The sequence below is a fragment of the Bartonella elizabethae F9251 = ATCC 49927 genome (assembly GCF_000518165.1).
Classification (GTDB): Bacteria; Pseudomonadota; Alphaproteobacteria; order Rhizobiales; family Rhizobiaceae; genus Bartonella; species Bartonella elizabethae.
Window position 1 is genome coordinate 1 of sequence record NZ_JADB01000008.1, and the last position, 57,671, is coordinate 57,671.

The 57,671-nt window shown below is 40.9% G+C and carries 43 protein-coding genes and 1 pseudogene (1 of these 44 running past the window's edge); 15 read left to right on the top strand and 29 right to left on the bottom strand.

Features of this window, described 5'->3' with window-relative positions; all coding sequences use genetic code 11:
* The 4 genes from T429_RS0106155 to tkt form a co-directional block, all read right to left on the bottom strand.
* Nucleotides 1-890 (bottom strand): class I fructose-bisphosphate aldolase (locus tag T429_RS0106155; RefSeq protein WP_026500903.1); only part of this gene is annotated, 890 nt, incomplete at its 3' end.
* A gap of 120 nt (nucleotides 891-1,010) precedes the next feature.
* Nucleotides 1,011-2,204 (bottom strand): phosphoglycerate kinase, encoded by a 1,194-nt coding sequence (locus T429_RS0106160; protein ID WP_005774577.1) that lies wholly within the window; start codon nucleotides 2,202-2,204, stop codon nucleotides 1,011-1,013.
* Nucleotides 2,205-2,584: 380 nt separating this feature from the next.
* Nucleotides 2,585-3,592 carry a type I glyceraldehyde-3-phosphate dehydrogenase gene (gene gap, locus T429_RS0106170; RefSeq protein ID WP_005774576.1) on the bottom strand — a complete coding sequence of 336 codons (1,008 nt, stop codon included), beginning with the start codon at nucleotides 3,590-3,592 and terminating at the stop codon, nucleotides 2,585-2,587.
* Between the two features lie 204 nt (nucleotides 3,593-3,796).
* Entirely contained in the window at nucleotides 3,797-5,803 is a 2,007-nt protein-coding gene (gene tkt / locus T429_RS0106175; RefSeq protein WP_005774917.1) for a transketolase, read from the bottom strand.
* Nucleotides 5,804-6,139: 336 nt separating this feature from the next.
* Here tkt and T429_RS0106180 point away from each other — a divergent pair, with 336 nt between their 5' ends.
* On the top strand, nucleotides 6,140-6,415 hold the full coding sequence (locus T429_RS0106180; RefSeq protein ID WP_005774573.1) for a DUF4164 domain-containing protein: 276 nt from the start codon (nucleotides 6,140-6,142) through the stop codon (nucleotides 6,413-6,415).
* 12 nt (nucleotides 6,416-6,427) lie between these two features.
* On the top strand, nucleotides 6,428-6,811 hold the full coding sequence (locus T429_RS0106185; protein WP_005774572.1) for a cell division protein ZapA: 384 nt from the start codon (nucleotides 6,428-6,430) through the stop codon (nucleotides 6,809-6,811).
* 653 nt (nucleotides 6,812-7,464) lie between these two features.
* On the opposite strand, the gene T429_RS11175 is transcribed toward T429_RS0106185, so the two are convergent.
* The 4 genes and pseudogenes from T429_RS11175 to T429_RS0106205 form a co-directional block, all read right to left on the bottom strand.
* Complete coding sequence (locus tag T429_RS11175) at nucleotides 7,465-7,587, bottom strand: hypothetical protein (protein ID WP_280525399.1); 123 nt, start codon at nucleotides 7,585-7,587, stop codon at nucleotides 7,465-7,467.
* Between the two features lie 58 nt (nucleotides 7,588-7,645).
* Nucleotides 7,646-7,954: pseudogene (locus T429_RS11070) on the bottom strand (pyruvate kinase alpha/beta domain-containing protein); the annotation flags it as partial.
* Nucleotides 7,955-7,994: 40 nt separating this feature from the next.
* Nucleotides 7,995-9,431: a pyruvate kinase gene (gene pyk, locus T429_RS0106200; protein WP_026500905.1), complete on the bottom strand. Its 1,437-nt coding sequence runs from the start codon at nucleotides 9,429-9,431 to the stop codon at nucleotides 7,995-7,997.
* Nucleotides 9,428-9,916: a DUF1036 domain-containing protein gene (locus T429_RS0106205; RefSeq protein WP_005774568.1), complete on the bottom strand. Its 489-nt coding sequence runs from the start codon at nucleotides 9,914-9,916 to the stop codon at nucleotides 9,428-9,430. Before T429_RS0106205 ends, pyk begins: the two co-directional genes overlap by 4 nt.
* A 274-nt stretch (nucleotides 9,917-10,190) precedes the next feature.
* On the opposite strand from T429_RS0106205, the gene T429_RS0106210 reads away from it, so the two are divergent.
* Nucleotides 10,191-10,451: a DUF2312 domain-containing protein gene (locus T429_RS0106210; protein WP_005774567.1), complete on the top strand. Its 261-nt coding sequence runs from the start codon at nucleotides 10,191-10,193 to the stop codon at nucleotides 10,449-10,451.
* A 611-nt stretch (nucleotides 10,452-11,062) separates the two neighbouring features.
* Here T429_RS0106210 and rimJ read toward each other — a convergent pair.
* From rimJ to T429_RS0106235, 4 genes are all read right to left on the bottom strand, one after another.
* The gene (gene rimJ, locus T429_RS0106215; RefSeq protein ID WP_026500906.1) at nucleotides 11,063-11,626 is read right to left on the bottom strand and encodes a ribosomal protein S5-alanine N-acetyltransferase; all 564 of its coding nucleotides are present in this window, start codon (nucleotides 11,624-11,626) and stop codon (nucleotides 11,063-11,065) included.
* Between the two features lie 568 nt (nucleotides 11,627-12,194).
* Nucleotides 12,195-14,060, bottom strand: a complete 1,866-nt coding sequence (locus tag T429_RS0106225) for an ABC-F family ATP-binding cassette domain-containing protein (RefSeq protein WP_005774921.1) — start codon at nucleotides 14,058-14,060, stop codon at nucleotides 12,195-12,197.
* The gene (locus T429_RS0106230; protein ID WP_005774922.1) at nucleotides 14,060-14,446 is read right to left on the bottom strand and encodes a hypothetical protein; all 387 of its coding nucleotides are present in this window, start codon (nucleotides 14,444-14,446) and stop codon (nucleotides 14,060-14,062) included. Before T429_RS0106230 ends, T429_RS0106225 begins: the two co-directional genes overlap by 1 nt.
* A gap of 103 nt (nucleotides 14,447-14,549) precedes the next feature.
* On the bottom strand, nucleotides 14,550-15,185 hold the full coding sequence (locus T429_RS0106235) for a thiamine diphosphokinase (protein ID WP_005774924.1): 636 nt from the start codon (nucleotides 15,183-15,185) through the stop codon (nucleotides 14,550-14,552).
* A gap of 96 nt (nucleotides 15,186-15,281) precedes the next feature.
* Here T429_RS0106235 and T429_RS0106240 point away from each other — a divergent pair, with 96 nt between their 5' ends.
* Nucleotides 15,282-16,859 carry a M48 family metalloprotease gene (locus tag T429_RS0106240; RefSeq protein ID WP_005774925.1) on the top strand — a complete coding sequence of 526 codons (1,578 nt, stop codon included), beginning with the start codon at nucleotides 15,282-15,284 and terminating at the stop codon, nucleotides 16,857-16,859.
* 394 nt (nucleotides 16,860-17,253) lie between these two features.
* Here T429_RS0106240 and T429_RS0106250 read toward each other — a convergent pair whose 3' ends face one another.
* Nucleotides 17,254-18,165: an RNA polymerase factor sigma-32 gene (locus T429_RS0106250; protein ID WP_005774560.1), complete on the bottom strand. Its 912-nt coding sequence runs from the start codon at nucleotides 18,163-18,165 to the stop codon at nucleotides 17,254-17,256.
* A 589-nt stretch (nucleotides 18,166-18,754) separates the two neighbouring features.
* Here T429_RS0106250 and T429_RS0106260 point away from each other — a divergent pair.
* The 3 genes from T429_RS0106260 (at nucleotide 18,755) to T429_RS0106270 (ending at nucleotide 21,590) form a co-directional block, all read left to right on the top strand.
* Nucleotides 18,755-20,338 carry a hypothetical protein gene (locus T429_RS0106260; RefSeq protein WP_026500909.1) on the top strand — a complete coding sequence of 528 codons (1,584 nt, stop codon included), beginning with the start codon at nucleotides 18,755-18,757 and terminating at the stop codon, nucleotides 20,336-20,338.
* Between the two features lie 21 nt (nucleotides 20,339-20,359).
* Nucleotides 20,360-20,701, top strand: coding sequence for a ferredoxin FdxA (gene fdxA, locus T429_RS0106265; RefSeq protein ID WP_005774558.1), 342 nt, complete (start codon nucleotides 20,360-20,362; stop codon nucleotides 20,699-20,701).
* Between the two features lie 304 nt (nucleotides 20,702-21,005).
* Nucleotides 21,006-21,590 carry a CarD family transcriptional regulator gene (locus T429_RS0106270; RefSeq protein WP_005774557.1) on the top strand — a complete coding sequence of 195 codons (585 nt, stop codon included), beginning with the start codon at nucleotides 21,006-21,008 and terminating at the stop codon, nucleotides 21,588-21,590.
* Between the two features lie 1,167 nt (nucleotides 21,591-22,757).
* Here T429_RS0106270 and rpmF read toward each other — a convergent pair.
* Complete coding sequence (gene rpmF, locus T429_RS0106280; protein WP_005774555.1) at nucleotides 22,758-22,937, bottom strand: 50S ribosomal protein L32; 180 nt, start codon at nucleotides 22,935-22,937, stop codon at nucleotides 22,758-22,760.
* A 441-nt stretch (nucleotides 22,938-23,378) separates the two neighbouring features.
* Between rpmF and T429_RS0106285 the strand changes: the two genes are divergently transcribed.
* Complete coding sequence (locus T429_RS0106285) at nucleotides 23,379-24,281, top strand: polyprenyl synthetase family protein (RefSeq protein ID WP_005774552.1); 903 nt, start codon at nucleotides 23,379-23,381, stop codon at nucleotides 24,279-24,281.
* A 222-nt stretch (nucleotides 24,282-24,503) separates the two neighbouring features.
* Here the strand turns inward: T429_RS0106285 and T429_RS0106290 are convergent, their stop codons facing one another.
* Nucleotides 24,504-25,670, bottom strand: a complete 1,167-nt coding sequence (locus T429_RS0106290; protein ID WP_005774927.1) for an MFS transporter — start codon at nucleotides 25,668-25,670, stop codon at nucleotides 24,504-24,506.
* Nucleotides 25,671-26,484: 814 nt separating this feature from the next.
* Entirely contained in the window at nucleotides 26,485-27,726 is a 1,242-nt protein-coding gene (ispG, locus tag T429_RS0106300; protein WP_005774928.1) for a flavodoxin-dependent (E)-4-hydroxy-3-methylbut-2-enyl-diphosphate synthase, read from the bottom strand.
* A 923-nt stretch (nucleotides 27,727-28,649) separates the two neighbouring features.
* Here ispG and T429_RS0106305 point away from each other — a divergent pair.
* Nucleotides 28,650-28,937 (top strand): hypothetical protein, encoded by a 288-nt coding sequence (locus T429_RS0106305; protein WP_005774549.1) that lies wholly within the window; start codon nucleotides 28,650-28,652, stop codon nucleotides 28,935-28,937.
* On the opposite strand, the gene T429_RS10625 is transcribed toward T429_RS0106305, so the two are convergent.
* From T429_RS10625 to T429_RS0106360, 10 genes are all read right to left on the bottom strand, one after another.
* On the bottom strand, nucleotides 28,934-29,101 hold the full coding sequence (locus T429_RS10625; RefSeq protein WP_154645777.1) for a hypothetical protein: 168 nt from the start codon (nucleotides 29,099-29,101) through the stop codon (nucleotides 28,934-28,936). The two genes, T429_RS0106305 and T429_RS10625, sit on opposite strands and share 4 nt — an antisense overlap.
* 294 nt (nucleotides 29,102-29,395) lie before the next feature.
* Nucleotides 29,396-30,400, bottom strand: coding sequence for an HlyD family secretion protein (locus T429_RS0106315; RefSeq protein WP_005774548.1), 1,005 nt, complete (start codon nucleotides 30,398-30,400; stop codon nucleotides 29,396-29,398).
* A gap of 24 nt (nucleotides 30,401-30,424) precedes the next feature.
* Entirely contained in the window at nucleotides 30,425-32,056 is a 1,632-nt protein-coding gene (locus T429_RS0106320; protein WP_005774929.1) for an MFS transporter, read from the bottom strand.
* Nucleotides 32,057-32,079: 23 nt separating this feature from the next.
* On the bottom strand, nucleotides 32,080-32,496 hold the full coding sequence (atpC, locus tag T429_RS0106325) for an ATP synthase F1 subunit epsilon (protein ID WP_005774930.1): 417 nt from the start codon (nucleotides 32,494-32,496) through the stop codon (nucleotides 32,080-32,082).
* A gap of 125 nt (nucleotides 32,497-32,621) precedes the next feature.
* On the bottom strand, nucleotides 32,622-34,229 hold the full coding sequence (gene atpD / locus T429_RS0106330) for a F0F1 ATP synthase subunit beta (protein ID WP_005774931.1): 1,608 nt from the start codon (nucleotides 34,227-34,229) through the stop codon (nucleotides 32,622-32,624).
* A gap of 19 nt (nucleotides 34,230-34,248) precedes the next feature.
* Nucleotides 34,249-35,175, bottom strand: coding sequence for a F0F1 ATP synthase subunit gamma (locus tag T429_RS0106335; RefSeq protein ID WP_005774932.1), 927 nt, complete (start codon nucleotides 35,173-35,175; stop codon nucleotides 34,249-34,251).
* Nucleotides 35,176-35,195: 20 nt separating this feature from the next.
* Complete coding sequence (gene atpA / locus T429_RS0106340) at nucleotides 35,196-36,731, bottom strand: F0F1 ATP synthase subunit alpha (protein ID WP_005774933.1); 1,536 nt, start codon at nucleotides 36,729-36,731, stop codon at nucleotides 35,196-35,198.
* On the bottom strand, nucleotides 36,731-37,315 hold the full coding sequence (gene atpH, locus T429_RS0106345) for an ATP synthase F1 subunit delta (protein WP_005774934.1): 585 nt from the start codon (nucleotides 37,313-37,315) through the stop codon (nucleotides 36,731-36,733). Before atpH ends, atpA begins: the two co-directional genes overlap by 1 nt.
* Before the next feature lie 701 nt (nucleotides 37,316-38,016).
* The gene (locus T429_RS0106355; RefSeq protein WP_005774935.1) at nucleotides 38,017-38,286 is read right to left on the bottom strand and encodes a hypothetical protein; all 270 of its coding nucleotides are present in this window, start codon (nucleotides 38,284-38,286) and stop codon (nucleotides 38,017-38,019) included.
* A gap of 408 nt (nucleotides 38,287-38,694) precedes the next feature.
* Nucleotides 38,695-40,890, bottom strand: coding sequence for a primosomal protein N' (locus tag T429_RS0106360; protein ID WP_005774936.1), 2,196 nt, complete (start codon nucleotides 40,888-40,890; stop codon nucleotides 38,695-38,697).
* A 742-nt stretch (nucleotides 40,891-41,632) separates the two neighbouring features.
* On the opposite strand from T429_RS0106360, the gene fsa reads away from it, so the two are divergent.
* Complete coding sequence (fsa, locus tag T429_RS0106365; protein WP_005774538.1) at nucleotides 41,633-42,286, top strand: fructose-6-phosphate aldolase; 654 nt, start codon at nucleotides 41,633-41,635, stop codon at nucleotides 42,284-42,286.
* Here the strand turns inward: fsa and T429_RS0106370 are convergent.
* Entirely contained in the window at nucleotides 42,283-42,897 is a 615-nt protein-coding gene (locus tag T429_RS0106370) for an LPS assembly lipoprotein LptE (protein WP_005774537.1), read from the bottom strand. The two genes, fsa and T429_RS0106370, sit on opposite strands and share 4 nt — an antisense overlap.
* Nucleotides 42,884-45,538 (bottom strand): leucine--tRNA ligase, encoded by a 2,655-nt coding sequence (gene leuS, locus T429_RS0106375; protein ID WP_005774536.1) that lies wholly within the window; start codon nucleotides 45,536-45,538, stop codon nucleotides 42,884-42,886. The genes T429_RS0106370 and leuS overlap by 14 nt, the downstream gene beginning before the upstream one ends.
* A gap of 176 nt (nucleotides 45,539-45,714) precedes the next feature.
* Between leuS and T429_RS0106380 the strand changes: the two genes are divergently transcribed.
* From T429_RS0106380 to T429_RS0106405, 5 genes are all read left to right on the top strand, one after another.
* Complete coding sequence (locus T429_RS0106380; RefSeq protein WP_005774535.1) at nucleotides 45,715-46,404, top strand: YggS family pyridoxal phosphate-dependent enzyme; 690 nt, start codon at nucleotides 45,715-45,717, stop codon at nucleotides 46,402-46,404.
* A 1,862-nt stretch (nucleotides 46,405-48,266) separates the two neighbouring features.
* Nucleotides 48,267-50,210: an acetate--CoA ligase gene (gene acs, locus T429_RS0106390; protein WP_005774532.1), complete on the top strand. Its 1,944-nt coding sequence runs from the start codon at nucleotides 48,267-48,269 to the stop codon at nucleotides 50,208-50,210.
* Nucleotides 50,211-50,684: 474 nt separating this feature from the next.
* Complete coding sequence (gene ftsE, locus T429_RS0106395; protein WP_005774531.1) at nucleotides 50,685-51,344, top strand: cell division ATP-binding protein FtsE; 660 nt, start codon at nucleotides 50,685-50,687, stop codon at nucleotides 51,342-51,344.
* Complete coding sequence (locus T429_RS0106400; protein WP_005774530.1) at nucleotides 51,337-52,290, top strand: cell division protein FtsX; 954 nt, start codon at nucleotides 51,337-51,339, stop codon at nucleotides 52,288-52,290. Before ftsE ends, T429_RS0106400 begins: the two co-directional genes overlap by 8 nt.
* Nucleotides 52,277-52,960 (top strand): YdcF family protein, encoded by a 684-nt coding sequence (locus T429_RS0106405; protein WP_005774529.1) that lies wholly within the window; start codon nucleotides 52,277-52,279, stop codon nucleotides 52,958-52,960. Before T429_RS0106400 ends, T429_RS0106405 begins: the two co-directional genes overlap by 14 nt.
* 460 nt (nucleotides 52,961-53,420) lie before the next feature.
* Here T429_RS0106405 and T429_RS0106415 read toward each other — a convergent pair whose 3' ends face one another.
* On the bottom strand, nucleotides 53,421-57,671 hold the 3' portion of the coding sequence (locus T429_RS0106415) for a DEAD/DEAH box helicase (protein ID WP_005774528.1). 705 nt of this gene lie beyond the right edge of the window; 4,251 of the gene's 4,956 nt are visible here — the last part of the coding sequence; the start codon falls outside the window, past its right edge — the gene reads right to left on this strand; its stop codon occupies nucleotides 53,421-53,423.

Below are 57,671 nucleotides of genomic sequence, written 5' to 3' on the forward strand. Positions count from 1 at the left end.
AATGCGCGCCCATAGGAAAAGGTCAATTTCCAAGGCAATGCACCCAAACTATTCATGGCAGACAAATGGGCTGTCGCTTCCTCATCCGATTGCCCACCAGAGAGAAAAGCAATTCCTGGAACAGCGGCAGGGACAGTTTGTTTAAGCACACGAACGGTCTTTTCAGCCACTTCTTCAACTCCAGCCTTGCGCGCATCCTTGCCATCAATGACCATATTGGGTTTTAAAATCATCCCCTCTAAAACAACACGAGCTTCAAACAATTCTTTAAAGACAGTTGTCAAAACAGCGCGTGTCACCTCAAAGCAACGCGCAATGGAATGTTGACAAGACGGTCCATCCATCAGCACTTCCGGCTCAACAATCGGCACAATATTGAGTTCCTGACATAAAGCAGCATAACGCGCGAGAGCTTGTGCATTTTGATTAATGGCACCTCTTGTTGGTAAAGTATCGGCATTAATGGCAATCACCGCCCGCCATTTAGCAAAACGCGCGCCCAAAGCATAATAGTCTTTGAGACGGTCACGAAGACCATCCAACCCTTCAGTAATGGTCTCTTGGGGAAAAGCAGCTAAAGGTTTAGCACCGGTATCCACTTTAATTCCTGGCAAAGCGCCCGCATCCCGAATAAGATCGGTCAACATTTGCCCTGTTGATGCTTTTTGTCGAATGGTTTCATCAAATAAAATCACTCCAGAGATAGCACTTTCCATAGCTTCTTTTGCGCTAAAAAGCATTTCACGATAAGCACAGCGGCTATCTTCATTGGATTCAACACCAATGCTTTCAAACCGCTTGCCTATTGTCGCCGTACTTTCATCTGCTGCCAAAATACCTTTACCTGCCTGCACAAGAGAAAGTGCAATATCTTCAAGCCGTTCAGTCATAAAAAAATTCCTCTTTATTTTCTCTATTTTGTCTTAAAATTTTCCAACAGTGCACCATACGCTTGAACACACTCTACACAAATGACACACAGTTTTAAAACTGCTTTTCAAGTAATCCCTTTAATCCTGCATAAGGGCAAGAATTCCAGGAAGAACCTTCCCTTCCATCCATTCCAAAAAAGCTCCTCCTGCAGTTGAGAGATAAGTAAAATCATTGGCAACACCCGCATGATTAAGGGCAAAAACCGTATCGCCTCCTCCCGCGATTGAAACCAGCTTTCCCATCAAACTGCGTTCTGCGGCATGTCGTGCAACAGCAATTGTTCCTTTATCAAAGGGAGACATCTCAAAAACACCAAGGGGTCCATTCCACACAAGGGTCGCAGCCTTATCTATGGCGCTCTTGATATGAGCAATAGAGCGCGTTCCAATATCCAATATCATGCCATCTTCAGGAATATCGCCAATATCATAAAGACGATGCGGCGCATTTTTTTCAAAGCGAAATCCAACGATAGCATCCACAGGAAGTAGAAGTTTACAGTGACATTCTTGCGCTTTTTTAATGATTTTTTTGACTGTTTCCATCAATTCGTGTTCACACAGTGACTTGCCCACATGAATACCTTGCGCAGCTAAAAAACTATTGGCCATCCCACCCCCAATAACCAAGGAGTCGACTTTTTCCACCAAATGATTGAGAACAAAAAGCTTACTGGAAACTTTTGCCCCTCCCACCAGCGCAACTACAGGATGCACTGGATTTCCAAGCCCTTTTTCTAAGGCTTGCAATTCCCCTTGCAGCGATCGCCCCGCATAAGAAGGCAACAAATGGGTTATTCCCTCCACTGAAGCATGGGCACGATGAGAAACCGAAAAAGCATCATTGACATAAAGATCCCCATTATGGGCCAAAGCTTCTGCAAAAGAACAATCATTCTTTTCCTCACCGGCATAAAAACGAACATTTTCGAGCAGGATAACACCTCCGTTTTGCAATGCCTCCACCGCGACCTGCACCGCCGAGCCAATACAGTCAGGAACAAAAGCAACCGGCTGTTTTATGATCTTTTCCAGCACTGGCACAACAGGGCGGAGTGAAAATTCTGACTCGACCTTTCCTTTGGGGCGACCACAATGAGAAAGCAGAATAAGCTTAGCCCCCCTCTTTTGCAGCTCAACGAGTGTTTCTTTATGTCGTTGAAGACGCGTCTCGTCACAAACTTTGCCCTGTGCCATAGGAACATTAAAATCCACGCGTACAAGGACACGTTTGCCCAAAACATCAACATCATCAAGCGTACGAAACCCCATCACTGCTTCCTCTTCACTTTCCATTCCATTGTTTCAAATAAAGATGCATCGAACAAACCTGCTTAATTTCATTTCCACCAAAACGCTTTTTACTTTTATACAAAAGAGTTTACCTCTTTCGTTTTCTGACGGTTTCTCAAAAGTTATCCAGTGTCAGATGTTTCTCAAAGTTTACTCTTTCACGCAGCTTTTAAAAGCAGATATCGCCTCGTATCAAAAAACGCCATCAATCTTTCAACAGCATCTTCTCTCTGGCGCATAAAACAATAACCTCTCTCGACTTTCTCAAAAGAATGCGCCTTAATTTGTACAAAAACGAGGCTTTTTCTTATAAAACTTTTTCCTATAAAAAGAGGACCCTAAGGTCCTTCTTATGGTGTTTATATTGTCTTGGCAAAAGCCACAGCCGTATCACTCATACGGTTAGAAAAGCCCCATTCATTATCATACCAGACGAGAACACGACAGAGCTTACCATCAATCACTTTGGTTTGGTCATTGTGAAAAATCGCTGAATGCGGATTATGATTAAAATCACAACTCACAAGCTTTTCTTCTGTCGTATCCAAAATTCCCTTGAGAGGACCTCGTGCAGCAGTTGCAATAGCCGCATTAATTTCTTCAATTGTTGTGGAACGCTTAGCATTAAATGTCAAATCAACCACAGAAACATTAGGGGTTGGAACACGAATGGACACTCCATCAAGCAATCCCTTTAATTCTGGCAAAACCAATCCCACAGCTTTTGCCGCTCCTGTTGAGGTAGGAATCATCGAAAGAGCAGCCGCACGCGCACGATAAAGATCACGATGCATGGTATCCAACACAGGCTGATCTCCCGTATAAGAATGGATTGTTGTCATAAAGCCCTTTTCAATACCCACCGTGTTATGCAAAACTTGTGCAACAGGCGCCAAACAATTGGTTGTACAAGAAGCATTTGAAACAATGCGATGCTCACTGCTTAAAGACTGATGATTAACCCCATAGACGACCGTAAGATCTGCGCCCTCTGAGGGAGCGGAAACCAGAACACGCTTTGCCCCCGCATCTAAATGCGCCTTTGCTTTATCACGCGCAGTAAAAATACCCGTACATTCCAACGCGATATCGATATCCAAATCTTTCCAAGGCAATTGTGCAGGATCACGCTCTGCGCAGACCTTTATTAAACCAGCCCCCACATCAATGGCATCTCCCACCACCTTAACGTCCCTCGGAAAACGCCCATGAACTGAATCATAGCGCAACAAATGGGCATTTGTTTCCACCGATCCCAAATCATTAATTGCGACCACTTCAATATCTTTTCGTCCACTTTCCATAAGTGCCCGTAAAATATTGCGTCCAATACGACCAAACCCATTAATTGCAACACGAACTGTCATTTCACATGTTTCCTCATCTAATTTTTAAAAGCATAACATTTAAAACACAACAAATGGGCATTTTCCAATCCCAAACTATGAATTTCCAAGACGTCAATATCTCGATCAATCAATCACTTATCCACAATAATGCACAACACTATCCACACCACTGTACAGAGCGTGATACCTTACAGACACCCCCACGCATGACAATACAAGTTGTCACTTTGTCTTTTCCTCTTCGATCTTTTCCAGCTCTCTTTCAACAGTCGCAACCACATTTTCAAAAGTAAGACCAAAATGTGTATAAAGGTCATCAATTATTCCACTTGCCCCAAAGCTCTCCATACCAATAAACACCCCGTCACAGCCAATAAAACGGTCCCATCCTTGAGCAACAGCAGCTTCAATCGCGATTTTAATCGGCGCATCACCAATGAGAGCCCGTTGATAGGAGCAAGACTGTTGAGAAAAGAGTTCAAAACAAGGCACAGAAACCACACGGGTTGGGATGCCTTTTTCTTCTAAGGCTTCACGTGCTTTGACCGCAATCTGCAATTCTGAACCAGAAGCAAACAATGTCACTTTCGCCTCATCACTGGCTGTTAACAATTCATAAGCCCCAAGCGTACACAGATTTTCTTCTTCATACTCTTGACGCAACAGCGGCAGATTTTGTCGGCTCAAAGCTAGAGTTGAAGGGGTCCCGCGTGCTTTCAAAGCCAATTGCCAACACTCAACGGTTTCCATAGCATCAGCGGGGCGGAACACCAGATGATTAGGCATGGCGCGCAGGCAAGCCAAATGTTCCACGGGTTGATGGGTCGGACCATCTTCACCAAGCCCAATAGAATCATGGGTCATGACATAAACCACCCGCAACCCCATAAGAGAAGACAAACGCATAGCAGGACGCATATAGTCAGAAAAGCATAAAAATGTTCCCCCATAAGGAATAAAACCTCCATGAAGAGCAAGCCCATTCATGATAGCGCCCATAGCATGTTCACGAATACCATAATGGAGATAGCGCCCTGAAAAATCATCTGCCGTAATACTTTTCATCTGGCTGCTTTTTGTATTATTAGAGCCGGTCAAATCAGCAGAACCACCAATGGTCTCATGAACGACCTCATTGATCACTTCCAAAGCCATTTCCGAAGCTTTACGGGTCGCAACAACAGGAGACTCTTCAACCAGTTTCTGTTTATAAGCATCTACAGCACCATCAAATCCCCCCACGAGATCACCACGCATTAACCTTTCAAATTCCACCCGCTCTGAGACAGGAAGAGCAGCCAATTTTTCTTCCCACTTTTGTCGCTTTTTAGCAGCATTAAGCCCTGCCAAGCGCCAATTATCGAGAATATCGGCTGGAATAACAAAAGGCTCTGCCTCCCACCCTAAGGCGATACGGGTCTCAGCAATTTCTCGCACACCTAAAGGGGATCCATGAATTTTATTGCTTCCCGCTTTATTGGGCGCTCCAAAGCCTATTGTTGTTTTACAGGCAATCAACGTTGGCTTATCACTCTTGCGTGCTGCTTCAATAGCTTGTGCAATGGCGGCTTGATCATGCCCATTCACTTTGAGTGTATTCCAACCGGATGCTTTAAAACGGGCGATCTGATCTGTACTATCCGCAAGGGAAATTTCTCCATCGATAGAAATATTATTATCGTCCCACAATACGATAAGCTTATTAAGTTTCAAATGCCCAGCCAAGGAAAGTGCTTCTTGCGAAATGCCTTCCATCAGGCATCCATCCCCCACCAATGCATAAGTGTAATGGTTGATAAGATCACCAAAACGAGCATTGTGCAACCGTTCTGCAAGAGCCATTCCCACGGCATTCGCCAACCCTTGTCCGAGAGGTCCAGTAGTTGTTTCAATTCCTGCTGCATGCCCATATTCTGGATGGCCTGCAAGCTTCGCCCCTAATTGGCGAAAACTTTTGAGATCCTCAAGTGAGATATCTTCATAACCTGAAAGATAAAGCAGAGCATAAAGCAACATAGATCCATGCCCTGCTGATAAGACAAAACGATCACGATTAGGCCAACGAGGATTTTTGGGATCATGAGCAAGGAATTGCGTATAAAGAACCGTCGCAATATCAGCGGCTCCCATTGGCAAGCCCGGATGACCAGAATTGGCTTTTTCAATCGCATCAATAGCAAGAAAACGGATAGCATTGGCCATCTGATTCTGTTGGTGGGTGTTTGTCATGAATGATCGACCATTTCGTTAATTACGTTATACTGTTGCTTTTTCCGTATTCTCTTAAAGTTCCTTAAGAAATACTTTTTTTAACCATCAGCGTGAGATTTTTTGTCATCACTTCCATAACACTAGTAACACATTCCCCTCACGCATCCTGTATACCCATGTCATTTATGCCAATACGCGCAAAAAATCCAGCTTTTAATTTATATCTCACCCCTGCTTTGCTTGCTAAAATATCCTACATACTTAAAAATAAAAGAGACACACTATGAGAATGTAAGTGATTCGTTTTTGCATAACGCATTGATAAAGGATACAATTACCCAAAGGACAAAAGCAATGAACCAAGAGACTACGGTTCTGCAAGATGCTCTAGAGCACCTAGAAAAAGCACTTAGAACCTTAGAGATCACCATAATAAACCGCAACGCTGTTATTGATAAAAATAACGAATGGGAAGAAGAAATTCAACGAATGAATGCTGACCGCAGCCATCTTGCCCAAGCGCTTGACAAAGCTGAAGCCCAAATTGAACGCTTAGAATCTGTTAACAAAGAAGTTTCCAAACGTCTTATTAAAGCAATGGAAACGATTCGTGTCGTCATTGATAGATAAAGGTTTAAATGTATGGAAACAGTTTCCGTTACCATTGATGGTAAGAATTATCGCATGGCTTGTAATAAAGGACAAGAAAGTCATCTTATTGCGCTTGCAGCACAATTGGATCAATATATTTCCCATTTAAAGAAAAATTTTGGAGAAATTGGCGACCATCGTTTATCGGTCATGGCAGGCATCATGATTATCGATGAAATGGAAGAAATAAAACGAGAAAATAAAAAATTACAAGAAAGCTACGATGCTCTTTTACGACTCCACAATGAAAAGGAGCGCGCCATGGGAAGAATTATGCGTGACACCACACACCGCATTGAAAAACTCACCAACCAATTGCTCAAAGATGATCAAAACAGCAAAAACATTCAAGAGCAAGAACAGGAAGACTTTTAAACACGCATCATCACGGAAAAAGCAAGCCGATTTAACTTACCTTCCGCGCCTCAAAAGGCACAAAACTCTAAAAAACGCATACGCATAAACAATTCGATTTTTTATCAAGAGGATTCCAATAACTGATCACGCATGGCTCTCATGGAATTGGCTTAAAGTCTGATCAAAAAAAACCTTAAATATTTCACTGACACATAAACACTTCATAAATCAAAATCAAAGAAGCAGCCTTATACCACTGCGCTTCCAATGAAATATCTTGCACAACAAACGACCAAAACCACCCCCCAAAACAACCCCATTGTAAAAAAAATCATAATGCATAAAGCCAATTGCTTTTACATAAAAACGACACATAAACAGCCTATTTTTTTAAAAGACATTCACCCATCACTTTATTCTCATGCCTAACCTTTATGATTTTTGAGGACACGTAATTTTATTCAATTCTGCTTGCAAAAGTTTCATCCATTCACAAAAGCTTAAAGTGAGAAAAATTTTAAAGTTCTCATTTAAACAGCAAAAGAATGAATTTTCATGATCAATGAAGCTCTCGCTTATAAGACATCAATAAAATGATCTGAAACATATCTAAAAAGATGATAGAAAAAATCTTCCACCATAGGCAACCATCTTCAAAACGAACGATAAAATTACAACATCACCGCATCCCAACCCCAAAACCTAATACCCAAACCCCATACGACCATACTATTTCCACAATGGGCGATCAAAGCAATAATCGATCTATTAGGACGCTCACGAGAAGCGCACACCCGCTCTGTTCCTGAAGCCTGTTTAAAGGCGCATGAAAAAAACACATGCGTAAACGGATCAAATCCCCTTCGTTCCATCTTGAGAAACAGAAGCAATACGCAAAAGGTTTGTTGCGCCAGGTGTTCCAAGAGGAACACCGGCTTATCACAAGGAAACGATCTCCCCCTTGGCAAAAACCTTCCTGAAAGGCAATGGTAGCTGCACGATCAACCATATCCTCTAAATTCTTTGCATCTGCAATGACCACACGAATGAAGCCCCCAAACGAGTGCCAAACGTCGTGCTGTTTCCACAATGGAAGATCAAAGCAATAATCGGTCTATTAGGATGCTCACAAGAAGCGCGCACCCCCACTGTTCCTGAAGCCCATTCAAAGGCGCATGAAAAAAACACATGCGTAAACGGATCAAATCCCCTTCGTTCCATCTTGAGAAACAGAAGCAATACGCAAAAGGTTTGTTGCGCCAGGTGTTCCAAGAGGAACACCGGCTGTCACAAGGAAACGATCTCCCTCTTGGCAAAAACCTTCCTGAAAGGCAATGGTAGCTGCACGATCAACCATATCCTCTAAATTCTTTGCATCCTCACTCACCACACAATGAAGCCCCCAAACGAGTGCCAAACGTCGTGCTGTTTCTACAATGGGCGATAAAGCAATAATCGGTCTATTAGGACGCTCACGAGAAGCGCGCACCCCCGTTGTTCCTGAAGCCGTATAGGCAACAATCGCGGAGAGTGAAAGTGTTTCAGCAATCTGACGCGCTGCAAGAGAAATCGCATCCGTCCCTGTCGTTTCCGGTGCAGGATGTTGTGCTCCAACCTGAGCAGCATAAGTATGATCTTGTTCAATTTGTCGCGCGATTTTATCCATCATAAGCACCGCTTCTTCTGGATAACAACCAGAAGCAGATTCAGCCGACAACATCACCGCATCTGTTCCAGCATAAACCGCTGTAGCAACATCGGATACTTCTGCCCGTGTTGGCACAGGAGATGTGATCATTGATTCGAGCATTTGTGTCGCCACCACCACCGGTTTTCCCGCTAAACGGCACGCTTTGATCAACTCCATCTGAAGTGCTGGAACCCTTTCCAGAGGCATTTCCACCCCGAGATCTCCGCGTGCAATCATAATACCATCAGAGACTTCAATAATCTTTTCTATATGTTCCAAGGCTTGAGGCTTTTCGATTTTAGCCATCAAAGACACCTTGTTTTTTGTTAACCTGCGCACCGCTATAATATCTTCTGGACGCTGGATAAAAGAAAGAGCAACCCAATCAACAGGCAGCTGTAACAGCGCCTGAAGATCAGCCTTATCTTTTGAGGTCATCGAATCAAAAGGCAAAATTGTATCCGGAAAACTCACACCTTTTCGATCAGAAATATGGGTTCCAGCAACCACGCGACACTGAACAAAATGATCATCACACACTTCAGCGCGCAGTTCCAACTTTCCATCATCAATTAACAAGCGATCCCCTGGTTTAAGTGCTGGAAAGACATCCTCATGAGGAAAAAAAACACGCTGTGTATCGCCAGCCACATCGCGATGATCTAATGTGAAGCTTTGCCCAACACGCAAATCTTCTTGACCTTTGTCAAAACAACCAATACGCAATTTTGGTCCCTGAAGATCTACTAAAATACCAATGGGTCGGCGAACCGTTTTTTCAACCTCCCGTATCGACTTGACCAAATCGCCCAGTGTGTCACGATCCGTATGACTCATATTAAGGCGAAAAACATCTGCTCCTGCCCTAAAAAGCTTCTCAATCATAACACGAGAAAAAGAAGAAGGACCAAGAGTCGCAATAATTTTTACTTTACGAGCCCGTTTCACGGCGGAGAATTTCCTGAAAGAGAAGAGGAAACTGAATTGTTGAACAAAGAATCATCCGTCAACTGTACCATCCAACTGGTTTGATTACCGGTATCGATTTCCTTAAACTCAGCCTTTTGATATCCTCGAGGGAAACAATCATGAACCCCTTGAATAGTAAATTGGCTATCTTGCACACACATGGTGACAGAGCCTGCCCAGCTTCCTTTTTTTTGTGCTCCTTCTGCATAAAAATAATAAAACCGCGAAGCAAGAGGTCCTTCGATTAAAGTTTTACATTCTGTCACGGGAACCACCCACCAGCCTTCGCTCACCCACCCTGAAAACGTACGATACCCAAGAGCAACCCCTACAGACTGTTGAGTTGTGTTACACACCCTAAAGTCAGCCTTTGCACAAACAACAAGGGGAAAGTAGAGCAAAATGCTCACGAGAAAAACTTTTAATCTTTTCTGAAATGCCCAATATTGTTTTTTCAAAATCACAAAACTTCCTCTATAATGTCAATTCTCAAAACAAATCATACATCTTTTTTTAAATCGTTTTTTCAAAAGCCTTTCAAATCTAGAACACATATTTTTATATTTTTCTTTTTATAGCCCTTTTATCAATACATATATCTTAAAAACTTTACAAAATATTTAAAGTCAATTTGTAAAAAAACTGTGGGACTTGATTGATTTTTTATTTTTCAAGCTTTTTCGACATAAATTGGTCATCGAAAAAATAACGTACAACATATAACTTGGAGAAAATACAATGAATGATACAGTAACCGATCAAACACACGCTATATCCGTCAACCAATTACGTTCTTTTATCGAACGAATTGAACGACTAGAAGAAGAAAAAAAAACCATTTCCGATGATATTAAAGACGTCTACACGGAACTTAAAGGCTCTGGTTTTGATAGCAAAGCTGTTCGAAGCATTATACGGTTGCGTAAAAAAGAAGAGCACGAACGAATGGAAGAAGAAGCAATCATTGAACTTTATAAAAATGCACTTGGGATGAATTAACAACATTGATAACATTGGAATTCTTCTTAAGAAAGTGAAAAATGAAAAAACGCGTGAATACACAAAAATTCTGCCAACCATGAGCAGTTTATGCAAAATAACAAAAAATTTATGTAACCTGTGATGAGACGACTTCACAGGATGCGTAACATTGTAACAGCCCTCACATTTGAAAGAATTCATGCAAGGTGAAAGGATTCATGAAAAGCGCATTTTTACGTCTTATTCTTCAATTATTTTTATCCACAGGGGCATTTTTATTCACAGGGAGGGTATTTTATCCATACGGGTCCCCCTTGTAAGCCAACCCCACTCATACATGCCAGCAAAGCGCTTTTGAGTCCTTCAATCTAAAAACAGGTGTAAAATAGAGAAAATCTTGCGCTATTGAAGACTTTTATTCAAATTGCAAAACAATGAATAATGATGATCAATCAATTGATTATCTAGGATAAAAAAACATTTAAAGAGGTCAGCAGCTGAAATTCGCTAAACATAAGGTCTGAATTGTTTACAGAAGAGAGATTTAAGAATCTTTATCTTATTAAGATCGTGAAAAATTCAGCATATTTAGACATCTGGTAAAAAGGCCCTAGCTTTATTAAAATCTTTTATTCAAATCTATTGACGGGCTCATAAAGGTCATTGATTCGAGAGGTTAGAATATGATCTCTCCATTTTCCAGAAATCATCAAATAATCTTTGGCATAGCCTTCTTTTTCAAAATGAAGGCGCTTTAATAAAAGTTTGCTTTTTATGTTCTCAGGTCTATAATTTGCCATCACTCTATGCAGGTGATAGACTTGAAAGATATGGCGTATAAGAGCCGATAAACTCTCAAACATAAGGCCTTTGCCTTGTTTTTTCTCATCAAGAGAAAAGCCAAGATGACAGGCTTGAAAAACACCACGAACCACGTTTGTAAAGTTCACAACACCGATGATTGTATTTTCATTTTTGAGTCGTACGGCATATCGATAGGCTTGCCCTTGTGCGCTTTCATAAGCAAATGCATCGGCGCGTGTTTCCCAAGCTGTTAGGCTGTGGTAATCATCAGTTCTCAACGGTTCAAAAGGGCGCAGATAATTCGCATTCCGCAAGTAATAAGCAGACAATGAAGCGGCATCTTCTAAACCAATCAATGTGGAAATTGTTCGCTTTGTTTTAATTGCCATCATTTTCTCCTCCTAGAAATGTTACAATAACACGTTGATTTGTCCTGACATATCATCATTTTTAACCTTAACCCGTAACATCGAATACCTTACGCTTTTTCGCATCACAACGCTTCTCACATGAGAATCAATGAGGCTCATTTGCTTGTTTCTTCATAAGCGTGGGTGCTTGGTTAGAATATAAGGTAAAGACAAGAGAATGCTTTTTATAAATGCGCTCAAGAGCCACGGGTGATAGCAACATTGGGAACTGGCAAAGCGTGTGAGTGTATTGCCCTGCTTGCATACAGAGCATTTTGAAAAACGCACCGCACCAATAATTTTTTCTTTATCAAGATCTCTTTTATCAAGAATTGTGCAAAAAAGCCAAACATATACAGTCAAGCTTGCTTCAAAATCCCATTAATCAGCCCTATGACTTTGAACCGCTGTCAAAAGTATTTTTCTACAATCGGCTCTTTATGCATTCATAAGACACTGTGGTTATTCTTTAATATGTCCAAGTGCTCTACAGAAAGCGATGAAACAATAGGAATCTCTTATAAATGCTGAGAGATGATGAGAAACATTAATGTGAATAAACTTCTATTTCTTCGCGTAAAATTTCAAGTTCTAGCCATTCTTCTTGCTTTTGTGTGCAAATCATTTTCTTTTTTTCCAACGCTGTTGATAAACGCTCAAAACGTTCTTTATCATTGCAATAAAGAGTTGGGTCAGAGAGCTCTTGTTCAATTTTTTTTATTTCATTTTGCAAAACAGCGATTTCTTCAGGCAATTTTTCCAATGCATAAACCTGCTTATAAGACAATTTTCTTCGTGTTTTTTTCTCTCCCGCACTATCCAAACTAGAATCTTTTGATGAAGCATATTTTCCGCCCACCCCTGCGCAAGATTTTGCAGATATTTTACGGTGCGATAATTCTATTTCTTTACGTTGAAATGTCAAAGCCTGTTTATTTTGCGCCATCATATCACTATAGCCGCCCGCATATAAAACCCAATGACCATCGCCCTCCGGTGCCAACATATGCGTTACAGTACGATCTAAAAAATCTCTGTCATGGCTTACCAACAACACAGTTCCCGCAAAATCAGCGATAAATTCTTGCAACAAATCCAAAGTTTCCATATCCAAATCATTGGTTGGTTCATCAAGAATTAAAAAGTTTGCCGGACGAGAAAGAAGGCGTGCAAGCATGAGTCGTGCTCTTTCTCCTCCCGAAAATTCTTTAAGGGGGGTGCGCGCTTGTTCCGGCAAAAATAAAAAGTCTTTCATATAAGAAACCACATGCCGTTCTTGTCCATTGATCACAAGAGTATCGCCCCTTCCCCCCGTTAAATAGTGCGCCAAAGTTTCTTCTTCATTGAGAATACGTTGCTGATCAAGCAATGCCATGGAGAGGTTATAACCATGCCTCACCGTCCCACTATCCACGGTTTTTTGCCCAATCAATGCGGAAAGAAGCGTTGTCTTTCCAATCCCATTAGGTCCTACCAAACCAATTCGATCCCCCCTCTGAATGCGTAAAGAAAAATCTTTCACGATAACGCGATCCCCATAGGATTTTGAAATTTTTTTTGCTTCGAGCACCAATTGACCAGAATCATGAGTTTTTGCTGCTGTCAACAGTGCACTTCCAGGCTGCCCCTGATAGGTTTGATGACGCTGTCTTAAGTTTTTTAATTCGCTCAAGCGCCGTACATTACGCTTACGCCGTGCTGTTACCCCATAACGCAACCATTGCTCTTCACGGACAATTTGACGCCCCAATTTATGCTGCTCGAGTGCTTCTTCTTCCAGTGTTTTATCGCGCCAATTCTCAAATTCTGAAAAATGCTTTTCCAGTCTTTTGGTTGTCCCACGATCAAGCCATACCGTTGAACGCGTGACATTTTCTAAAAATCGTCGATCATGAGAAATCACCACAATCGCCGAACGCAAAGAAAACAACACGCCTTCCAACCATTCAATGGTTGGTAAATCAAGATGATTGGTTGGTTCATCTAAGAACAAAATATCCGGCTTTGCTGCAATGGCCCGTAATAATGAAACACGCCTCTTTTCACCGCCCGAAAGCGTTTCTAATTTTTCCGCGCCCGAAAACCCTAAATTTGTGCGAAGCATATTGATCCACTGAACATCAGATGTCTGATCCAATCCTGCTTCCATATAAGCATTAATATCCTCAAAACCTGAACAATCCGGATTTTGAGCGACATAACGAAGTGTTACGCGAGGGTGGCGAAAAATTTCGCCACCATGAGGCTCTAATATTCCTGCGGCAATCTTTAACAGGGTTGATTTTCCACAACCATTACGGCCTACCAACGCAATACGCGCTCCCTGCTCAACCGATAAACAGGCTTGGTTGAGCAAAGGCGTTATCCCAAAGGCTAGGGAAATGCGGTCAAGCCGCAGCAATGGCACCGCCATTAACGAACGCGGCGCGGACAAGGTGCTTGATACATCACCCCTCTTGCATCACGATAAGTACATAATTGACGTACTGGGACTCTTTGCGCACAAGGTGCTTGGTAAACATGTCCTCTGCGAGAGCGATATGTGCACAATTGTGAAGCTTGTCTTTGTTGTCTTCTTTGATTTACAGCCTCACCCGTTATGGTTCCAGCCAAAGCACCAAATGCCGCACCAGTAAGCGCTGCTCCAGGTGTACTTCCAGCAATAGCTGTTCCAGCCAAGGCCCCGATTGCTGCTCCCCCTACACCGTAACGCGCAACGCGTTCATCAGTTGTCGTACAAGCCACCGAACTGAAACCAATCGCAGAAACGACGGCTACTTTTAAAATTGATTTGAACATAGCAAAACCTTTCCTTCTCAAGATCAATACATAATATATCAGTTATGTCGGCACTTAATCACTCAGCCCCCCCCTGCCTTATTCAAAATATATTGGAAGAGCTTTACGGAATAGGCACAGACGCTAACAATATAGCTTTTCCAGAACCTAAATGGCAAGAAAAGGTTCCACAAATACGGTTAGAAAGTGTTAAAGAAGAGCCAAATGACACATTTTTATCACAAATTGGCCATTTTACCCCTTCAAGCGTTAAGCCTTGTAAGTCAGAAAAACCGATAAGACTAAACAAACACTCTTGAGGCAAATCATACAACGCAAGTTTAGGCACAACCGGCCAACCTTCTTCCAAACCGCTTGTCAACAACACTGAAATGCCTTTCTCAGCCATCATCAATGCTTGCGTCATATGAGAAAGGCTATGATCACTTCGCTCCCCTCCCAAAGCCCCGCACAAAATCAGCTTTTTAGCCCCCTTTTGTAGCGCTCTTTCACAAGCCAAAGCACTATCTGTCATATCTTTATCAGAGGGAAAAACCTCACGCGGAACATGACTATATTTGTCGATCAGAGTCTGATCAGATGAATCAAAATCCCCTAACCACAACTCAGGCATCACGTTAAGTACTGCCGCATGACGCATCCCACCATCTGCAGCAATCACCCGACTGTTTTGAATTTGATTAAGCAAACGATCAGTGATAAAAAGATCTCCATTTAACAATATCGTAAATGTTGTCATGCCATATTTTGCCTTTTTTTTATAAACGATAACCGTGATATAGCCAAACGAATCCTTAAAGCTTCTCTTAAAAAAACACACGATATAAAGATACACATGAAATTTGCCATATTACACCGCAGAAATAACCTGCCTCGCGATCCAATACACGCCATTTTTCAACGAAATTTTCTTTTTCGCTCTCTGCCTTATAAAGCAACTTTCATCAGTTTAATGCTTCTCCTTTCAGCTTGTCACATCCCTCTTTCTCAAAATGATAGGCTCTCTTCCAGTTCTTCTGAAATAATCAAACATACTGACAATCATAATATCTATGTCACATTAAGCGCTCTGCAACACCCCCGTATTTTGCAAATGTATGGTGGCGCTTATCATGATGCAACACTTGAACGCTTTTTAGCAAAAATTATTCGTAAACTAACCATTGCCTCCCACCATTCTCCTCAAAGCTATTCTGTCACAATTTTAAACTCAGAAAATGTCAATGCATTTGCACTCCCCAATGGCTCGATCTACATCACCCGTGGTATGCTAGCACTCGCCAATGATTCTTCAGAAGTTGCGGCCATTTTAGCCCATGAGATGGCCCATATCAGAGCTAATCATGGCATTTTACGCCTACAAAAAGAAGCCCAATTAAAGAAGATGACACATCATATGTCTCCTCGTCTTTTTTCTACTATGGGCAAAAATCACAATCCCGTACACAACAAGCAACAACTTGCACAATTTTCCCGCAATCAAGAGCTAGAAGCTGATTCCCTTGCCCTCGAAATGCTCCAACAAGCAGGATATGATCCCTTTGCTTCCCCGCGCTTTCTTCAAACAATGGAAGCCTATAGTGCGTTTCAGAATATTTCTGGCACCTCAAATGCCTCCTTAGACTTTCTAGCCTCTCACCCCACCACCCCTCAACGCATTCGACTTGCGATAAAAAAAGCCCGTAAAATCAATCAACAAAATAGTGGAAATACTGATCGTGATTCTTTTCTCAAAAGCATTGATGGCATGACTTTTGGAGGAAGCTTTTACACTGGATTTGTACGAGACAACCAATTTATTCATCCACAATTGCGCATTGCTTTTTCTATTCCCAATAATTTTACAATAGAACATTCCGCACAAACCGTTTGGGCGAGTGGTCCCAATAAAATTGCGATTCGCTTTGATGCCATTCCCCGTCCAGCAAGAATGTCTGCAAGTGATTATTTGAAAAGCGGGTGGATTATTGGGCTAGACCCATCCTCTATCCGCCCCCTCACAATTCAAGACCTCCCCAATCAAGGATTCACGGGTCCAGGACATCTCGTCCACAATTTACTTGGAGCACAAGCCCGCGCAACCCATGAGAAATGGCAATTTGATGTGGTTGTCATTCTGTTCAATAATCATATTTTTCGTTTTCTGACAGCAGCCCCCTGTAATTCTCAAAATTTTGCAGAGATTGCAAAAAAAACGGTACAAAGCTTTCACCCTCTTTCAACTTCACAGTTAAAAAAATTGAAACCCTTAAAGATCAGTATTGTCCGCGTTAAACAAGGAGAAAATGTTGCAAACCTTGCCAATAAAATGCAACACACACCAGACAAAGAAAAACTCTTTCGTATTCTCAACGGCCTCTCACCAACTCAAACTTTAAGTGCCGGTACAAAAGTGAAAATTATCACCGAATAAGGCTCTTTTTTCACCTGCTATAGTTTTGATTCTTTTCTGTCTGTATCACGCCTTCCCCCCAAGCAATTGGCAAATGAAGCTGGTTCCCTCAAAACCAGCTTCATCATGCCCCCCTCACCTATAACATTCTCCTTCCCCCTAAAAAGCCTTATCGCAGCTTATATATCGTGAAGATCTTCTGAATGAACGGTAATGAAGAGCAGAACATTATTTCCGCACAGTCCTTCTCAGACAAACCTCCCCCTTCAATCTTCTTCTGCTCATAAAATGGCTCAATGAACCCGTAAGGAAAAGTATTGCTTGATAAAGCTGGTACCCTCAAAACCAGCTTCATCATGCCCTATCCCCCCGCACCTGTAATATTCTCCTTCTCCTTAAAAAGCCTTATCGTAGCTTATATATCATAAGCATCTTCTGAATGAACGGTCAGGAGAGCAGAACGCAATTTTTGCAAAGCCCGAGCTTCAATTTGACGCACACGCTCTTTCGAAATTCCTAATTTTTCACCCAAGACTTCTAAAGTAGCCCCCTCTTCATTGAGGCGACGAAAGCGAATAATTTCCAACTCTCGTTCATTGAGAATTTGCAACGCATCGTAAAGCCATTGCGTACGCCGTTGACCATCAATCACTTGCTCAATTAAAGCATCAGGAAGAGGACTCTCATCAACCAAAACATCCATCTTCGCAATGGGATTATCACTGTTTTCAGAAACAGAAACGCTCAAGGAATTATCAGAACTGGAAAAACGAAAATCCATAGTTTCAACATCTCGTACAGAAACACCAAGTTTTTCAGCGATTGTGCGAAAAATATCCTGTTTTGACAAAGCACTATCATCTTGCACCAGTTTTGCGCGCAAACGCCGCAGATTAAAGAAAAGTGCTTTTTGCGAAGAACTGGTTCCTCCACGAACAATTGACCAGTTTCGCAAAATATAATCTTGAATAGAAGCGCGTATCCACCACGTTGCATAAGTCGAAAAACGTACTTCCCGATCAGGTTCAAAACGTGCAGCGGCTTCCAATAATCCGACATAGCCTTCTTGTACCAAATCCCCTAAGGGCATTTTGAAACGTTTAAAGCGGTTCGCAATAGCAATCACCAAACGCATATGAGCTGCGGCAATTTGATGCATGGCATCATCATCGCGTTTATCTTTCCATCGCAGAGCCAAATCATGCTCTTTTTGTCGTTCAAGATAAGGTGCTTGCATAGCAGAACGCATCATATTCCGTCCTAAGCTTTTGTCTGCATCGCTATAATTTTTGCTGCTTTTATAAACAGCATTTGAAAGATTACCCATAATAACCCCTTGCGATTAAAATTATCAAAATTGATTTGGTAACGACATCATTGTTCTTTCTTAAATTCTTCCTTAAAAAGAACTAAAAAGTTGTCCACTTTTGTCTCACTACTTTAGCGTGTAAATTTATAATCGCAATTGTTTTTTTCATGATCATGGTAAAACTTCTTGTCATAAGACATAATTTCACCTGCAAAATGCCCCTACAATATGCCTTTTAGCCTATGAAATATTTGAAAAAAACTTTCTCTTCACTTTTCATGACAAAACGGCAAAAAAAAGTGATCAAACAAAACACATGCTACTTTTTTGATGACCGATTCCATTTCCTTTTAATTTTAGAGAATCTGTTTATGCTTTTTACGCTTTCAGCTTTACATTACAACTAATAAGTGTAATCTACAAATATAAAACATCCCAACTGAATAAAAACTGAATAAAAAGCAGGCTCTAAGTTTTTAAAGACGCAAAAAGAAACATCAAAAAACGACAAGAATGATTGAAGCAAGCGCAACAAACGTGTTAAAGGAAGAACAGCATTATGGAGTTGTCGCAAAAGGCTTTTACCAGTGTCACACTGAGAAAGAAAATGATCATGGATAGCAAGATTGTTCAACAGAATGAGATTCTTCAGGATGATATTCTCATTGAGAAATACGGAAGGGGTAAATTTGAAGGTTTTCGTTTTTATGCCAACAAAAACAATACCGATCAAACAGTTGAGCAACAATGCTCAATAGAGAATGAAAATTTGATTCTTGCGTTTTCCAAACGCGCGACGCGTTTTTGTGCTTGTGCAAATGGTGATTTTACCCTCAGTTCTGATAGCATTGTGCGCTGGATTGGTCAACCTGTGGGGCAACTTGTTGCGACAGAAGATTTTTTCAAACCCAAACTGATCGTTTTAGCAGACACACAACTCATCGGAGAATCCCGCGATAACGTCATAAAACGATTAGAGCGTTTTGTAACCTTTCATTTTGAAACGGCTTTAAAGCCCCTATTTGATTTGCGCAATGCCGATAATTTGACAGATTCAACCAACAATCTTGCTTTACAACTGGTTAACGCTTTAGGGGTTTTACCCCGCCGCGAAGTTTTAGACCTTGTCAAAAACCTTGCGCAAGAATCCCGTGCTGTGCTTCGGCGTCTAGGTGTGCGTTTTGGTGCTTTTCATATCTATGTTGCCGGAATGCTTAAGCCCGCTCCGGTTCAAGCCATTACCCTTTTGTGGAACCTTCAAAATGCAGGACAAGACCAAACGGGTTTGGATGAAATTTTTACAGCATTATCTGCTGGTCGTACCTCGTTAATTGTTGATCCTACCTATAACCGCCAATTTTATCAATTAGCCGGTTACCGAATCTTAGGACAACGTGCCGTACGGGTTGATATTTTAGAACGTCTTGCCAATCTCATCCGCCCTGCCCTTCAGTGGAAACAAGGAAGTGATTCCAAACCTGATGGTGCCTATGATGGTAAAAGTTTTTTTGTGACCCCAGCCATGATGTCCATTCTTGGAGCCAATGGAAATGATATGGAAGAAATCCTCAAAGGACTTGGCTACCAATCATACAGCATAAGCAATACTGTTTTTGAACAAAATCTTCTTGCAGATCACAGCTCTTTTCCTGTGGCTGCGACAACACAAGAGGCTCGGCCCGCAGAATGCGTTGGTAGTCTATGGAAAACAATCACAACTTCACAAACAATACACGAAGAAACAAATACCTCATCCCTGAAGACTTTATCCTCTCATATTGCCCCCCCCAAAAAAACCAATTGTTTACCAGCCGCTGAACCTATTGGAAACTTTGCCAAGCCCGCCCTCACTAAAGCAGAAGATAAAGTTATTTTATTATGGCATTATAAGCATCAATTTCACCATCACACACAAAAAAAACGAGATAAATCTGGACATAAATGGAAAAATAAACTGAAGAGTTCTGTAAAAACAGGGGACAAGGCGAATGGAAATTTCTCTCACGAAGCCTCCTCACCAACAAAACGTTCTCATAAGTTTCACAAATCCCAAGACAAACGTGCAAATTTTAAGCCTTTTCGAACAGAAAAACGTCTTAACCCTGATTCACCTTTTGCAAAATTAGCTGTGCTACGCGATCAACTCACCAATCATAAAAACACAGACACACTTTCCTCTAAAGAGCATTAAAGTAACAAATGGAGTTTGATCTTGACCCACGTCGTAACCGACAACTGCATTCACTGCAAATATACGGATTGCGTTGAAGTTTGTCCTGTTGACTGTTTTTATGAAGGTGAAAATATGTTGGTCATTCATCCTGATGAATGCATCGATTGCGGTGTTTGTGTACCCGAATGCCCAGCAGAAGCCATTATACCGGATACAGAACCAGGACTCGAAAAGTGGTTAGAACTTAATCTTCATTACGCAAACAAATGGCCCAATTTAACCACAAAAAAAGAGCCTCTTCCTCAAGCCAAAGAAATGGATGGCGTTCCAAACAAATTAGAAAAGTATTTCTCAGAAAATCCAGGAAGTGGAGAAGAGTAATGCTACAGTGTACAGCGCTCTCCTTCAACAATTGAAAGACTTCTCTTGTAAAAATAAAAAATCCTCAAGCGAAATGATTGATTCTTTTGAAGTTTGATGTTAGTGTTATTCTAGCATGATCATCTTTCTAAGTATTTTTCTTTGCTTTTTTTATTAAAGCAATGTATTTTTTTTGGATTTAAAAGTACTCGGCTTTTATGCTCACTTAATTGGTACAATATACTTGGTTAAAGAAAACTCAACCCTCAGGTTTATAACCTGTTTTCCGATGCATTTGTTGATCATAAGGGAGTAAACTAAAATTATGGCATCCCAACATGGAACGTCCTCAAAGACTAAAGAATTTGCAACCTCTGAATATATCGTCTACCCCACGCATGGTGTAGGACAAATTATAGCGATTGAAGATCAAGAAGTTGCAGGACATAAATTAAAGCTTTTTGTCATTCATTTTGCGAAAGATAAAATGGATGTCAAAGTCCCTATTGCCAAAGCCCTTTCCGTTGGAATGCGTAAATTATCTGCTGGAGATTCCGTCGAACGCGCCTTAAAAGTTTTACGCGGAAAAGCACGCGTTAAACGAACCATGTGGTCCCGCCGCGCTCAAGAATATGATGCTAAAATCAACTCAGGAGATCTTATTTGTATCGCTGAAGTAGTCCGTGATCTTTTTCGCTCTAACCTACAGCCTGAACAATCCTACTCTGAGCGTCAACTTTATACCGCTGCTCTTGAAAGAATGGCCCGCGAAATTGCGGTTATTAATAGCCTTTCTGAAACAGAAGCGATTAATCTCATCGAGATGCACCTCTCCAACAAGCCAAAACGCGAATTTAAAACTGAAAGAGAAGAAACAGCTGAAAACAGCGAAGCTGTCTACGCTGCATAATACACTCTTTCATAACAACAAGATATTTTGATAAAACCAGCTTTTCGCTGGTTTTATTTTTTTATAATCCTCTGTATTCTCAAGAATAAAGTTTCTTAAAGCACCAATCAACACTTTAACTTTTCGACAAATCACAATCGCCACCGCTTCATGCGTTTTACTTCATAGCGAGCTCATTGACTCATCATCATAAGATATCATTTTTATCTTCAATCATTAGTCTAAATACAGGAAGCTTCTCTCCCATTAAACCATTCAAATGTCCCCTCACACATCCCATGTAATTCAAAATATTGATTTATAAAGATAATTTATCATTTTGTCTTATATTGAATTACCCCCCGAATATCGTAAAGTTCTTTTATTTCCAACCTATTTCCATGTTGAATCAATTAAAAACACTCGCTTACCCATTACAAGCGGAGAGGTTGCGTGAGTAAAAACTTTACAAAAAAAGCATATCTCTTATGAACCGCTTCAAAAGTCAAAAGCTATTTGCACACCCACGAGCTCGCAAAGTGTGACAGCGCTCGCTTGCACTTTTATGCAGCTTAAAGGCAAATAAATTTTATATTCTTTCATGGGGCTTTATCATTATACCCTTCACGAAGTACTGTCGCGAAATGGTCTGAAAAGCACGCTGAGAGAGATATTTTTAAAAAACGCGTAGATGTACAACACCAGTATATTCGATTTGGAGCGTTTTATTTATATGATGGCTGTAATCTTCATCAAAGAACAAGAAAAGCATGAAACAAACCATCATCTCCATTCTTTAAAAGACACTGCACACAAACCATCCTTTATTGTCTCTCAAGAAAACAAAAAAACACCCCACCCCAATAGAATCATCTTTTTACGAAAAAACCTTACCCTCTATTCTAGGGAATAGCAAAAAATGCACGCTCAAGAACGCACATTCACCCATAAATCAAAAGAAACTTAACCAGCACAGACAGAGAGATAAAAGACTAAAGCCTTAATCCCTAAAACGGAACGTCCACGATACATTTTCGCTTTCAAGTCAATAGGCCGTTTTCAAATCAATAGCATGAGAGCAACGCTAGGTCACCTCGACAGCCATCTTAAAGTGCAAATGCACAACTCGAGAGCGTGCATTCACCAAGAAATCAAAGGAAACCTAAGCATAGAAGAGAGATAAAAGACTCAATCCTTAACCACTAAAACGGAACGACCACGATACATTCCCGTTTTCAAATCAATATGATGAGGGCGACGCAACTCACCAGAATTTTTATCCTCGATATAAGTCGGCGCCTTCAGAGCATCAGCCGAACGGCGCATGCCCCTCTTCGCTGGAGAGGTTTTTCGTTTAGGTACAGCCATAAAAAGACACTCCAAATCCATTAAAACAGAAAAAGCAATGTCAAAAATGACAATGCTTCATTTCAAAACACCATAAAATTTGAGGGCATTATATACTGATAAAAAAGAAGAGGCAATGTCAAAATGATCTTCCTCTTAGCAAAAATAACCTTTCTTTTATCAAAAAGGATGTCACAATGAGCAAATGAAAAGCAAAAGCACCACAAAATTTATACGTTTTATACACTCATGAAAGTATTTTCATAAGGCTAACATTTAATTTTTTATTTGGCATTATTTTATTGAGCTTTAAAAGGGTTTTGCGCATACAGTAAAGATACGCAAATAAAGAGAAATTGATTTTTAATAAAAACCTACGCCCATTGATGAAAATAAGAAAAAGCAATAGCCTCTCTTTTTGAACGTCATCATTTTATTTTCATAAAAACAAAGGAAGCAAGAATGCACGAATTTACCACCCTTCTTGCAAAACATGGTCAAAGCGTTGAAAGTCGACTAAGCACACTGCTCAGTGATCACATCCAAACTGGTGAAATTTCACGCCCTGAAAACCTCATCAAAGCCATGCGCTATGGGGTGCTGAACGGTGGAAAACGCTTGCGACCTTTTCTTGTGATTCAAAGTGCTGCACTTTTTGATATCCCTGTAGAGCATTCGCTTGATGTTGCATGTGCCTTAGAATGTGTTCACTGTTATTCGCTCATTCACGATGATCTTCCAGCCATGGATAACGATATCCTCCGACGTGGAAAACCCACCGTCCACATAGAATTTGATGAAGCAACAGCAATTCTAGCAGGCAATGCTCTCTTGACATTTGCCTTTGAAATCATTGCCCATAAAGCCAATGCACTCTCTACAGAGATAAGAATAAAATTGATCACAGCTCTTGCACAAGCATCAGGACTTGGTGGTATGATAGGTGGTCAGATGCTTGACATTGAAGCAGAAAAAAGATCACAAGAAAGTACTGACATCATCACCCTACAACGCATGAAAACAGCTTCTCTGATAAGCTTTGCTTGCCAAGCAGGCGCCATCATTGGTAATGCGTCAGAAGAATTATTGACAAAGTTGACGGCTTTTGGAACCTACCTTGGTCTAGCCTTTCAATTAACGGATGATCTTCTTGATGTTACTGCCAACACACAGACTTTAGGAAAAACCGCTGGGAAAGATGAAACAGCACAAAAGGCAACTTTTGTTCGCCTCTATGGCATTGAAGAAACCCAAAAAAAGCGAGATTCCCTCATCACAAAAGCAGAAGCCCTCTTACACCCTTTTGGTATCAAAGCACTCCCTCTCCAACAAGCAGCTCGCTTTAGTGCAACACGCAAAAATTAACGTCATCGGCCCTATTACATTCCGCTCTATTGTACAGAGCTTACACCATCCTTTTTGTTAAATATCCAAGAGGTTTTTTCAAAAATCTTACCATTGATCTCCATGATATTATTGGTCCCATCATTCAATGGATATGACAAACCCTAAGGGGATATGACAAACCTTGAAGAGATCCATTAAAACAAGCACATGAATTTATAAAACACACATGTAATAATAATCTCATTGAACTTTTTTGCGCGTTCCTTCTAAAAAAAATACGGACAACAAGTAAATCAATAAATAAAGAGCAAAAATATAAACGAGTGAGAAAAAGCCAAACCTATTGACCATAGAGGCACTCATGTAAAAAAACACCAAGAGACTCAGTCTTCCAACCGTTGACAAGAAAGATTCATATGTCGCTCTGAGGTTATCGTTAATACTGTCGTGTAGGATAACTTCTACACGAAGATAGGTATACTTAATGAGATAAAAGATCATACAGACTAAAATGACAGCAATTTCTTTTCTTGGTTCAAAGAAAGCCACTGTAAAAATCAGACAAACAGAAAGAAACAACAATAAAGCAAAATTTATCTTCTCGCTTAGTTTTGTAAAGAAAAAACTAGCCAAGAGCTGAGAGAGCAATATCAGTGAAAATGTCACTCCAAGATCAAAGTAAGTGACATGAATATGATGATCTTTAAAGATCCACTGCCAATATTGCGAAAAGATATTGAAAAAAATCAATGAAAAATAAAAGCATAAAGAGATATAAGGAACTTTCACAAAAATAGAGACCATCTCTTTAGCTTCACAAATAAGAGAATTTGCCTGAACAAAATTTCTATGGCTTGGTTTTCTCTGTCCTTTAAGGTCATCAAGAAAAAACAAACCAAAGAATGTTGTCATCAACATTAAAAATGCCGCGATATACCATATATATTGGCTCGAATAATCAGCAAAATAAGCACCAATCAAACTAAAGATAAACATGCCAATGTAATTATATTGAGAACTTAATCCCAGCACTTTTTTAGTCGATGTTACTTTTGCTTTTGCATATTGAACAAGTAAAGCATTATAAGCCCCCGCAATCAATGTAAGCGACAAAGCATTGAAAGTTTCTGCTAAAAGAAAACCGTAAAAGCTTGTAGAAACGCCCATAAGAAAGAGCCATGTAGCAGCAAAAGCAGCTGCTAAAACAATCGATATTTTATAACTTTTTCGATCGGCAAAATACCCCAGAGGGATATCGGTCACCATCATAATAAAAGCCTGAAATGACTTAATGATCCCGATATCAATAAGTGTTAGTCCTTTTTCAAGCATATAAAAGACAATAAAGGCGCCTGTTAAAATTCTTATACAGTTAAATAAAAAGCCAAAGGCTAGTATACTTTTCATTCATTCCCCCCAATAGCGCCAAAAAAGGCATCCAGATACATCATTTTATAGAAAAATAAAAGCTGACCTTTTATGACAGATAGGGCAATATCCGCTATAAGGATCTTCAGTTTTATCAATTTTATATCCGGAAAAATGCCTAAAAATATCGGAAGAAAGAATAAATCATGTTCTTTCTATAATTTTGCTTTTGTCAAAGTCTATTATTCCACGAACGCAAGAACCGCCAACGAGCCAGCATCCACATTTAAGGATCTATCAAAGTCTTTATATTGTTTTACTGAATAGTCTTAAAAAGCTCAAACGCATCGATATCAGTCATAAGTTTCTGATACCATGCATAAAAGCTGGTTTTGCCTGAGATCATCAGCAGTGCAATACTTTCACACCGTACCAAGCAACTGATAAACAAACAATACATTGATTTATAATCATCATTCATTGTTTTGCATGTCGAATGAGCATCCTGAATATTGTAAAATTCTTTCACTCACTCATAGTGCATCAATTCAAATCACTTATCTGCCCTCACAAGCGAGGGAGACATGTGAGTAAAAACGTTACAAATAAAAACTAAAATGTCTTTTATGGTACCATCTCAAATCTTAAAAACTGTATGGAAGCCGGCGCAAATATATGATGCTGCGGGTTGTTCTTTTATTAAACTTAAAAGATGGGGGGACCCTATAAGTTTTATACCCTTCACGAGAACTTTACCATTATAGCATTTCATAAACTCCATCGTGAAATGGAAATCTTAAGAGATATCTCTTTAAAACAAGGGATCTTCTTTATTTCAACCTTGTGCAATTATTCAACCTTGTCCAAAGCGTTTATGAATATAATCACTCAAAAGCCCCTCGAATTCTTCAGCAATATGATCACCCCGCAAAGTTTTTACCTTTTGTCCATCAATAAAAACGGGTGCCGCTGGACTTTCTCCCACTCCGGGCAATGAAATTCCAATATCCGCATGTTTTGATTCCCCTGGACCATTGACGATACATCCCATCACAGCAACCTTCAAACTTTCAACTCCAGGGTATTTTTCACGCCAAACGGGCATATTTTTGTGTAAATCTGTTTCAATTTTTTGTGCCAATTGCTGAAAGACCGTTGAAGTTGTACGCCCACATCCAGGGCAAGCTGCAACCACGGGGAGAAATTGCCGAAATCCCATCACTTGCAAAAGCTCTTGCCCCACTTTTACTTCTCGTGTTCGATCCCCACCCGGTTCCGGCGTTAAGGAAATCCGGATTGTATCGCCAATCCCTTGCTGTAATAAAATGCCCAAAGCCACTGAAGAAGCCACAACCCCCTTTGTTCCCATCCCTGCTTCTGTTAAGCCCAAATGAAGAGCATAATCACAACGCTCTGCCAAGGAGGTATAAACAGCAATAAGATCTTGAACATCACTCACTTTAGCAGAAAGAATAATCTTATCACGCCCCAATCCCATCTCTTCAGCCCAACGAGCCGACTGTATAGCCGACTGCACAACCGTTTCCCGCATCACTTCAGCAACCGATAAAGGATTTTCTTGTCTCGCATTTTCATTCATAAGCTGTGTTAACAACGCATTATCAAGAGAACCCCAATTTACGCCAATGCGAATAGGTTTATGATAGCGACAAGCAATCTCAATAATTTCTGCAAATTGACGATCTTTTTTTGCACCAAAACCTACATTTCCAGGATTGATGCGATATTTAGCAAGAGCTTCAGCGCATGCCGGATGCTCTGATAAAAGCTTATGGCCAATATAATGGAAATCCCCAACCAATGGGACAAAAAATCCTAACCGCTCTAGTCGCTCACGTATTTTTGGGACAGCTGCCGCCGCTTCATCACGATCAACGGTAATACGAACCACTTGTGAGCCTGCTTGCCAAAGAGCAGCCACTTGAGAAACGGTTGCATCAACATCAGCAGTATCTGTATTGGTCATTGACTGTACAACTATCGGGCTCTGCCCCCCAACCATTACATCACCAACAGCGACGCCCACAGAACGGCGACGCTCAAGAGGTTTCGATAAAAAATAGGTTGTACTCATCAAGTCCTCAAATTTTTAAAATCTGCACTATCAGTCATCATTGACATGGACTTTCTCGGCACTTCAAAGGACGAAAACACACCGCCCACCAATCTTAACAGATTGCTTAAAGTTCCATCTGTTTCCCCTGATGCAATTTAAGCCCATAAGCGAGATCCATTCATAGATGCCTCAGATAAATCCTACCACGCCTGCTCACATTCACACTTTTACACTTGGTTTCTTCAAAAAGAAACTGAAATCAGACAAGGACAAGACCGCATTTTTAAGTGGCACCCTATACCTTACATCCACGTCATCGAAGAAAAATGTCTTACAGCACAATAAAGAACGCTTATCAAAGCGCAATTTTAAAAAATGTATGAAAGATAACCGACCAATGAAGTCAACATATTGATTGATAGTACTTTCTCTTTTTACAAATTTGAATGGAAAACTCAAATATTGTAAGCTTCTCTCATTTCAAATCTTTTTATCTCTCATCAAAGCCATGTCCCTTACACACTTAAAAGCGCCCATGAAGATAAAAAGTAAAAATACTTGAAGAACTGTCTTCAAAAGCAATCACAACACTTCGCAACAAGCACAAAAAAATGAAGCACCCAATTTGATTCCTTTATGAAATAATGATGAAAATGCGCGATAAGCTTGAGACCTCTCACGAGAGATTATTCTTTGCAGGAGATTTTATCTTATATCTTTCACCTTCTCATCATGAAATGAACACAAGCTCGTTAAGAAACGCCTCATTAAACCCAAACGCTTAAATTTTCACCTTACCCCCGAACCACATAATCCCCTCCAACAATATACCCCTAGGCCGCATAATCAATGCAACCTTTCAAATTTTAAGCCGTTATAGCAAAACCCCAAACACAATTCCAAAGATCATGCAACAATTTAACACATGAAGGAGTCAACAGATGTGTCTATTTTCAACCAATGCCAAAAATGCTAAAATTAAAAAACGTATTGCACAATTAAAAAGAGAACTCGTTCCTGTAAATCGCTGGAGCTCTCAAAATGATAGCTTTGAAAATATTTCTGAGCTTTTTAACACGTGGAAACAAAAGGGCCGTCATGCGCTTTATCATCTCAACGAACAAGCAACAGAATTAAAGAAAAAAGTGAAAGCAAACCCTAAAAAAACCCTCGCATTAGCTGCAGGATTAGTTTTAGCAAGCGTCTTACTCATACGCAAAAATTACTAACACCAATAATTTCCCCCTTTTAATGCCCGCTTTGAATCGGGCATTTTTTTATCGTTGATAAAGTATAATATTTTACGCCCCCTAACCTTACGCGCCCAAAAGATAAATTTTTCACCCCACAGTCTCTCATGCAGCTTTTGATCTAGCCGGATCACTGCACGCATGCAATCCACATCCCCACACTTAAAAGAACAGCATGGTAAGAGACGACAAGCAAGCTTTTACGTATTATTCCATCCCCCTCGTCCCCCCGTGACTGAGTTATTTCAAAAGAAATGGAAGGAATTAAAGAGACATGCGCTTTAATATTTTTTAGAGCATTATTTTACATCATGACCAATAAGAGTTTTAAAAGCTTTAAAAGATGGAGCATCACAAACCAAACGAAATCTTCTAAAGTGAACAACCACTTGCTATAAGAAAACGGTATAAAAATTAAATTGAAAAAACCCAAAATTTTATCCTCCAGAATCGACTCGCTGCGAAGTATCCACATATGTCACCACAGACATCCCAGGAATGAGTTTTTCGATTCCTTCCTGTCCAGGATCTAAAGCAATCCGTACGGAGATACGTTGCGCAATTTTAATAAAATTACCAATTGTCGTATCCGTTTTTAACAATGAAAACTCTGAACCTGTCGCAGGAGCAAAACGAACCACACGCCCTGTTAACTTTTTGTTGTTCAATGCATCAACAGAAAAAACAACCGGTTGTCCCACACGCATCTGAGAAAGTTGCGTTTCTTTATAATTAGCAATAATCCAAATATCATCAGAAATGACGGAGACCAATTGCGTTCCCGGCATAACATATTGTCCTACCCTAGCGCCAACCAATCCAATATAGCCTGTTCGAGGCGATAAAATCTTTGTATGATCGAGATTGAGTTTAGCCAACTCAACCCCCACTTTTGCGCCCGCAACTTCTGACTGTAAACTTTGCCGTTCAAGATTTAATTGTTTTTGCAATTGCCGTTTTGTTTCCAATGCCGCCAAGAGTTGTGAAAGAGGACGAGAAACAGTACTTGCCGCATCACCAAAGCCTAACTTTTTATCAGGAACAACATTGGAGAATGCTCGTGAACGGGCCAATTCGACTTCTGCTGTATTAATTTCACCCTGCAAAAGCTGTGCTTGCAATTCAATACTGGCCAATTTTGCATTTTTTGAATCGAGAACAGCCTGTGCTCGTGCAAGCTGCTGACGAAAAAGAGAATCATCAAGCTCAAAAAGCAGCATTCCCTTTTCAACGCGTTGATAATCTTGCACATAAATCCGTGCGATCACCCCAGAGATCTGTGAACTAACCAAAGTAACATCGCCTTTAATGGAAGCATTATCCGTTATTTGGATATTGCTTACAAAAGGAGGAAGTCTCCAAGCCCACAAAATCAGCAAAACCCCCATAATACCTGACAGGAATGCAACAATCGTAGCCTTTGACCGTAATGCTTTTATCATTTTTTGCACCCCTCTTCTATGACATCACTTTTTTTCTAATGCACGCACAGAGCATGACTTAACAATCATTGTGACAAGAAAAATAACGAATACAACCATTGAAATATAAAAATAAAGCCGAAAAACGTCATCATAAGCAAAAATATTTGCTGTTAACTTAAATTTCTCTATCAATAGAGAAGTCCCCTGATCTTTTCCCAAGCCATGAGCAACAGAAGCACCATAAAAAGGCGAAAATAAAGTATTCATCTCACCAGAAATAAGCGGATCAGTCACAACAATATTTTGTGTTAAGGACTCAAAGTTCTTATGGGCAAAATAAAACTGCAGGCTGCCAAAAAAAGCCGACCCCATCAATCCCCCCGTTACTTGTGTGAGTAAAAAAACAGCAATAAAACTCAAAACATAACGCGGTCCTCGCTCACCAGCGATCACAAACCCTTTAAAAAGCGCAGGAGGCAAAAAAAGTGCATAACTAAAACTCACCAATCCTTGGCTCAACATCATATCTTGTGGACGCGTTAAATGGTTTACACGACTATCTAAATAAGCGCCAAGAGCCAAACAACCCAAAGATAACAAATAAAAATAATCCTCACGCCCTGCCCGTAAAAAAAACACACAAACAGCCCCCCCTAACAGAGTCCCCAATGTCACTGCAAAATACATGGGTGCCATCTCGCGATTGAGCAAACCAAAAAGATTAAAAAAACCGAAGGGCAAATTGGATCGTTCCAACAAGAAAACATGAAAAATCAATAAAATAAAAACAGATTGAATCATTTCTTTACTGAAAATCCAACGCAGATCAATCAATGGTTTTTCTCTATTAAGCTCAATCATAATAGCAACAGCCAAAGAGAAAATAGCCAGTGCAAGCCCCCAACCAATCCACGGTGTTTCATACCACCAATACAAGATGCCAACAGACATAATCACAGCATTAAGACCAAGACCAAGAGCAATCAAACCATAGCTTATCCAATCTAACTTTTGAATAACCTTACTCCGGACAACAGGGGTCAGAGGCAACGTATAGATACAGACCAAACTGATGAGAACCAACCCCATTTCCAAAGCAGAAAGACTGGAAAATCCGCCATTTTCCAACAAATCAGGAGAAATCAAATGCGATAAAGGTGCTGCTAAAGCCGCATTCATATAATTCAAACTAAGACCAACAGTAAACTTTTTCGCTGGCGCAAAAGCCTCCATCATATAAAGTAACGCAAGCGAAGCCAAAGGCGCAGCAGCGATCCCAGCAAAAAAGCGAATAATCAGCGCAGAACGCAAATCGGTCACAAAGAGCTGCAACGCGCAAACCAAAACGAAGCCAAGGATCGACAGTTCAGCAAAAGCACGCAAACCAAATTGATAGCGAATTTTGATCAACATAATCGCCACACTGACATTTGGTGCCATATAGGCTGCAACCAACCATGTCGTCTCGGCTAAAGTTGCATGAAAATCACCGGTCAGATGGACAATATTAGACTGAACAATATTGGCTCCTAAGCCATAAGCCCATTGCAAAATAAGAGAAGCGAAAATATAAACAAAACATTTCGGCAAAGGTCCCGCAAAAACACGACCAGGACGAGGAAAAGGCTTTCCGCCCCTTTTGGCAGACACAACCGTACTCTTTTTTCCGCTCATGTCACCTTTTCCTGTATACCTTGCTACGCCTCTATCAACACAGAACCATCAGCTGACAATTGTTGGAAAAAAGCCTCGATTTTAGGATTGTCCGCATCACTCGTTCCCCCCTCTAATGTTGCTTGAACCTGCAAAATCTGCTGTTCTAAGGCATCAAAAGAAAGATGCTCCACAGCCACAACATGCTCGACCAATAAAGAGCAACCCGAAAAGGTAATATTTGCAACACCTCCGTAAACAGCAAAGAGCTTTTCTCCCACAGAGGTGCGAACACGAACAGCCCCCAACACAATGCTTGCCACCAATGGTGCATGATGTGCCATAACAGTCAAAGCACCAGAAGCGGAAGGAAGAACAACAGACACCACCTGCTCTGAAAACACCATCTTTTCAGGCGAAACAAGCTCAAACAAAAAACGCTCTTCTCTATTGTTTTCCACAAAAGTCTCCACAATACCCTGAAGGACTCTCCGCCCTCTTTACCAACTTATCTTTTTCAACAACTTGCCCTTATTTAACGACAAATATTCACGACAGATTTTTCCTCAAGTAAGAAGCTTCTAATTCAAGAAGCCTCTGCCATGAGACGTTTTCCTTTTTCAATGGCTTCATCAATCGAACCCACCATATAAAAAGCAGCTTCTGGCAAATCATCATAATCGCCCGCACAAAGACCTTTAAAGCCTTTGATTGTGTCTTCCAAAGGAACAAGTTTTCCTGGCGAACCCGTAAAGGCTTCCGCCACATGGAAAGGTTGCGAAAGGAAACGTTCAATTTTACGCGCCCGTCCCACCAACAATTTGTCATCTTCAGAAAGTTCATCCATTCCAAGAATAGCAATAATATCCTGAAGCGCTCTATAACGTTGTAAAATGGTTTGCACTTGACAAGCAACCGTATAATGCTCTTCCCCCACAATCAATGGATCCAACATACGCGAGAAAGAATCAAGCGGATCCACGGCTGGATAAATTCCCTTTTCCGCAATAGAGCGCGAAAGAACGGTTGTGGCATCCAAATGGGCAAAAGACGTTGCCGGCGCAGGATCTGTCAAGTCATCAGCCGGAACATAAATAGCCTGAACAGAAGTAATAGAGCCTATTTTTGTACTGGTAATACGTTCTTGCAAAGCCCCCATATCCGTTGCCAAAGTAGGCTGATACCCCACAGCAGAGGGAATACGACCTAAAAGAGCAGATACCTCAGCCCCTGCTTGTGTAAACCGGAAAATATTATCCACAAAGAAGAGAACATCTTGTCCTTCATCACGGAAGCTTTCTGCAATGGTCAATCCTGAAAGAGCCACACGCGCACGTGCTCCTGGTGGTTCATTCATTTGCCCATAAACAAGCGCACATTTTGAGCCTTCTGTTGAACCATTGTTTTCTTTTGGATTCACATTCACGCGGCTTTCGATCATTTCGTAATAAAGATCATTTCCCTCACGTGTCCGTTCTCCCACACCAGCAAAGACGGAATAGCCACCATGTGCCTTTGCAATATTGTTGATAAGCTCCATAATGAGAACGGTTTTTCCAACACCAGCACCACCAAACAAGCCAATTTTACCCCCTTTAGAATAAGGGGCTAACAAATCCACAACCTTAATACCCGTGACAAGAATCTCTGAAACAGTTGATTGTTCGACATATTCAGGTGCCTCTTGGTGAATAGAACGCGTTTTGGTTGAAGCGATTGGTCCCACATTATCCACGGGTTCTCCAATCACATTCATAATACGCCCCAATGTCGCTTCTCCTACAGGAACACTAATCTGTGCACCTGTATCCACGACCTTTTGTCCCCGCATCAGACCATCGGTCGTATCCATCGCAATCGTACGCACCGTATTTTCACCCAAATGCTGCGCAACTTCTAACACTAAGCGATTGCCTAAATTCTCTGTTTCCAAAGCATTGAGAATATTTGGCAATGCCCCTTCAAATTGCACATCAACGACAGCACCAATAACCTGCTTGATCTCGCCAACAGCGCCTTTTGCACGCTCTTCTTTTTTCACCGGTGTATCTTTAGCGGCACTACGCGCAGGCGCAGACGAAATCTTTACATTCACTTGAGATTTCGAAGCATCTTTTTTCACACCGGAACGAGCAGCTGGTTTCTTTTTTTCACCTTTTTCTGCTCCTTTACTTGAGGTTACTGCTTTTGCCATCAATCCTTACCTTTTCCATTTAAAGCGCTTCAGCGCCCGCAATAATTTCGATCAATTCTGTGGTAATCTGTGCTTGACGTTGACGATTATAAGCCACCGTCAATTTATTAATCATTTCACCTGCATTGCGCGATGCATTGTCCATAGCGGTCATCTTTGCGCCCATTTCACCAGCAACATTTTCGAGTAAAGCCCGAAAGATTTGCACTGAAAGATTGCGGGGCACCAGCGCCTCTAAAAGAGAAGCAGCATCAGGCTCATACTCATAAACAATCGCCTCATGAACAATTGATTGCGAATCTCTGCTTGTCTCTTTTTGTTCCACAACATCTGTTGCCTCAACAGCTGCTTTTGGAGCCCCCATTGGGATCAAGCCAAAAGCTGTTGGACGTTGATTAATCACGGAAACAAATTCAGAATAAAACAATGTACAAACATCAAAAGCGCCTTCATTGAACAAATCAACAATGCGTTGACTAATCACCAGCGCCTCTGCAAAACCGATTCGCTTTACAGCATGTAAATCGATGTGATCAATCATCAAACTTTTGTAATCACGCGATAAGATATCCGCACCTTTTTTGCCCACAGTGATAATTTTCACAATTTTACCAGCGGTCAACAGCGCTTTAATTTGCTCACGAGCACGACGAGCGATTTGCACATTAAAAGCACCACATAAACCGCGCTCAGCCGTACAGACAACCAAGAGATGCACATCATCGTGCCCCGTGCCCCGCATAAGAGCCGGTGCATCAACACCATCCACATCCCCAGCAACACTGGTTAAAATATCAGCCATCCTCTTCGCATAAGGACGTGCTGATTGGGCTGCCTCTTGTGCACGATGCAACCGCGCTGCTGCAACCATCTGCATAGCTTTGGTAATTTTCTGTGTTGCTTTAACCGAAGCGATACGGTCTCTAAGATCCTTTAGTGAGGCCATTCAAGCATTCCATCAATTCATCACGAAAAATTTTTTGCATAAGTGTTGAGAACAGTTATCAACTTATCTTTTAGCTCATCTGTTATCTGCTTTTGCTCAGCAATTGCTTTTAAAAGATCTTGATAATCACTCCGCAAAAGTACCAGAAGCCCCTGCTCAAACCGCGCAACATCAGAAACCGCTAGAGAATCAAGATAGCCATTCACCCCTGCGAAAATAACCACCACCTGTTCTTCTGTTTTAAGGGGAGAAAATTGTGGCTGTTTTAAGAGCTCTGTCAAGCGTGCTCCCCGATTTAAAAGCCGCTGGGTTGATGCATCCAAATCAGAACCAAACTGCGCAAAAGCGGCCATTTCACGATATTGCGCCAATTCCCCTTTAATCGATCCAGCAACCTGCTTCATGGCTTTAATTTGTGCAGCCGAACCAACACGCGATACAGAAAGACCAACGTTTACAGCAGGACGGATACCCTGATAGAACAAATTGGTTTCCAAGAAAATTTGCCCATCGGTAATCGAAATCACATTTGTCGGAATATAAGCCGAAACGTCATTTGCTTGCGTTTCAATGACCGGCAAAGCTGTCAACGACCCTGATCCATTTTCCGCATTCAATTTTGCCGCCCGTTCTAAAAGACGTGAATGAAGATAGAAAACATCTCCTGGATAAGCTTCACGCCCCGGTGGACGACGCAGCAAAAGAGACATTTGACGATAAGCCACTGCTTGTTTTGACAAGTCATCATAACCGATCAAAGCATGTTGCCCATTATCGCGGAAATATTCGCCCATCGCGCATCCCGCAAGAGGTGCTATAAATTGCAAGGGCGCAGGATCAGAAGCGGTTGCCGCAACAATAATAGAATATTCCAGTGCTCCACGTTCTTCTAAAACTTTAACGAATTGTGCCACCGTCGAACGTTTTTGACCGATAGCCACATAAATACAATAAACTTTATCCTGCTCTCGTCCAGCCCCTTTTTCATGGAACGGTTTTTGATTTAAAAATGTATCGAGCAAAATCGCGGTTTTTCCTGTTTGGCGATCACCAATCACCAACTCACGCTGCCCCCGCCCAATAGGGATGAGCGCATCAATAGCTTTTAATCCGGTTGACATAGGCTCATGCACAGACTGACGCGGAATAATCCCTGGTGCCTTAACATCAACACGACGACGCTCTGTTTCCTTAAGTGGTCCCTTACCATCTATAGGATTTCCAAGAGCATCAACCACACGGCCAAGCAAAGCGGGTCCCACAGGGACATCGACAATAGCGCCCAATCGCTTTACACAATCCCCTTCACGAATATCGCGGTCTGAGCCAAAAATGACCACACCGACATTATCAACTTCCAAATTGAGCGCCATCCCGCGCACACCATTTGGAAAAGCAACCATTTCCCCAGCTTGAACATTATCCAAACCATAAACGCGAGCGATACCATCCCCCACAGAGAGAACCCAACCAATTTCTGAAACCTCAGCCTTTTGGTCAAAGTTTTTGATTTGCTCTTTCAGAATTTTTGAAATTTCAGATGGTCTAATATCCATCAGCTGACCTCTTTTTTCAATGCAAGCCTAAGCGAAGACAATTTTGTGAGAAGAGACGTATCAATTTGAGACGCCCCGACACGAATGATTAATCCACCAAGAATTGTTGGATTCACAATGATATGTAGCAAAACTTTTCCCCCAATGACACCTTCCAAAGTCTCACACAACTCTTGTTTTTGTTGAGAACTCAACGGGCGCGCAGAAATAATTTGCGCAGTAAGTTGCTTCCGAGCGCGTGCAACACAACGCTGAAAAGCATGGAGAATACCAAATACAGCACTAAGCCTACGATTTGCTGCGATAACGCGTAAAAAATTACTAACAATCTGCCCTGCTTCTTTATCAGCAAATTTAATGTTTTCACAAACAGATTGCATCACCTTAATTTGCTCTTTGACTGAAAAGAACGGACTGAGCACGAAGTGTTTTAAATCTTCATTTTGCTCTAAGACAAACAAAAAATCTTCCACTGCCTTTTCAATTTTTTCAACGTTTCCTGCTTCTTGAACGCAATTAAAAAGCGCTTGCGCATAACGTTGATCTACCAACGGCAGCGGTATGAGAGAAAATGAATCCGACACGAAATACCGCCTCTTTCCCTTGAGCGACTCTCTGATAGTTATCAGATGATAATGAAACAGACATTCTCACTCTTAAGAATCTTCTTCTTAAAACCTCGAACGAAAACCATTCGGTTTCTAGCATAGACATAGCCGACTCGCAACACCACAAATCGCTGCTTTTTAAAAATTTTAAATAAAATATTCAAAATATTTTTGAAAAGGATTTTTTTAGATCTCCAAGATGGCATCACGGTTTTTTTATGCCTCTTTTTGACATTGTTATAAGCGATTTTCACGCTCTCTATTGTGCTTCAATTATTGTGCTTCAAGCGCTCTTGCCCTCCCAAAACAGTTTTTCTTTGAAGATTACTCCTCTTATCCTACAAAAGTTTTGCGAGAAGCGACTACTACTTTAAAAATCTATTATTTCAAATGAACAAGCAAAAAATAATAATAGATATCTCCTTAAAATTAACAAAAATGATCCTTTCGCTTTAAATGCCCTCTACTTTTTAAAATATTTCATCAAGTATATTTTCTTGCAAAAAAACTGCCCAAAAACACTTCTCATGTATCCACAGTTTCTCAAAGCTCAATAATGGTACCACCCGATACCCTAAAGATAGAAAGCCTTAACGGCTTTTTCATTTATACAAAGCATTTACATTATTGATGAGCAACATCATAAAATGAATACCAACACTCTGAGAAATATTTGCTCAAACAATTAGATGAAAGTAACCATAATGATATTCTTTTTTGGGAATACTCGATTGGGAATGCTCTGCTTTGCATGAAAAATCTGCTTCCATTAAAGAACGAAAGGAACAAAACTGTAAGAAATGGAGAATCTCCATTTCGCGACAGCACCCATGAAGGCGATAAACCGCCATTGAGCCCCCATCTTTACGTTTGATCAGAAGCAAACCAACGGCTCTCACCCATTGCCTCAATGTTGCGATAAACCCTTGACACTTGAAACAGTTCATAAGAGGCATGCCTTTCTTGCACAATTCCACACCACACAAGCGCCTCACCTGTAACGTGTAGAAGTTAAAACTCTTAATAAATCAATATGTTGTACGAATAAGGGTGATGTCTCTGTTGATTTATTAAGCAAGATATTTCCCCCCGGTGCACGAGCTTGATGTAATACACGCGCATAACATTCTGCGGCTTGGTGCTGTTGTGCGACACAATCAAAGAAGCAAACCGCCCATAAGGAGACAAATGATAATATTGGCGTGCTGCAATCTCCCGTGTGTAAAAATCTTCTGGTTGGCATGAAAGTAAAGCTTTTATGACCGGATGGATCGGATTAATCGATTTGCAATAATCTAAACTTTCCAATCCAATCCCCCCTCTTCTTCCAATTACTTGAAAGAGAAATTTGATTTTTAAAAAAAGCTTTGCGGATCGATATCAATTTGAACCCGAACAGAACTGGGCATTTTGGGGGCATTGCTCAGCATTGCCCGAATAAACCCTTGTATATCAAAAGAGCGCTGACCTTGCAATAAAAGCCGAAAACGATAACGCCCCCGAACCAGAGCCAAAGGCGCCTCTGCGGGTCCCATAACTGAGATATTTTTCTCCCGCGGTGCGGCTTGACGGAGTGCTCGCGCATAATGTTCTGCAGCTTGGCGCTGTTGTGCCGAAACAATCAAAGAGGCAAGACGCCCATAGGGGGGCAAATGATACTGTTGACGTGCTGCAATCTCCCGTGTGTAAAAATCTTCTGGTTGGCATGAAAGTAAAGCTTTTATGACCGAATGATCGGGTTGATAGGTTTGCAATAATCCTAAACTTTCCAATCCTACCCGCCCTGCTCTTCCAGTCACTTGAGAGAGAAGCTGGAAGGTTCGTTCACTGGCGCGTAAATCACCATTGGCAAGACCAAGATCAGCATCAATAACCCCCACCAAAGAGAGCTTGGGAAAATGATGTCCTTTAGCGACCAACTGTGTCCCAATAATAATATCCACATCACCTTTGGCAATGGCTTGCAATTCGCTTCGCAACTGCCCAATCCCCCCTTTGAGATCTGTTGAAAGAATCAATGATCGCGCCTGCGGAAAAAGCCCTTGTGTTTCTTCTGCAATTCTTTCCACACCCGGTCCACAAGCCACAAGATGGTCTAATGTTCCACATTCAGGACAGGCTTCTGGAAGGGATTGATGATAGCCACAATGATGACATTTTAATTGCCCTTGCGCACGATGTTCGACCAACCAACTTGAACAATCGCGACAATGAAAACGATGTCCGCAAACTCGGCATAAAGTTAAAGGCGCATAACCACGACGATTAAGAAAAAGCAGCGCCTGCTCGCCTTTTTCAAGCGTTTGTTTTAAAGCCCTTTCAAGGGCAAAGGAAATAAAGCGCCCCTTTTGCACTCCTCCTTGGCGCATATCAATGACCCGCAACTGTGGAAGGGCAACTTCTTTAAAACGGGAAGGTAAATGCACCTTTTGATAACGCCCTTTTAAAACATTGGCTTGGCTTTCAATTGACGGTGTGGCTGAGGACAAAATAACAGGAAAATGCTCAAAAGAACCCCGAGCAACAGCCATATCACGCGCGTGATAAAAAATGCGCTCTTCTTGTTTATAAGCACTATCATGCTCTTCATCGACAACAATCAAGCCAAGCGCATGAAAGGGAAGAAAAAGTGCCGAACGAGCTCCCGCAACAACACGCACCCGCCCTTCTGCAACTTGTCGCCAGACACGTTCTCTACGACGCGGTGTCAAATCGGAATGCCATTCTGCTGCCGCAGCGCCAAAGCGTGCATAAAAACGATCTAAAAACTGCTGTGTTAAAGCAATTTCCGGCAATAAAATTAAAACTTGGCTACCCCCTTTGAAAGCTTGAGCAACCGCTTCAAAATAAACTTCTGTCTTTCCAGAGCCCGTCACACCATCGAGCAAAAAAACTTGAAACTGAGAAGACAAAACACCTTCCCGCAACAATTTTGCTGCTTCACTCTGTGCCCCCTGCAACTGAGGAGGACAAAAATCAGGATCGGGCATGCTCACAAGATCAGGAGCAGGAATTTTAACATCTTCAAAAATTCCTAGTGCTTTTAAACCTTCAACAACAGACACAGACGTTCCAGCCGCATGCGCAAGACCAGAACGTGTCCAGATCTTCTCATTGCGCACCAATTCCAAAACCCGTAAGCGGGCTGGTGTAAGACGTTCCACATCTCCCCCACAATAGCGCAGTCCCAGCATTTGCGCTTCTGGCTCTAAAGCAGCCGGTACAGACAAAACCAATCGTGCAACAAGACCAAAAGGTGTCATGGTATAACGGCTAACAAACCGCAAAAATGCAATCATCTCTGCCTTTAATGGCGGACAATCAAAAACATGTAAGAGAGAACGTAATTTTTCACGCGCCACCGAAGCAGTTCTTTGCCCATCTTTTGTCTTCTCCCCAACATCCACCACAAAACCGCAAAGCTCACGCCCCATCACCGGAACCCGAACAAAAGAACCAATTTCCACTTCCATAGAAGACGGAACTTTATAACTATAAGCATACGCAACAGGAAGAGGAACCAAAACAGAGACAACCTTTTCCTCTATCATGTTTGAATTCACCCTTTTAACCAATCCACCCCCCCTTATCTACAATCCTTTTGTCTACGATCCTCTTGAACACTAACAACTCTACCCCTTATCTTTAAACACTCTTATAAAATTCATTGCAGGTAAAATTCATGGCGGGCCTCAATCACTCCCCTTTTCACAACAAGCTTCTCCCAAAAATTCTCGTTTAAGACGCATTCCATCACCAAAACACCAACAAAAGAACCAATCTCATCCTCTCTAACAAAAAAACAGCACCATTCTCCAGTGCCAATTAAAATCCATCACAATTAAGCATTCCACACAACATTATCACTATTATCACTGCACTCCTTTGCAATCCCATAGTGTAACCTCATGCCAACATACACATTTTTATTTTTTCCAGCTCAACGCTCAACTTATTCTCAATAGATTGATTTATAAAGATAAATTATTTTACATATCGTCATAAAAACGTTCAATACGAGAATTTTTTCGTTATAAATAAATTCTTTGAACATAGAAAAAACTTCATGCGTAAAACACATACTTTCTTCAAGGGTAATTTATGACACAAAAATCCATTCACTGACCCGCGATCTTCCTTTCCAGAAAGCGGGCATAATAAACATCATAGCATTCTTATTCTTTCTATTAAATTCTTGCTCTTGCTTTTGTAGTCAACAATAGCGCATAACAAAAAAACAGACGACAACATGAAAAGCTTTGAATAAAAAAGCTAAAGAAGAAGAGGTTAGAGATGAAATTTTTTGTGGACAGCGCCAATATTGAAGAAATCCGAGAATTACAGAATTTAAGCCTTGTTGATGGTGTGACCACCAATCCCTCTCTTATCCTCAAATCAGGACGCAATATTCTTGAAGTGACAAAAGAAATTTGTAGTCTTGTCAATGGTCCTGTTTCTGCTGAAGTTGCCGCAACGGAATTTGAAAACATCATGAAAGAAGCGGCTGTTTTAGCAAAAATTTCTGATAATATTTGCATCAAGCTTCCTTTAACACTGGATGGATTAAAAGCTTGTAAAGCCCTTACAGCCGAAGGACTAAAAACAAATCTCACCCTTTGTTTTTCTGCCAATCAAGCTTTACTTGCAGCCAAAGCAGGTGCAACATTTGTTTCGCCTTTTATTGGGAGACTCGATGATTGCGGACTCAATGGAAGTGAACTCCTTCATGAAATTCGCACAATTTATGATAACTATAACTTTAAAACACAAATCTTAGCCGCTTCAATCCGCACCGTTAACCATGTAAAAGAAGCAGCCTTAAGCGGTGCTGACGTTGCAACCGTTCCACCCGCAATCTTAAAAGCCCTCGTCAACCATCCGCTTACAGATAAAGGGTTACAAATATTTCTCAACGATTGGCAAAAAACAGGACAAAATATTGCCTAAGAACTAGAAGTTTTATTGGAAAGATCTCTAGAAAGTAACAAAAAAATCTGTTCAGCCAGCTCTTCTGCCACACGCTTTTTTGCATCTTCTTCTGCTTCTATCGTTGCATATTCTTGACGAAGTCGCTCAAAAGATGCATTCATTATTGCTGTTCCCTTTGCAACAGGTCTATTTTTCATATCCTGCAAGGTATAGGAAGCTTTGCTCATAACAGTTCCAACAGAAGGACGCCCCTTTCTCTTTTTCTCAAAATCAACCTCTATCTGCATTGATTCTCTTGTCAAGACGGATATCTGCAATGCCAATCGATAAGCCGGTTGAGAAGGTTTACCACCCTTTCCATACAATAGAAACAGCAGATGATTGCGCACCATTTGTCCAAAACGATCCGAAGGCTCTTCCAAAACAATAGAGCTAAGCTTTGCTGAAAGCCCCAAAGAAGCTTGCTCAGAAAGAGAATTCTGATGCGCGTAAGACCCCTCATAAACAGCAGAATTCATTACTCTTAAACTCTGCGACTCTTGACGGTAGAGTGGTTCAACTTTGCATCCATACAACAGTGTGAAGACACCCGCTAAAACAACAAGCAGAAAACTTTTAAAGAACGACATTCACAATCCTTTGTGGAACAATAATGATTTTTTTCATAGGTTTTTCACCCAGCTGCACTTGGACGAAATCTAAAGCCAAAACCGCTTCTTTAATCATTGTCTCATTCGCAGTTGCAGCAACGGTGACCTCACCGCGTTTTTTACCATTAATTTGTACCGGCAAAGTATAGCTTTCTTCAACAATTAAGGCGGGATCATAGACAGGCCAAGCAAGTTCAGACATTAAAGTTTTCTCCCCTAAAGCCGCATGGCATTCTTCAGCTAAATGGGGCATGATCGGTGCAATCATAGCAAGGAAAAAATCCATAGCTTGACGCAAAGCCGCTTTCATTTCATCCTCAACATCTTCTACCTTATTTAACAAAGGTGCCATAATATTCAAGAATTCATAAAGACGTGCAATAGCCCGATTAAAAGCAAATTTTTCTAAATCATCTTCGACAGCGTGAAGCGTGCGATGTGCAACCTTTGAGAGTTCCAAAGCTGTCCCCTGATGCCCTGCACAAGGGGCGACATCCCTTAAAACAGAAGCACTCAAAGCCACATGGCGCCAAACACGCTGGACAAAGCGATGCGCACCTTCAACACCCGATTCTGTCCAGATAACATCTCTTTCCGGCGGTGAATCAGACAACACAAACCAGCGTACCGTATCAGCGCCATAGGAGGCAATAATATCATCAGGATCAACGACATTCTTTTTTGATTTTGACATTTTCTCAATCAAACCAATCGTCACTTCACTTTGATCGGTCAATTTATAAGCGCACCGTTTTCCATCTTTTTCAACAATCGAAATCTCTGCTGGAGAAACCCACCCTTGATCATCGCGATAGGTTTCATGCACCACCATGCCTTGCGTAAACAACCCCTTAAAAGGCTCATCCACACTCACATGACCAACCAGTTTCATAGCACGCATAAAAAAGCGCGCATAAAGAAGATGGAGAATAGCATGCTCAATTCCACCAATATATTGTTGCACAGGCAACCATTCAGCGGTTGCTTGTTTTTCAACAGGTTCTGCGGCAAAAGGATTCGTAAAGCGCGCATAATACCAAGAAGAATCCACAAAAGTATCCATGGTATCGGTTTCGCGTTTGGCAGATTGACCGCAGGAAGGACAAGCAACAGCTTGCCACCTTTCATGGCGTGCAAGAGGGTTTCCCGGCTGATCAAAAGTAACATCATCAGGCAATACAACCGGTAAATCAGAACGGGGGACAGGCACAACACCACACGTTTTACAATGGATCATCGGAATGGGGCATCCCCAATAACGTTGACGCGAAATTCCCCAATCACGCAATCGAAATTGCACTGTTTTTTCTCCCTGCGGTTGCCCATTGAGCAGTTGCCCCTCAAGCCTTTTGGCAGCTTCCTCAAAGGCTTGTTGGGGCGTCAAGCCATTCAAAAAGCTGGAGTTAATCATCACCCCATCACCCACATAAGGTGTTTCAGTAATGACAAAATTTTCTTTCTTCGTCCCTTTTGGCAAAACCACAGGTTTTATCGGAAGATCATATTTACGCGCAAAATCGAAATCTCTCTGATCATGGGCTGGACAGCCAAAAACAGCCCCCGTTCCATAGTCCATCAACACAAAATTAGCGATATAAACGGGGATATGCACCGCCACATCAAAAGGATGTACTGCCACAAGCGATGTGCGAAACCCTTGTTTTTCCGCTGTTTCAAGGGCTGCTGTTGTTGTTCCACCACTCCGACAACTCTCAACAAAAGCTGCCAAGGCTTTGTCTTTTTTTGCAAGAGCTTGCGCAATGGGATGATCAACAGACAGAGCCAAAAAAGAAGCACCAAACAGGGTATCAGGACGCGTTGAATAACAAACAACCTCATTAAAGGACTGACAAACATCATGAGCATCCCTTGCATCATCAGCTGTTGCCTTTAAAGCCCAACGAATCAGCAAACCTTGGGATTTTCCGATCCAATTTTTTTGCATCGTACGGACTTTTTCAGGCCATTGATCCAGTTCTTCAAGTCCTGCGAGTAAATCTTCACTAAAATCGCTAATTTTGAAAAACCACTGGGTTAATTCCCGCTGTTCCACCAACGCGCCCGAACGCCAACCCCGTCCATCCACAACCTGTTCATTGGCCAAAACCGTGTGGTCAACGGGATCCCAATTGACCTTAGCCACTTTACGTGTCACCAACCCCTTTTGATAGAAGTCAAGGAACAGCATTTGTTGGCGGTGGTAATAGTCCACATCACACGTTGCAAATTCCCGTGTCCAATCGAGTGAGAGTCCTAATTGCTTTAATTGCCCCCGCATGACGGCAATATTTTCATAGGTCCACGTTTTAGGATGCACTTTACTTTGCAAAGCAGCATTTTCAGCCGGCATTCCAAAAGCATCCCAGCCCATAGGATGAAGCACATTAAACCCCTTTGCGCGTTTATAGCGTGCCACCACATCTCCCATGGCATAATTACGCACATGCCCCATGTGAATACGGCCTGATGGATAAGGAAACATCTCTAAAACATAATATTTTTTACGACCATTTTCCCCTACAGTCTGAAAAATTTTCTTTTCATCCCAAATTTCTTGCCATTTTTTTTCTCTCGCACGTGGATTATAGCGTTCACCTATCTTATAATGCTCAAATGTCATTCCCATGATACTCTTTTAATAAAACTGAACCAAAAACTTGTTTTATTATGCTTGACCATGGATTAACCTCATCGTCAACATTTTCGTGCAATATTTCCCGAAGTATTTTATAAAAATAACCACCCCCTGAATAAAACTTGTATAAAACTTGAATAAAAACGGTAAAGCACAAAAATATGAAGACACACACACGCCCCCAAGGCTCTTCCATTGAAGCATGGCAAAACCTTCAAAAAGACATTGCAGCAACATGCCAAGAGCTCCAACGCCCTGTGGAAGAAGTTGAACTGATTGCTGTTTCAAAAACTGTTTCTGCTGCTGATATACGTCCCCTTTTGCAAGCTGGTCACTCTCAATTTGCAGAAAATCGTGTGCAAGAAGCAGCACAAAAATGGCTGGAGTTACGTCAACAATTTGAAAATATTAAACTTCATCTCATTGGTCCTCTACAATCCAATAAAGCCGCTGAAGCTGTTAAAATTTTTGATGTCATTCAAACGGTTGATCGTGAAAAAATAGCTAAAATTTTGGCAGAAGAAATGCAAAAACAAAAAAAGCATCTCCCCTGCTATGTTCAGGTCAATATTGGCTTAGAGCCACAAAAAACTGGCATTTCGCCGCAAGACGTGATCCCTTTTGTTTCTCAATGTAAAAACAACTATGAACTTGATATTATTGGTCTGATGGCCATCCCTCCTGTCGACGAAAACCCTGGACCCTATTTCGCCCTATTAGCAAAACTAGCAAAACAAGCCGGTCTTCTAAAGCTTTCCATGGGCATGTCTAATGACTTTAAAACAGCCCTACAATTTGGCTCGAATGTCCTTCGCATTGGCTCTGCTTTATTCGGCAAACGCCCTGTATGAAGTCATTCCCTTTCATATAAATTCATTCCCCCTTCATATAATTCCCCTTGAAAACTCTCCGAACAAGCAAAAAACAACAGACATGAGAAAAAATATTCCCCTCAATAAAAGAGCAACTCTAACAGAAAACATTCCCGTCTTTCTTTCACCCTATGAGCAAAATGAACAGAAAAACCGCTCTTCAGGAGATTCTCACCAGCCCATCTTCAACCCATAAAATGACTTCAAGGCAATTTCTGCTTTAGCTTTCAGGGTTCTTCACCTTGACTCTGTGCTTTATGAAGAGGTAAGCTGGCGCCATTCTACACTTCTTCCCAATGTTGTGACAACCATTAAACTATTGAAACCGCTTTATAAAAGGTATGTCTTTCTTGTACAGTTTTACGCCACGCAAGGCTTCCCCTCTTGTAACGTGAAAGCAAATGGTTTTGATTGATTCACCATGGAAAAGATTTGAAATGAGAGAATAATCTTGCGAAATTCAAGGTTCTAATTCAAGATAAATAACGATATATTATCATTATAAATCAATATATTAAATTATTTAAAAACACCTCCTTCTCCCCCTCTCCAGAAAAAAGGAAAGAACTATTTTTAAAGGAAAAGTGATAAGAACAATAAAAATAAGTTGCGCATTAATGGAAAAGGATTGCACAATAAATAAAAGAATATTCCAGTTGCCGCGATAATTTTCGTTAAAAATGCATTCTATTCAGCTTTCCGATACGCGCCCCTTCAATGCTGTCAAGCGGCAAAGAAAAGCTTCGAAGACGAACTCTAAAAACCAATGCGCTAAAGATGTTCTGCATCCGAGAAAATATAGAAAATTGTACTCAACACCAAGAATGCCATTATTAAGAACAACAAAGGCTTTCTACACACTGTATGTAAAATACAGGGCGATATTTATCTGAAAAATAAAAGCCCCTCATATGTAAGTGCAAAACACATACACACAAAACAACGGCAACAAAACTAAATTCAATAACAGACTCATTTCCTTTTAGACTGTTATAAATCAAAAAAATACTAACTTCTTAGATACATAATTTTCTAAATTTAAGTTTTGTCTACAATTATGGTTGAGATGGACTTCAGAGATATTTATACTTTATAATCACACGTATTGTAATTTGGATTTCGTAATGTCAGATTTTTCTTATAAAATCATTGAATCACTTATAGCGACGTTTTTCTTTGGTTTTTTATATATGTTTTATTATAGATTTATTTATTATAATAGTTGGAAAGATTCTCTAAAAAATTCATTATTAATAAGCTCTATATTCTTTATGGTTAGTCTTTTACTTAACTATATTGGTTTATATCAAATTGTGAGAAATATTTTATAATGAATATTCTTTATTAAATTATAAGACTGTTTTGCATGCTTATTATAATTACTCCTATAATTGCCCTTCCTTTTAAAATATTCAGTGGTATGGGATGGAAGTTGTCTATTATAATGGCATTATCGTCAGTTATTATGTTCATTATGTCTAATTTTTTGTGTAGATAATTTGGTTTACATTAATATTTAGTCAATTTATTCTTTTAAAATGAGTGAGTACAAAATAAAAATATTCTCATCAAAAAAGCACTCTCATTCCCTCTCCTAGGGTGTTTTTTTAACATCTTTATGCTTTTGTTAAAAAGCTCTGTACGACAATAGGTTCTTCCGCATTTGCGTGCCCTAAATGAGCATAAGTTACTCATCTGAAGACAAACGTATCAGATTTTTAAAATTGACTATTCCAATCTTTGTCATTTAGTCTACCCTCACAATGAAAAGCTTATGGGGAAGTTTTGCCTAAAAAATACTATGGCTGATTTTTCCAAACAATAAATTAAAAGAGGGAAGCATGACTGAAAAAATTTATCCGATATCAGAAGAGATCAAAAAAAATACTTTACTCAATGAGGAAACTTATCAAAAATGGTATCAGGAAAGCATTAATGATCCAGAAAGCTTCTGGGCAAAACATGGTCAATGTATTGAATGGTTTAAACCTTTTACAAAAGTAAAAAACACTTCTTTTAATGATGATGTATCAATTCAATGGTACGAAGATGGGATAACAAATGTTGCCTATAATTGCATTGATCGCCACCTGAAAACCGATGGAGATAAAATCGCTCTGATTTGGGAAGGGGATAACCCCTATCATGATAAAAAAATAACATATAATGAGCTTTATGAACATGTTTGTCGTTTTGCCAATCTCTTAAAAAGCCGTGGCATTAAGAAAGGCGATAAAGTAACCATTTATCTTCCCATGATTCCCGAAGCAGCCTATGCCATGCTCGCCTGTGCCCGCATTGGTGCTGTTCATTCGGTTATTTTTGCGGGCTTTTCTGCTGAAGCCATAGCAGGACGCCTTGTTGACTGTGAATCAACCTTCATTATTACCGCTGACCATGGCTTGCGTGGTGGCAAAAGGATTAACTTAAAAGACAATGTTGACCATGCCATTGAGATTGCCGCCCGTCAAAATGTGTGTGTCGATCAAGTTATGGTTATACGGCGAACTTGTGGACCAATTGATTGGGTAGAAGGGCGTGATTTTTGGTACCATGAAGAAATTGCTCATGCCAAAACAGACTGTCCAGCAGAGCCCATGAATGCTGAAGATCCACTTTTTATTCTTTATACTTCAGGCTCAACCGGCAAACCCAAAGGTGTGTTGCATACCACAGCAGGTTATCTGGTTTTTGCTGCAATGACCCACAAATATGTTTTTGATTATCACCCCAGTGAAATTTACTGGTGTACAGCCGATATTGGTTGGATTACGGGGCATTCTTACTTGGTTTATGGACCTCTGTGCAACAAAGCCACCACTTTAATGTTTGAAGGCACTCCAACCTTTCCTGATAAGGGTAGATTTTGGGAAATTGTTGACAAACACCAAGTTAATATATTCTACACCGCACCAACTGCTATCCGCGCCTTAATGGGAGCAGGTAATTCATTCGTTGAACGCTCGAAAAGGACATCCTTACGTCTCTTAGGAACTGTAGGGGAACCGATTAATCCAGAAGCATGGGAATGGTTTTATCACACAATTGGAAATGACCGTTGTCCGATTCTCGACACATGGTGGCAAACAGAAACAGGGGGACATATGATCACCCCCCTCCCCGGTGCAATACCCCTCAAAGCAGGCTCAGCCACACGTCCCTTTTTTGGTGTTCAACCCCAAATCGTTGACGCTGAAGGAAATGTTTTAGAAGATGAAGCAGAAGGCAATCTTTGTATCAGTGATTCATGGCCCGGACAAATGCGCACGCTCTATAAGGATCACGAGCGCTTTATTCAAACCTATTTTTCCACCTATAAAGGAAAATATTTTACAGGCGATGGCTGTAGGCGCGATAGCGATGGCTATTACTGGATTACAGGACGGGTTGATGACATTCTCAATGTCTCAGGGCACAGATTAGGAACCGCTGAAATTGAATCTGCCCTTGTTTTACACCCTGCTGTTTCAGAAGCCGCTATTGTAGGTTACCCACATCCCATTAAAGGACAAGGAATTTATAGTTTTATCACCCTCATGGAGGGGCAAAAATCCAGTGAAGAGTTGTGCAAAGAGCTGATTAAACATGTCAGAAAGGAAATAGGCTCTATTGCCATTTTGGATAAAATTCAGTTTGCTCCGCAACTTCCCAAAACGCGATCAGGAAAAATTATGAGACGTATTTTACGCAAAATTGCTGAAAATGATTTCAATAATTTAGGAGATATTTCAACCCTTGCCGAACCACAAGTTGTTGAAGATCTGATTGCCAACCGACAAGATTAAGAAAACACGACAAAATACAACCATACGGTGGTTTTTATTTTTTCCTCAAATATTTCGGCATTATTATGAAAACCACCGATAAGAAGAAAAACTTCCTAATTGGAATATACTCTTAATGGGAATATGCATGTGAATAAGAAAATAAGATAAAAAGAGCAACAGAGCTTTTCTAAAGTGCCTTTTTAATGGCTTCATGCCCCCCTCAATGCCAAAAAGTCTCTGAGCAAGAAGAAAAGATAATTCTAATGTTTATGCTAGAATCACTTTGAAATTCCTGCTAAAATCATAAATAAAGGGAGAAAGAGCAAGTATAAATGATAATATTTTTGAGCAAGAATATTGGTCGATAACAAAAGCGCAGAAAAAACCATGAAATCTAAAATGAACAAGCTTACACCAAAAGCCTAACGCAACGAAAAGACAAAATTTTTTAGAATAAATGCTACAAGATAAAATCAGGAGTAAGAATAAAAAGTGATTCATTTTGAAAATGTCGGTCTGCGCTATGGAATGGGCCCAGAGATCCTTCGTGATATTAGCTTTCATATTCCTGCTGGATCATTTCAATTTCTCACGGGAGCCTCTGGAGCGGGTAAGACATCATTGATGCGTCTGATGTTTTTAGCACTCAAACCAACGCGTGGTCATATTGATTTATTTGGAACAGACACAGCCTTACTCAGACGACAAGAGCTCCCAGCTCTGCGACAACGTATTGGTGTGGTTTTTCAAGATTTTCGTCTCCTTGACCACATGACCACTTATGAAAATGTCTCTTTGCCCTTACGTATTAAAGGGCAAGAAGAAGCAACCTATCGCAGTGAAGTAGAAGACCTTCTCTGTTGGGTAGGTCTTGGCGATCATATTCATGTTTTACCACCGGTTCTTTCCGGTGGGGAAAAACAAAGAGTCGCCATTGCGCGCGCGCTTATTGATCAGCCTGAAATTCTTCTTGCGGATGAACCAACAGGAAATGTCGATCCGCCCTTAGCAAAACGCCTGCTGCGCTTGTTTATTGAATTAAACCGTTTTGGAACGGCTGTCATCATTGCCACCCATGATATCGCCTTAATGGAACAAGTTGCAGCACGACGTATGCTTCTCCATAATGGACGGATGACGATTCATGAATAAATTGTTCTCCATTTTTACCGGCAATAAAAAAAACACAACGGCGATTATTCCCAGTAGCAACATTTCTGGACAAGCGCTGGTCGCCGTGATTGCTATTATGACATTTCTCTCAAGCCTCACCTTAATTGGTGTTGATTTAGTCCAGCGTTCTGCCAAAAATTGGAGCAATCAGATTAGCTATGAAGCTACAATACAAATACGCCCCATTGACAATGTTGATATCAACAAAGCACTTCATGATGCCGTAACATTGGTTAAAACCTTTTCTGGTGTACAAGATGCAAAAATTGTTGACCAAAACGCCACCGAAAAGTTACTCGAGCCATGGCTTGGAACAGGTTTTAATTTGAACGAATTGCCCCTTCCCCGCCTGATCATTGTCACCTTAAAAGAAGATGAGACAATCAATTTTGCCGCCATTAATCATGCCATTAAAACTCAAATTCCAGGCGGTCAATTTGATGATCACCGTGTTTGGGTCCATCGTTTTGCAACCATGGCATATACCACTGTTTTTATTGGTTTTTCAATTTTAGCATTGGTTTTAGGCTCTCTTATCCTCACCATTGTTTTTGCCACCCGCAATGCATTGGCAGAAAATGCCCATATTATCAATGTGTTATATTTTCTTGGTACTGAAACCCTTTTCATTGCGCGTCAATTTGACTGGCATTTTTTTAAAAATGCGCTGCGCGGTGCTTTATATGGTGGTCTCACAAGTATATTTCTGTTCTCAACCCTTTGTCTGTGGACAAATTATAACTTAGGAAGAGCAGAAGCCAGCCAAGTAACCGCTTTATTTGGACATATTTCCATAAATTCCATTCCTTATGGAAAAATTATTCTCCTGATTATTTTTGTTTCTTTTCTCACCACTTTGACAAACCGCATGACTATTTTAGCGCAACTGAAAAAAATCGATCAATGTGAAAATGGTTTATTTTAATTTTATGACTCACAACAGCTCCAACTCATTGACTCAAAATAATTTAGAACGTCCTGTTTCAAAACAGCCCTACCATAGCTGGTCTCCCCGCCGTTTATTTCGCTATTTTCCACCCACAACCCTTACTCTTGCCGTCATTGTTTTCATTTTTTGGGGTGGTTTTATTATTTTTTCTGAAAAAACCGAACGGCTTTCTCCCCCAACGCCTCTTCCCAAAGCCGATGCCATCATCGTGCTTACAGGTGGAGAACACCGAATAGAGACAGGACTTCATCTCTTACAAAAAGGGCTTGGTTCACGACTTCTCATCAGTGGCGTAAACGCCTCAACCAATCTAAAGGGTTTTATGCATAATATGCATATTAGCCCACAGCTTATCTCCTGTTGTATTGACATTGGACACCAAGCAATTAACACCAGAGGAAACGCCGAAGAAAGCGCCGCTTGGATTAAAAAGCACCACTATAAGACCCTTTATATCGTCACCCATGATTACCACATATGGCGCTCAATGCGTGAACTTAAATATCTCATGCCTGATATCCATTTCATTGCTTATCCTGTGAAAAAGAGCGATGCTGAAAGTACAATACAACAGATCAAGCAAGCCCGCATTCTTATAGTCCAATATATTAAAACGCTCCAAGTCTATATCAGAACCGCCTTCTGATTTCCCTCCTGATCCTTTATTCTGGTACCCTTAAATCTTGCCACTTTCTGACCATTTCCTAGTATTTTCTCCATACCCTTCTCACGGGATTCCTCCATAAAGGTTTGACAAACAAATCCTCCTGCCAAGCAAACGCCCCAATACACTTATGCATTCATTACAACACATTGATTTATAATGATTATCTACCATAATTTATCTTAAATAAGAGTTTTAAATACCGTAAGATTCCCTTTTTTCAGATCTATTCTCTATTGAAACAATCAAAACTGTTTTGTTACACATCACAAGAAAAGAGAAGCTGCGTGGCATAAAACTGTCCCAAAACAGCATGCCTCTTATGAAAAGTCTCAAGTGCCAAGGGCTTATCACAAAATTGGGGGCAGTGGATAATGATGCTGGCTTGGATCACGCTCCCTTAAAGAAGAATGTTTTATCACCACCCCCAAAGACTCTCATTTTACCGCACAATGGACAACTGAACCTTTTCAGTTTCTCGCACTTCCAATTTTGGAAGATTACGCACAATTTTCATGGTTTCTAAGCTTACCGTAATAACCCGTTGAAACAATTCCAAAGGATAGGCTGGATTACCCACCGTCTCAACAGCATAACGATTAGCATCATTCACAATCCCACTTGCTTTATCTGTTTTGACAATCTGCCGCTCCATCACCCATTCAAGAGCGGACCTCCCATTCACCACATAGTCATAAGCTTCAAGGGGAATATTCTGCATGGTAATATTGCTATTATAAACCACGGTGCTTTTATCAATAGCCCCGCGCTTACCCGCAAATTTCATCGCTTGAACACGATAGAAACTCACCGCATCAGCAATCACCCAAGTTTTTGGATCCCCCTGTTTATAGGTCACCGGATAGGGCTCAACCTCTTCATAATTCATGTGCAAATCGCCAAGCTTTCGCCCTGCTGTTACAAAAGCCCAAAAGTCTTCTGCTTTTTTAACCGTTGGAATCCGTGGCAATTCTTTAGACAGATTATGCGCATAACGCTTGCGATAATCCTCAGAATGCAAAATCCCATAGACATAATAAAACAAATCATCTTTTGTAATCACTTCACTAGGATAGGCTGCCTTAAAATGTGCTAACCCTTCATCTGTCAGTGCATCACGCCGCTGCAGACCAGCTTTTTTGTTTTCCTCTGCAAAATTTGTAAATAAATGAGCCTGATCCTCATCTTTATCCTCTAAAGACTTAAAATCCTCATAAACATACCGTGGAAAACATTGACCATTACTTATTACCTGAATATCAAGCAAAATCCTACTCATTAAAACAGAAAAACCATTGTTTGCTCCAATTCCCGTAACTTGTATCACCCTATTTTCAACAGCTTTTTCTAGAGGAAAAATACGCGGCATTTGATATACTCTCTCATTGAAAGCACGATTATAATAAAGCCACTGTCGTGTAAAAGGACGATACAAACTCTGAACTAAGCAATCACTCTCAAATTTGAAAAACTTCCCCCTTATTAATTCTTCTTTAAGACTACTACTCCAACTGATCTTTTTAGCATCTGTATTGACAAAACCATTCATAATATCCGCACGCATTTTACGATCAAAATGTGAAGCATTAAAACGTTCTACTTCACTATTATAGAAAGCAATCATATGATTCATATTGTTTGCCAGAGCTTCACGACTTGAATTATAGGCCCAAGCACTACGATTAGTTGAAATACCAAGTGAAAAATTTTCAAAAAGTCTTTTATCACTGCCCTTCTTATCACCTAAGGCTAGAAATTTTTCAAAACTTTCATCACGTTGATTAATCCAATCGCCGTGTTCATCTGGCGTAATCATCTGCCAGCCAAGTTCACGCTTAATGCCACCAATACTACTCAATCGCTTAAGCTCACAGAGTTTTTCTTTTGTCGTGAGATTATTGCCAATATCATGATAGTAAATTTTACAAGGTCCTGTAGCATTGGGATTTTTAACAAACAGCGTCACCGCAATTCCTGTCATGCTGCCACTACCGAAAACATTTTGCCCTTCTTGAGCGCGCCCTTTACTCATCATATTTTTACGAATATCGCCCCGTAAATTGAGAACATAAATGTTTGAGAATTCCTCACTCAAATTTTTTCTGAGACCATCCATCGCTAATTTTTCAACATAACCTGACCCCGTCACAAAACCAATAACACCACTTTTCTTTATGCGATCACTTGCCCAGCGAATAGCACGAATATAACTGTCATAAAGCCTATTAACATTACTTGCTTTGGATTGAACAGCATAGGTTTCACGGATACGATGATCCAATTTAGGATAGCCAATATTTTTCGCATTATCATTTTCATTCTTTTGCCCAAAAGAATAAGGAGGATTGCCTACGATAACACGAATATCCAGTTCCTTCTGGCGTGACCTGCGGGTGCTGTTAGCCGCTAGCAAATCGCTAATCAGATCTTTGTCTTGCTCATACAACTGAAATGTATCGGTCAAGCAAATCCCCTCAAAGGGAACATAATCACCCCCCATCAAACCATGATAGGTTGTTTCAATATTAATGGCTGCGATATAATAGGCTAAAAGCACGATTTCATTGGCATGAATTTCATGACAAAATTTGTGCTTCATTTCTTCTGGTTTGATCAAGCCTGATTGCAAAAGCCGTGTGATAAAAGTCCCCGTTCCGGTAAAGGGATCCATGATGTGCACCCCCGAAGAACCAAGGGTTTGGCCAAATTCTTGTTTTAACACATCATTGACAGAATGAATGATAAAATCCACCACCTCCACAGGCGTATAAACAATGCCGAGTTTTTCTACTGTTCGCGGAAAAGCATAACGAAAAAATTTATCGTAAAGCTCGATAATTAACCTCTGCTTTGCTTGTGGATCGGTAATACCACTGGCGCGTAATTTTACACTGGCGTAAAATTTCTCAAGATCTTTGGATTCCTTATCAAGATTTTCCTCATCAAGCACATCAAGCATCTGTTGCATAGCACGCGAGACAGGATTTTCACGCGTAAACTGATAACCTTCAAACAACACCTGAAAAACAGGACGCGTGATAATATGTTGTGCCAACATCTCAATCGCATCAGCCTCTGTAATCGTATTGTTTAAGTCATCACGCAATTCTGCTAAAAACTGATCAAAAGCTTGACGCGCCCTCGTCTCTGGCTCTGCCAGAATCCCTGTTAAGCGCGTGATATGATTTTTAGCAATTTCCGCAATATTGCTCGCCCAATCTTCCCAATAATCCCGTGTCCCGCATTTTTTAACAATCTTAGCCATGATGGCACGCGAAAGCTCATCCACAGAGAAGGAAAGCTGCCCTTTGTTCTCATCTATAAAAAGCAAATCACGCTCAGGACTTCCAATGCCCGATCGTGCCGGTTGTGAGCGGACCGGAAGACTCTCGACAACAGCTGTCACAGCCTGTAACTCAGTACTCTGTGTCACCCCAATAATCTCAATCACATTACTGATATCTTGCCCCAAGGATGCCTTATTAATCGTCGCATCAAAACGATCATCATGGGCGCGCAAAGCATTTAAAATTTGCCAAACAACCCGATATTTATCATTGTTGTTTAAAGCCTGTTCTGCTGGCGTATCAAAAGGAACACCAATGGGCAAAATGACATACCCCATCTTTTTGCCTTCACTGCGACGCATCACCCGCCCAACCGCTTGCACAACATCAATCTGACTCTTGCGTGGATTTAAAAACATAATGGCATCAAGAGCTGGAACATCCACCCCCTCAGACAAACAACGGGCATTAGTCAAAATACGACAAACCTCATCACCACTATCCGCTTTCAACCAATCAAGCAGTGCACCACGATCCTTGGCATTAAAAGTACCATCAACATGTTCAATTTCACACTGCAGAAAATTCTCATTTTCCGTATTCCCTTGCGTATACTCAAGATATTCCTCAACAACCGCAGAAAATTCATCACGGACCAGTTTAGAACTGCGAATATCTTTACAAAACGCTAAAGCACGATGCATGGGATATTGATCCATACCAACATCAGCCTTCATATCCTGTTTTGTCAGCGCCTTATAACAACCAATAATCTTCGTAGCATCATCAAGAATAAGCGCAGACTCGCTATCACTAAGACGCTTTTGAACAGCGGAACTGACGAGTTTTTCATCCACAGCTAAGACAATAACCTTATAGTCCGTTAAAAGGTCATGCTGTACAGCCCATGAAAACCCTCGATAAAAAAGTGTTTTACCAAAAAGCTTTTCATCATCCATCGAAGCAAGAACGGCATTGGCCTCATGTGCGCGACTTTTTGCGTTATCCCCAAAAATGCGGGGGGTTGCTGTCATATAAAGGCGTTTTTTAGCACGAATAGCATCATTGGAATGCACCTTCACAAAATTGGATTCATCCTCCCCCTCCAGCGTTGCCCCTGTTGTACGATGCGCCTCATCACAAATGATCAGATCAAAGGTGGGAAAACCATAGTTTTTCTGGGCATCTGCAATCACCTGAATGGATTGATAGGTTGCAAACACCACGCTCATCTCATCTGCAACAGTTTTGCCCACCTGTTCTGCCAGTTTTGCTGCATCGGTTGTCGCTGGAAAAGCAAGATCACACACATCAATTTCTGCAACATCATCACTATTTTTACGACGCTTTCCCACTTGTGTATCAGAACAAACCGCAAAGGAACGTAAATCAATTTCTGCATCCGT

Bases quoted from the DNA above. Each gene is read 5' to 3' on its own strand.
- T429_RS0106225 (WP_005774921.1), bottom strand. From the start codon at position 14,060: ATGGCGGTGCCATTGCTGCGGCTTGACCGCATTTCCCTAGCCTTTGGG.
- T429_RS0106380 (WP_005774535.1), top strand. From the start codon at position 45,715: ATGAAGACACACACACGCCCCCAAGGCTCTTCCATTGAAGCATGGCAA.
- T429_RS0106305 (WP_005774549.1), top strand. From the start codon at position 28,650: ATGTGTCTATTTTCAACCAATGCCAAAAATGCTAAAATTAAAAAACGT.
- gap (WP_005774576.1), bottom strand. From the start codon at position 3,592: ATGACAGTTCGTGTTGCAATTAATGGGTTTGGTCGTATTGGACGCAAT.
- T429_RS0106235 (WP_005774924.1), bottom strand. From the start codon at position 15,185: ATGACAACATTTACGATATTGTTAAATGGAGATCTTTTTATCACTGAT.
- fsa (WP_005774538.1), top strand. From the start codon at position 41,633: ATGAAATTTTTTGTGGACAGCGCCAATATTGAAGAAATCCGAGAATTA.
- T429_RS0106250 (WP_005774560.1), bottom strand. From the start codon at position 18,165: ATGGGTAATCTTTCAAATGCTGTTTATAAAAGCAGCAAAAATTATAGC.
- T429_RS0106360 (WP_005774936.1), bottom strand. From the start codon at position 40,890: ATGATAGAGGAAAAGGTTGTCTCTGTTTTGGTTCCTCTTCCTGTTGCG.
- T429_RS0106185 (WP_005774572.1), top strand. From the start codon at position 6,428: ATGGAAACAGTTTCCGTTACCATTGATGGTAAGAATTATCGCATGGCT.
- T429_RS0106230 (WP_005774922.1), bottom strand. From the start codon at position 14,446: ATGTTCAAATCAATTTTAAAAGTAGCCGTCGTTTCTGCGATTGGTTTC.
- T429_RS0106240 (WP_005774925.1), top strand. From the start codon at position 15,282: ATGAAATTTGCCATATTACACCGCAGAAATAACCTGCCTCGCGATCCA.
- T429_RS0106320 (WP_005774929.1), bottom strand. From the start codon at position 32,056: ATGAGCGGAAAAAAGAGTACGGTTGTGTCTGCCAAAAGGGGCGGAAAG.
- T429_RS0106180 (WP_005774573.1), top strand. From the start codon at position 6,140: ATGAACCAAGAGACTACGGTTCTGCAAGATGCTCTAGAGCACCTAGAA.
- T429_RS0106370 (WP_005774537.1), bottom strand. From the start codon at position 42,897: ATGTCGTTCTTTAAAAGTTTTCTGCTTGTTGTTTTAGCGGGTGTCTTC.
- atpA (WP_005774933.1), bottom strand. From the start codon at position 36,731: ATGGATATTAGACCATCTGAAATTTCAAAAATTCTGAAAGAGCAAATC.
- T429_RS0106315 (WP_005774548.1), bottom strand. From the start codon at position 30,400: ATGATAAAAGCATTACGGTCAAAGGCTACGATTGTTGCATTCCTGTCA.
- rpmF (WP_005774555.1), bottom strand. From the start codon at position 22,937: ATGGCTGTACCTAAACGAAAAACCTCTCCAGCGAAGAGGGGCATGCGC.
- T429_RS0106160 (WP_005774577.1), bottom strand. From the start codon at position 2,204: ATGGGGTTTCGTACGCTTGATGATGTTGATGTTTTGGGCAAACGTGTC.
- T429_RS0106290 (WP_005774927.1), bottom strand. From the start codon at position 25,670: ATGAAAAGTATACTAGCCTTTGGCTTTTTATTTAACTGTATAAGAATT.
- leuS (WP_005774536.1), bottom strand. From the start codon at position 45,538: ATGACATTTGAGCATTATAAGATAGGTGAACGCTATAATCCACGTGCG.
- T429_RS0106335 (WP_005774932.1), bottom strand. From the start codon at position 35,175: ATGGCCTCACTAAAGGATCTTAGAGACCGTATCGCTTCGGTTAAAGCA.
- rimJ (WP_026500906.1), bottom strand. From the start codon at position 11,626: ATGGCAATTAAAACAAAGCGAACAATTTCCACATTGATTGGTTTAGAA.
- T429_RS0106270 (WP_005774557.1), top strand. From the start codon at position 21,006: ATGGCATCCCAACATGGAACGTCCTCAAAGACTAAAGAATTTGCAACC.
- T429_RS0106285 (WP_005774552.1), top strand. From the start codon at position 23,379: ATGCACGAATTTACCACCCTTCTTGCAAAACATGGTCAAAGCGTTGAA.
- T429_RS0106400 (WP_005774530.1), top strand. From the start codon at position 51,337: ATGAATAAATTGTTCTCCATTTTTACCGGCAATAAAAAAAACACAACG.
- T429_RS0106260 (WP_026500909.1), top strand. From the start codon at position 18,755: ATGATCATGGATAGCAAGATTGTTCAACAGAATGAGATTCTTCAGGAT.
- T429_RS10625 (WP_154645777.1), bottom strand. From the start codon at position 29,101: ATGCGTGCAGTGATCCGGCTAGATCAAAAGCTGCATGAGAGACTGTGG.
- T429_RS0106210 (WP_005774567.1), top strand. From the start codon at position 10,191: ATGAATGATACAGTAACCGATCAAACACACGCTATATCCGTCAACCAA.
- atpD (WP_005774931.1), bottom strand. From the start codon at position 34,229: ATGGCAAAAGCAGTAACCTCAAGTAAAGGAGCAGAAAAAGGTGAAAAA.
- T429_RS0106405 (WP_005774529.1), top strand. From the start codon at position 52,277: ATGGTTTATTTTAATTTTATGACTCACAACAGCTCCAACTCATTGACT.
- tkt (WP_005774917.1), bottom strand. From the start codon at position 5,803: ATGACAAACACCCACCAACAGAATCAGATGGCCAATGCTATCCGTTTT.
- T429_RS0106355 (WP_005774935.1), bottom strand. From the start codon at position 38,286: ATGAACTGTTTCAAGTGTCAAGGGTTTATCGCAACATTGAGGCAATGG.
- ispG (WP_005774928.1), bottom strand. From the start codon at position 27,726: ATGAGTACAACCTATTTTTTATCGAAACCTCTTGAGCGTCGCCGTTCT.
- acs (WP_005774532.1), top strand. From the start codon at position 48,267: ATGACTGAAAAAATTTATCCGATATCAGAAGAGATCAAAAAAAATACT.